Consider the following 54664-nt stretch of genomic DNA (forward strand, 5'->3'; position numbering starts at 1 on the left):
CGTGGGAGCCCGAGCAGCTGACCGGCGCCTTCGTCCAGCTCGACGTCCATGGCAGCGACGAAAAGTGGCGCCGCGTCTTCTCGGGCTGGCTCTACAAGGAATCGCCGTCGCTCAACATGGTCCAGCACCCGATCTACGATGTCTGGTCCAAGAGCTGCACGATGAGCTTCCCCGAGGCGGGGCCGGACACGCTGGTGGTCCGCGAGGGATCGGGCAGCGCCTCGAGCGCGAAGAAGTCGGGCACGGCCGCCGCCGCACCTGCGGCACCCGCCGCCGAGCCGTCGCCGGCACCCCCGCCCAGCGCCGAATCGAGCAACGACACATAGGTCTCCCGCGTCACCTCGATCGCGCCCAGGCTGGCGAGGTGATCGGTGATGAACTGGCAGTCGAGCAGCGTGAAGCCGCCCGCGCGCAGCCGCGCGACGAGGTGCGCGAGCGCGACCTTCGAGGCGTCCCGCGCGCGGCTGAACATGCTCTCGCCGAAAAAGGCGCCGCCCAGCGCGATGCCATAGAGCCCGCCCGCCAGCCGCCCGTCGAGCCACGCCTCCACCGAGTGGGCATGGCCGCGCCGGTGCAGGGTCAGGCAGGCATCCTCGATCTGGCGGTTGATCCACGTCTTGGGCCGGTCCGGCCGCGCCTCCGCACAGGCGGCGATCACCTCCGCAAAGGCGGTATCCACCGTCACCACGAACCGCCCGGACCGGATCGTCTTGGCCAGCGAGCGCGAGAGGTGGAATCCGTCGAGCGGCAGAATGCCGCGGCGGTGCGGCTCCACCCAGAACACTTCGCCCGCGTCCCGGCTGTCCGACATCGGGAACACGCCGGCCGCATAGGCACGAAGCAGCAGGTTGACGTCGAGCGAAAGCATCGGTGCCCGCGATCATGCGTCGGCGCGCGACGGGGATCAATCAAGAAAGGCCGCTTGCGCGCGCCGCGGCATGGGCAGGCGGCATCGCGCCGCGACCTTCAGTCGCCGTGCGGCGGCAGCGGCTCCGCGCGCAGCATCGCGCGCAGTTCGGCGAGCGCGGGGCCGTCGGCGGCGCGCATCATCTCCGCTTCCATCATGCGATAGGCGGCAAGCGCACGGCGGCCCTCGTCGGTCAGCCGCGCGCCGCGCTCCCGCCCGCCGCCCGACAGCGTCTCGACCAGCTTTTCGGTGAAGCAGCGGTTCATCGAGTCGACCAGCAGCCACGTCCGCCGGTAGCTCATCCCCAGCCTGCGGCCGGCACCCGAGATCGAGCCCTCGCCGTCGATCGCCTCGAGCAGCACGGCCTTGCCCGGCCCGATCGCGAACTCGTCGCCGCAGACGAGCTGCGCCTTCACCTTGAGGTTGCCGAGGATCATGCGGCGGCTTGCGCGAGCCGCTTCTCGACGCCGCGCCACAGGGTGGAGAAAGCGAGCGCCGCCGGGCTCTTGGCGGCGAAGGTCGCCACCGGCGCGCGCTCGATCGCCATCTGCTCGACCGCGCTGGCATAGGGGATCGCCGGCCAGCCCGGATTCTCCGCCAGCGCCTCGCGATGCAGGGTCCGGCGCTTGTCGACCATCGCGTAGATCGGCTGGATCGGCGGCATGCGGCCGCTCTGCTGGTTGAGATAGGCGACGACGTCGTCGAGCGTCCGCCGCGAGAGCGGGGAGGGGATGACGGGCGCCAGGATGATGTCCGCCGCGCGCATCACCTGCTCGCTGGTTTCGGTCAGCCCCGGCGGGCAATCGAGGATGATGCGGTCATAATCCTTGTGCAGCGTTTCGAGCAGCTTGGTCAGCCGCTTCTTCTTGCCCATGTCGTGGAACAGCAGGTCGAGCCCGCGCAGCGAGATGTCGGCGGCGAGCAGGTCGAGCCGCGGGATCGCGGTCGGCCGGATCAGCTTTTCCGGCTCGACATCCCTGGAGAAGACCGATTGCGCCTGCGCCTTGGGCGTCTTGCCGTCAGCGAGCAGGAAGCTGGCGCCGCCCTGCGGATCGAGATCCCACAGCAATGTGCGGCGCGCGGACTGGGTGGCCGAGGACCAGGCGAGATTCACCGCGAGCGTGGTTTTGCCGACACCGCCCTTGAGACTGTAGACCGCGATGGTTGCCAATGATCCTCTGCCCTTGTCGTTTCGTGGATGCCAAGGCTATCGCGGGAGGGAGGGGGGAGGCAAGGCGGGAGCGCCAATATCCACCCTTCCGTTCGCCCCGAGCGAAGTCGAGGGGTGGTTCGAGCGCAGCCGAGAACCGGGACACGCTCGGAGTGTGGCCCAACCCGCCGTCTCGGCTTCGCTCGACGGCCCCCTCGACTTCGCTCGGGGCGAACGGAAAGGGGGCGGCAAGGGGTGAGGGGGCGGTGTTGAAGCTTAGAGCCTCATATAAGACCCGTTCGTCCTGAGTAGGGACTGAGCCCGGCGAAGGCCCGTATCGAAGGGCCAGGCGCGGAGCCGGCCCTTCGATATGCCAATTCGACAAGCTCAATGGCTACTCAGGGCGAACGGTTCTGATTTAAGCTCATCGCTTGCGTTCTTCGAGGAGGGCGTGCCCCTCAGAGGATCTCGTGGATCTTGTCCACCGGCCGGCACAGCCGCACGCCCTTCTCCGTCTCCACCAGCGGGCGTTCGATCAGCACCGGTTCCGCCACCATCGCGGCCAGCACCCTGGCGTCGTCGGCGCTGGTCAGCCCGCGGTCCGCCGCGTCGGTGTTGCGCATGCGCAGCCCGTCGCGCGGGGCCATGCCGGCGTCGCGATAGAGCTGCGCCAGCTTATCGGCGGTCGGCGGCGTCTTGAGATACTGGATCACCTCGACCTCGACGCCCGCGGTGGCCTTGAGGATGTCGAGCGCCTTGCGCGACGTCGAGCAATTCGGGTTGTGCCAGATCGTGGCCTTCATTCGCCGCCCTCGGCCTGCAGCCATTCCTCCAGCCACTTGATCGTATAGTCGCCCGACTGGAAATCGGGCGCGTCGAGCAGCTTCTGGTGCAGCGGGATCGTCGTCTTCACGCCGTCGATCACGAACTCCTCCAGCGCGCGGCGCAGGCGGCGCAGCGCGCCCTGGCGCGTCGTGCCGTAGACGATCAGCTTGGCGATCATCGAGTCGTAATAGGGCGGGATGCGGTAGCCGGCGTAGAGGCCGCTATCGACGCGCACATTCATGCCGCCCGGGGCATGATAGTTGGTCACCGTGCCCGGCGAGGGCGCGAAGGTGCGCGGATCCTCGGCATTGATGCGGCATTCGATCGCATGGCCGCGGAACACCACATCTTCCTGACGCAAGGTCAGCGGATGGCCCTCGGCGATGCGGATCTGTTCGCGGACGAGATCGAGGCCGGTGATCGCCTCGGTCACCGGATGCTCCACCTGCAGGCGGGTGTTCATCTCGATGAAGTAGAATTTGCCGTCCTCGTAGAGGAACTCGATCGTGCCGGCGCCGCGATAGCCCATGTCGGCCATCGCCCGGGCGACGAGCCCGCCCATTTCCTCGCGCACCTCGGCCGAGATGACGGGCGAGGGGGCTTCCTCGAGCACCTTCTGGTGGCGGCGCTGCAGCGAACAGTCGCGCTCGCCGAGATGGATGGCGTTGCCCTTGCCGTCACCGAAGATCTGGAACTCGATGTGGCGCGGGTTGCCGAGATATTTTTCCATGTAGACGGTGGCATCGCCGAACGCCGCCTTCGCCTCGCTGCCGGCCTGCGCCATCTGCGTTTCGAGCTGGTCCTCGCTCTGCACCACCTTCATGCCGCGGCCGCCACCGCCCGACGCCGCCTTGATCAGCACCGGATAGCCGATCTCGCGGGCGAGCGCCTTGGCTTCGGCGAGGTCGCCGATCGCGCCGTCCGACCCCGGAACCAGCGGCAGGCCGAGCGCGCCGGCGGAGCGCTTGGCCTCCACCTTGTCGCCCATCGTGCGGATATGCTCGGGCTTGGGCCCGATCCAGATGATCTGGTGCTGCTCCACGATCTCCGCGAAGCGCGCATTCTCGCTGAGGAAGCCATAGCCCGGATGGATCGCATCCGCCTGGCTGATCTCGGCGGCCGAGATGATGTTCGGGATGTTCAGATAGGATTCGCCGGCGGGCGGGGGGCCGATGCAGATCGCCTCGTCCGCCAGCCGCACGTGCATCGCGTCCGCATCGGCGGTCGAATGCACGGCGACGGTGCGGATGCCCATCTCGTGCGCGGCGCGGTGGATTCGCAACGCGATCTCACCGCGGTTGGCGATGAGGATCTTCTGGATCGTCATGGCGCCCGCTTACTCGACCACGACGAGCGGCTGGTCGAATTCGACCGGCTGGCCGTTATCGACGAACACCGCGGTCACGGTGCCGGCGCGCGGGCTCTGGATCGGGTTCATCACCTTCATCGCCTCGACGATCAGCAGCGTCTGGCCGGCGGTGACCTTGGTGCCGACCGCGATGAACGGCGCCGCACCCGGCTCGGCCGCCAGATAGGCGGTGCCGACCATCGGCGACTTCACCGTGCCGGGATGTTCGGCCGGGGATGCCGGGGCCGCGGCAGCAGCGGTTGCCGCCGGCGCTGCGGGCGCGGACGGCGCATAGTGCGGAACCGCGGCGGCGGTGACGTTTACGGTACGGGCGACACGGATCTTGCGCTCGCCGTCCTGGACCTCGATCTCGGTCAACTGCGTCTGGTCGAGCAGCTCGGCGAGCTGGCGCACAAGCGCCGCATCAACCTGCATGGCTCCACTGTTTTCCTGGCTCATTCGACCCTCGGTTGTTCGGATAAGCGGCGCGCCATGTCAGAGACTCGCCGCCGCGTCCAGCGCAAGCAGATAGGAAAGCGCGCCGAACCCCGCGATCGTCCCCTTCGCGGCGCGGCCGACGAAGCTGACATGACGGAAGGATTCGCGCGCGTGCGGATTGGAAAGATGCACCTCGATCACCGGCACGGCGATGCTCTTGATCGCATCGTGCAACGCGATCGAGGTGTGCGTGTAGCCGCCGGGGTTGAGGATGACCGCCCTGGCGCCCCGCGCACCGGCTTCGTGCAGCCAGTCGATCAGATGGCCCTCATGGTTGGACTGGCGCATGTCGATCTCGATGCCGAGTTCGCGGCCACGGTCTTCCAGCCGGCCGGCGATATCGTCCAGCGTGTCGTGGCCGTAGATGTCCGGTTCGCGCAGCCCCAGCAGGTTGAGATTGGGGCCGTTCAGCACGTAGATGGTGGAATTCTGGGTCGCCGACGGATCAGACAAGGGCATCGAGCCTTTCGGTTGCGGTCGCACGGATGCGGTCCCTATATGCGCGGCAACGCTTTTCCCCAAATGTTTCGCGCACGGAGTGAAGGATCAATGCCCAGCGCCGACACCGTATCGATCACCCTGAACGGCGAGCAGCGCCGCGTAGCGGGCGGCATTTCGCTCGCCGCGCTCGCGGCCGAACTCGGTTTCGATCCGGCGAAGATCGCGGTCGAGCGCAACCTCGAGGTCGTGCCGCGCTCGACGCTGGGCGCCGTGCCGGTGGCGGACGGCGATTCGCTGGAGATCGTCCACTTCGTCGGCGGCGGCGATCATGGCGCGGCGGTGGACGAGGATCGCTGGTCGGTCGCCGGCCACAGCTTCCGCTCGCGGCTGATCGTCGGCACCGGCAAATACAAGGACTTCGCGCAGAACGCCGCCGCGGTCGAGGCGTCGGGCGCCGAGATCGTCACGGTCGCGGTGCGCCGGGTCAACGTCAGCGATCCCAAGGCGCCGATGCTGACCGATTATATCGATCCCCGGAAGATCACCTACCTGCCCAATACCGCCGGCTGCTTCACCGGCGACGAGGCGGTGCGGACCTTGCGGCTGGCGCGCGAGGCCGGGGGCTGGGATCTGGTGAAGCTGGAAGTGCTCGGCGAGGCGCGCACGCTCTATCCCGACATGGTCGAAACGCTGCGCGCCACCGAGATACTGGCCAGGGAAGGCTTCAAGCCGATGGTCTATTGCGTCGACGATCCGATCGCCGCCAAGCGGCTGGAGGATGCCGGCGCGGTCGCGATCATGCCGCTGGGCGCGCCGATCGGCTCCGGCCTCGGCATCCAGAACCTCGTCACGATCAGGCTGATCGTCGAGGGCGCAAAGGTGCCGGTGCTGGTCGATGCCGGCGTCGGCCAGGCATCCGACGCGGCGGTGGCGATGGAACTGGGCTGTGACGGCGTGCTGATGAACACCGCGATCGCCGAAGCGCAGGATCCGATCATGATGGCGGCGGCGATGAAGGCGGCGGTGGAGGCCGGGCGGCTTTCCTACCGCGCCGGCCGGATGGGCAAGCGGCGCTACGCCGATCCGTCGAGCCCGCTCGCAGGCCTGATCTGATGCGCCTCCGCCGGCTCGCGCTGGCGCTGCTGCTGCTCGCGACCGCGTGCGACGATCCGCAGCCGCAGGAAACCGCGCGCCGCATCATCGGCGCGCATTTCGTCGAGCCGGTGCTGATCCGGGCCGACGATGGCGTGATCGTCCACGGCCTCGATTACCGGACGTCGCGGCCGCGCGGGGTGGTGCTGCTGTTCCACCAGGCGGGATCGAGCAAGGCCGAGTATAACGAGATCGCCGCGAAGCTGATCGATCGCGGCTTCAACGCGCTGGCGATCGACCAGCGTTCCGGCGGCAACCTGTTCGGCATCAACGAGACGGTGCAGGCGCTGGGCCGCAGCACCGACTATGCCGCCGCGCGGCCCGACCTGGATGCCGCGTTCGCCTGGGCCAGGGGGGAGAAACTGCCGATCATCCTGTGGGGCAGCAGCTATAGCGCCGGCATGGTGTTCGAGCTGGCCGCCGACCATCCGGGCGAAATCGCCGCGGTGCTCGCCTTCTCGCCCGGCGAGTATCGCGAGGGCGGCACGTCGGTCGCCACCGCGGCCGGCAAGGTCGACGTGCCGATCTACGTCACCGCCGAGAAGACGCCCGAGGAGGCGCGCGGCGCCAAGGCGATCCTTGCGGCCTCGCCCTCGAAGGACAAGGTCTACGCGACGCCGCGCAAGACCGGCATCCACGGATCCTCGACATTGATCATGGCGCGCAACCCCGAGGGCGCGGCCGACAATTGGAAGAGCGTCGACGAATTCCTCGACCGCATCGTCCCGCCGCTGCCCGAGGAAGAGGAAGAAGACGCCGCCAAACCGGAACCGGCTCGCCGCTGAGCCGTTCTTTCCCCGAGACTTAGCCGCCGCGCCAATCCCGGCGCTGTGGCGCCGGATCGAGGAGGTACATTCCCATGGGTGAACTGGTCGACAAGATCAAAGGCAATGTCAACGAAGCCGTCGGCAAGGCCAAGCAGGCCGTTGGCAAGGAACGGCGCGACGAGCGCCTCGCCGACGAAGGCGCCGCGCAGGAAGTGAAGGGCAAGGGCCAGCAATTCGCCGGCAAGGTGAAGGGCGCCCTCGGCGACGACATCTGACCGATATCGACGCGGTCGGCCCACGCCGATCCGAAAAGGTCGCCGCGGCGTAAGCCGGGCGGCCTTTTTCTTTGATGGGGGGCGGAGCTTGTCCACCGCGTCTCGGCTTCGCTCGACGCTCCCCCTCGACTTCGCTCGGGGCGAACGGGGGGATGAGAGTCATCCTTCCGGAACCAGGTGCTCCTTATGGTTTAACAATCCTCCGTTCGCCCCGAGCGACGTCGAGGGGTGGTTCGAGCGCAGCCGAGAACCGAGACCCCCTCGGAACTCACCCCGCCGCCCCCGCCGGTTCCCGATGCGCGACGATCGTCGCCAGCACCAGATCGCCGACCACGTTGAGCGCCGTCCGGCACATGTCGAGGAAGCGGTCGACGCCAAGCACCAGCCCGATCCCCGCCGGCGGCACGCCGACCATGCCGAGGATCATCGCGACCACCGGCAGCGATCCCGCCGGCACGCCGGCGGTGCCGATGCCGCCGAGGATACACACGCCCATCACCATCACCTGCTGGCTGAGGCTGAGGTCGACGCCGAAGAATTGGGCGAGGAAGATCACCGTCACCCCCTCGAACATCGCGGTGCCATTCTGGTTCGCGGTCGCGCCGATCGTCAGCACGAAGCGTGCGACGCGCGGCGGCAGGTGCAGATTCTCGTCGGCGATGCGCAGCGCGGTCGGCAGGGTCGCGTTGGACGAGGCGGTCGAGAAGGCCATCAGCCCGGCTTCCTGCACGTCGCCGAAGAAGGTCAGCGGGTTGCGGCGCGCGAGCAGCAGCAGCAGGATCGGGAAGACGATGAAGGTCTGGATCCCCAGCGCGCCGATGACGACGCCGACATAGGCGGAAAGGCCGAGCAGCAATTCCCAGCCGAACAGCGCGGTCAGGTTGAACATGAAGCAGAACACCGCCACCGGCGCGAGCTTGATGACGAGGCCGATCAGTTTCATCGAAACGGCGAACAGCCCCTCGATCCCCTGCCGGAATATGGTGGTCTCGTCCTGCCGGACCAGCAGCAGGCCGATGCCGATCGCCAGCGCGAAGAACATCACCGCGAGGATGTCGTTCTCGGCCATCGCCGCGACCGGATTCGCCGGCACGATCGCCAGCAGCGCATCGATGCCGGTCTTGCTCTCCGGGCTGCGTTCGAGCAGCGTCTTCGCGGTGCCCGACGAACGGGCGAGCAGTTCCTGCGCGAACCCCTGATCGAGCACGCGGCCGGGCTGCACCCAGTTGACCAGCGCGAGGCTGACGGCGACCGCGATCGACGAGACGATCACGGTCAGCACCAGCGTGTTGACGCCGATCCGTTTCAGCGACCGGATCTCGCCCATGCTGGCGACCCCCAGCACCAGCGCCGAGAACAGCAGCGGGATGACGAGCATGAACAGCAGCCGCAGGAAAAGCTGGCCGATCGGCCCCGTCACATAGTCGGTAACGATCTTCAGCCAGGCGGCGTCCTCACCAAGCACATGCGCGGCGAGGCCGCAGGCGGTGCCGATGGCGAAACCCGCGGCCATGCGCCAGTGAAGGCGGGAGCGGCGGGGCTTGCCGGGTTGTGCTTCCGTCTCGGCGATCGCTTCGCTCATGACATCCTTCCGCTGCGGATGCCTTGTCCAACGCCGCGCGGGCGGACATGGGTACGCGTCATTCGAACAGGGCGTTGGCGATGTCGCCGTAGCTGGCGGGATGGACGCGGTCGCGCGAGCGGAATGTCGCGAGGTCGATCACGCGGTCGCCATAGCGGACGGCGATCGAGCGGACCGCATAGGCCTGCGGCCGCGCATAGGGCAGCAGCCACACCACCTTGCGCGTGGCGAGGCCCCGCCGCAGCCGCGCCAGCCGGTCCGAGAGGCGACGCCCCGCCGCATCGTTCGATCCGACCGCGACGATGATCGTGCCATAATATTTGGCCGGCTTCTGCCAGGCCAGGATGCGCTCGGTGGACGCCGACTGCTCGGCCTGGACGTCGCACCCCGGATCATAGAGCGCGTTGACCGCCCGGCCCGTGCCGCGCGCGATGCTGTCCCCCAGGATCAGGCATTCGAGCATCGCGCGGCCCCGTTCTCAGCCGTGCTTCGCCTCGGCGGCGGCGCGCAGCTTGGCGATCGTCGTCGCCGGGGAGATCAGCTCGACATCGGTCTTGAGGTGCAGCAGCTTGACCCCCGCCTGCGCCATCGCGCGTTCCAGCGCGGGGGCGAACTGTTCGGTGGTCTCCACCGTTTCCGCCCAGGCGCCATAGGCGCGGCCGAGCGCCGCGAAGTCCGGATTGACGAGGTCGGTGCCCGAGACCCGCGCGGGATATTCGCGCTCCTGATGCATGCGGATGGTGCCGTAGCTGCCATTGTCGATCACCAGCACCAGCAGCGGGCAGCCATAGCGCACCGCGGTCGCCAGTTCCTGCCCGTTCATCAGGAAATCGCCGTCGCCGGCGAGCACGATCGCCTGCCGTTCCGGCATGCGCAGCGCCGCCGCGACGGCGGCCGGCGTGCCGAAGCCCATCGCGCCGCAGGTGGGGGCAAGCTGGGAGGGGCGGGGGCCATAATGCCAGAAACGGTGCCACCAGGCGGAGAAATTGCCGGCGCCGTTGCAGATCACGCTGTCCGCCGGCAGCGTTTCGCGCATCGTCGCGACGCACTGGCCGAGGTCGAGCGTGGCGCCGGTGGGCACCGGCGTCGACCAGGCGAGGAACTCCTCATGCGCCGCGGCGCCGTCCGCGAAGGGGAGGATGTCATCCTCCCACAGGGCGGCGAGCTCGGCGAACTCGCGCGGCTCGGCGCAGACCGACAGGTCGGTGCGATAGACGCGGCCCAGCTCGTTGGGGTCGGGGTGGACGTGGATCAGGATCTGGCCGGGATGGTCCGGCGTGATCAGCGTGTAGCCGTCGGTCGTCGCCTCGCCCAGCCGCGCGCCCACCACCAGCAGCACGTCGGCATCGCGAACGCGCTGCGCCAGCCTGGGGTTGGGGCCATAGCCGAGATTGCCGGCATAGACCGGGCTGGCGTTGCCGATCGCATCCTGGCGGCGGAACGCGACGGCGACGGGCAGGCCGATACGCTCGGCGAAGGCGGCGAACCGGTCCGCGGCGGCATCGTCCCACCCAGCGCCGCCGACGATCGCGACCGGCGCCGCGGCGTCGCGCAGGATATCGAACACGGTGCCCATCGCGCCGGAGCAGGCGGGCTGCACCGCCGGCGCCACGCGCGGGCGGTCGAGCGCGACGACGGCGTCGGCCAGCATGTCCTCGGGCAGCGCGATCACCACCGGGCCGGGGCGGCCGGACATCGCGACGGCATAGGCGCGCGCGACATATTCGGGGATGCGCGCGGCATCGTCGATCCGCGTCGCCCATTTGGCGAGCGGCGCGAACATCGCGGTAAAGTCGACTTCCTGAAAGCCCTCGCGGTCGCGGTCGCCGCGCGCGACGTCGCCGATGAACAGGATCATCGGCACCGAATCCTGCTGCGCGACATGCACGCCGATCGAGGCGTTGGTGGCACCCGGCCCGCGGGTGACGAAGGCGATGCCGGGGCGCCCGGTCATCATGCCGTCCGCGGCCGCCATGAAGCCGACGCCGCCCTCCTGACGGCAGACGACCTGCTGGATTTCGGGGCTGTCGTGCAGCGCGTCCAGCACGGCGAGAAAGCTCTCCCCGGGGACGGTGAAGATGCGATCGCAGCCCTGGATCAGGAGCTGGTCGACGAGGATGCGGCCACCGGTGCGAGTCTGGGTCATGTGCGAAGGTCTAGCCGCTCGGCACCGCAAGTCGAGCCCATCGGACGGGTGATGGACGACGCAGGGCAACGGCTCGAACCAAAAAGGGCGGCGCCCTGCGGCACCGCCCCCTTTTTACAGATACGCGAAGCGTGTGCGTTCAGAAGCGAACGCCGACCCCGGCGAGGCCCTGGTGGCGCTCGATGCCGAGTTCATAATTGCTGTAGCGATACTCTGCCTTGACGAAGAAGCGATCGGTGAGCGGCGCTTCGAGGCCGGCGCCGACGCGCACGCCGTCGACGTTGAAGTCGCCGCCGCCATCGACGTCGATGCGGGCGTTGGTGTAGCCGGCCTTGGCATAGAGCAGGACGCCGCTGCCGACCTGGGTGCCGATGCGGCCGCCGACATAGAGGTCACGCCCGGCGCCGACATCATATTTCTCGGTCGTCGCGAAGGTCACTTCGGCATCTGCGCCGACGAGGATGTTGCTGCCCGTCGCAAAGTCATAACCGGCGGCAATGCCGTAAGCAAAGCCGGTATCGCCTTCGCCTTCGATGTCGACATTGTCGATTCCGGCAACAGCCTCAAGACGAAAGCCGCTGACGGCAGTATCGTCCTGCGCGAAAGCCGGCGTTGCGAGGCCGAAAACTGCAACGGACGCAATAAGAAACTTCTTCATGATAAGCCCTGCGGTAGATTTGCTGGTATTTTTATGTGCCTTGGTGGCGGTGGCGAGATAGCGCTGCGCTGCGGCATCGCAAGTGACGAATGTCACTGAACTGTCATTTTCAGCGGCTTGTTGCGCATCGGCAACAGTGTTGCGTTGCAGCATGGGGTTGCAGGGACGTCATCTCGCGGCGTGCAGTTCGCGCAATGACGAATGCAGGAGAGCGCGATTGACCCATGCCGCCGGCCGCGCCTATGCGAACGCAAAGCCGCGCACTTGGGGAGGACCGAGGATGAACAAGCTTTACCCTGACGCAGCGAGCGCCCTCGATGGCCTGCTGTTCGACGGCATGACGATCTGCGCGGGCGGCTTCGGCCTTTGCGGTATCCCCGAACGGCTGATCGACGCGATCCAGGCCGCCGGCACCAAAGACATCACCGTCGCCTCCAACAATGCCGGCATCGATGGCGAGGGGCTCGGCAAGCTGCTCCGCACGCGCCAGATCAAGAAGATGATCTCCAGCTATGTCGGCGAGAACAAGGAGTTCGAGCGGCAATATCTGGCGGGCGAACTCGAGGTGGAATTCTGCCCGCAGGGCACGCTGGCGGAGCGGATGCGCGCCGGCGGCGCGGGCATCCCCGGCTTCTACACCAAGACCGGCGTCGGCACGCTCGTGGCCGAGGGCAAGGAAACCAAGGCGTTCGACGGCGAGCTCTATGTGCTGGAGCGCGGCATCCGCGCCGACCTGTCGATCATCAAGGGCTGGAAGGCCGATGAGGCGGGCAATCTGGTGTTCCGCAAGACCGCGCGCAACTTCAACCAGCCGGCGGCGACCGCGGCGAAGGTCTGCGTCGCCGAGGTCGAGGAAGTGGTGCCGGTCGGCAGCCTCGATGCCGATGCGATCCACCTGCCGGGCATCTATGTGAAGCGGATGATCGTCGGCAGCCCCTACGACAAGAAGATCGAGTTCCGCACGGTGCGCCAGCGCGAGGCCGCGTGAGCGCAGCGCATCCGATGGCACGGCGCGCCCATGGCCTGGCGCGTGCCGGCACGGCGCTGATCGCCGCGTCGCTGCTGCAGGGCTGTGTCGCGATGGCGATCCCGGCGGGGGCCGCGGCACTGGCCGGCGGCAAGGTCGTGCTCGACGACAGGAAGGACGAACGCGCGATCCGCGGCGGTGCCGGCGTACAGCCGTCGGCGGCGGCGGTTCCGCCCGGTGGCCTGCCGCCGGTCGCGGTCAGCCAGCCGCCTGCGCCGCCGCCCCCGCCCGCACCCGATGCGGGCATGCAGTTCCTCTTCGGATCGGGCGAGGCCGCGGCGCTCGGCAATCAGGCCTACAATGCGCTGATCGCGCGCATCAAGGCGAGCGCCGACTATCGCGAGCTCAACTTCCCGGTGGCGTCGCTGGTGCTGGCGCCCGGCTCCACGCTCGACGCGCCGCGCTTCGTGCCGTGCGAGAACAAGCCGCTGGCGATGGTGCTCGACATCGACGAGACCGCGCTGCTCAACATCGGCTATGAGGATAATGACGCGCGCCACGGCCTTTCCTACGATGAGGAACGGTGGAAGCGCTGGGAAGCGACGGGCAGCGGTGCGGTTGCGGCGGTGCCCGGCGCGGTGGCGGCGATCAAGGCGGCGCGGCGCGCCAACGTCACTCCGGTCTTCATCTCCAACCGCTCGACGCTGAATGCCGAGGCGACGGCGCGGCTGCTCGACGAGGTCGGGCTCGGGCTTCCGCGCAATGGCGACACGCTGCTGCTGCGCCCCGACGGTGCCGGCAGCGGCAAGGATGAACGCCGCGCGACGATCGCGGCACGCTATTGCGTGATCGCGATGGTTGGCGACCAGCTCGGCGATTTCAGCGACCTGTTCAACGTGGTGGGGATGACGCCGGCCGCGCGCCGCGCCGCCGCGGACAACGACCAGCTCCGCTCGCTGTGGGGCGCGGGCTGGTACATGCTGCCCAACCCGGTCTACGGCACCGCGCTGAAGGGCGGTTTCGACGATATCTTTCCGACGGATAAACGGTGGGCCGATCCCGCCGGACAGGGAGCGAAGTGATGGCCTGGGACCGCAACCAGATGGCGGCGCGCGCCGCGAAGGAACTCAAGGACGGCTTCTACGTCAACCTCGGCATCGGCATCCCGACGCTGGTCGCGAACAACATTCCGCAAGGGATGGAAGTGACCCTGCAGTCCGAAAACGGCATGCTCGGCATCGGCCCGTTCCCCTATGAGGATGAGGTCGACGCCGACCTGATCAACGCCGGCAAGCAGACGATCAGCGAGCTGCCCTCGTCGAGCTATTTCTCGTCGTCGGACAGTTTCGCGATGATCCGCGGCGGCCATATCGACCTCACCGTGCTGGGCGCGATGGAGGTCTCCGAGGGCGGCGACATCGCCAACTGGATGATCCCGGGCAAGATGGTGAAGGGCATGGGCGGCGCGATGGACCTCGTCGCCGGGGTCAAGAAGATCATCGTCGTGATGGAGCATGTCTCCAAGAATGGCGATCCCAAGTTCATCCCCGCCTGCACATTGCCGCTGACCGGCAAGAATGTGGTCGACATGATCGTCACCGACCTCGCCGTGTTCCAGCGCGCCGACCATGATACGCCGTTCAGCCTGATCGAGCTGGCGCCGGGCGTGACGGCGGAGGAAGTCGCCGCCAAGACGACCGCGCATTATCTGAGCTGATCGCCCAGGCCGGGGAGGCGCCCGATGCGCGTGCTGCTGACCGGATCGTCTGGACGGCTCGGCCGCGTGCTGGCGCCGCGCCTCGTTGCCGCCGGGCATGTCGTCACCGGGCTCGATGTGGTGCCTGGCGCCGACACGGTGGCGCTGGGCAGCGTTGCCGACCGCGCGTTCGTCGATCGGGTGTTCGCCGACCATGGCATCGAGGCGGTGATCCATGCCGGCGGCCTGCACCAGCCCGATATGGGGCGCCTGCCCCGATCGGCGTTCGTGGAGACCAATGTCGCGGGCACGCTCAACCTGATCGAGGCTGCGGCGCGCGCGGGGCATGACCGCTTCCTGTTCACCTCCACCACCTCGCTGATGATCTCCGCGGCGATTCATCAGGGGACCGGCCATCGGGGCGCCGGCCATCGGGGCGCCGGCCACGCGGCGGCTTGGATCGACGAGGATCTGGCGCCGCTGGTCCCGCGCAACATCTATGGCGTCACCAAGCTCGCGGCCGAGCAACTCTGCCGCCTGGCCCATCTCGAGCATGGCATAGGCGTGGTGGTGCTGCGCACCGGGCGCTTCTTCGCCGAGAGCGCGACGATCGACGGGATCGGCGCGGAAAACCGCATGGCGAACGAACTGCTGCATCGCCGGCTGACGGTGGAGGATGCCGCGGAGGCGCATCTGGTCGCGCTCGAACGCGCGCCGTCGCTCGGCTTCGAGACGCTGATCCTGTCGGCGCCGACGCCGTTCGTGCGTGGCGATTGCGCGGCGCTGATGACGGATGCGGCGGCGCTGATCGCGCGCCGCTTTCCGGACGCGCCCGCGCTTTACGCCGCGCGCGGCTGGGTGCTGCCGCGCCGGATCGACCGCGTCTATTCGGCGGCGCGGTCGGAAAGGCTGCTGGGCTTCCGCTGCCGCACCGATTTTCGCACGCTGCTGGATGGGATGGCCGGCGGCGCGCCATTGCCGTTCGCCGCGGCGGAGGGGGTGCAGGACCGGCTGCTCGAACGGTGCTGAAACGCATAAGCGGCGCTTGTGGATCGCGCGTGCCGGCTTGTTGGTCGAAACCGCCTCGATCGACTAGCGCGGCTCCGCAACGCGACGGGGAGACGATCCGATGACCTACACGCTGATCACCGCCAACCGGAACTATAGCAGCTGGTCGCTGCGGCCCTGGGTGCTGCTGAAGGCGCTTGGCATCCCCTTCGAGGATCGCATCGAACCTTTCACCAGGCCGGTGAACTACGAGGCGTTTCGCGATTTTTCGCCCACCGGGCAGGTGCCGGTGCTGATCGATGGCGATCGCACGGTCTGGGATTCGCTTGGCATCACGCTCTATCTCGCCGAGCGTCATCCTGCGGTTTGGCCGGCGGATGAAGCCGCGCGGGCGTGGAGCTATTCGGCGGTGACCGAGATGCACGCGGGGTTCCGCGAGCTGCGCAACCGCTGCACGATGAACGTCGGCGTCCGCGTGGCGCTGCCGGAGATCGGCGCGGCGCTGGCCGCCGAGATCGCGCGGCTGGTCGAGCTGTGGGAAGACGGGCTGCTGCGCTTCGGCGGCCCCTGGCTGGCGGGGCCCGCCTTCACCGCGGTCGACGCCTTCTATGCGCCGGTGGCGTGGCGCGTGCGCACCTATGCGCTGGACGTCGGCGCGCCCGCTGCGGCATGGGTCGACCAGATGATCGCGCACCCGGCCATGCAGCTTTGGGAACAGGCCGCGCTCGACGAGGCGTGGCGCGAGGAGTCGCATGAAGCGGAGATCGCGGCGGCGGGCACGCTGATCGCAGACCACCGGCGGCAGATCGCCGGCTGATGGCGCGCGCTCCGAGCCATGTGCCGGGGCGCGGGGCTGCGGCGCTGGGGGCGATCGAGGCCGAAGTCCTCAACGAGAAGGTGGAGTCGCTCGGGCGCGCCGGCCGCAAGGCGCAGGAGGCGCTGGCAAGGCTGGCTGCGTTCGACGGCGATGCGGGCAGCGAGGCGTATCAGGCGCTGCTCGCGGCGGCGGTCGATGCGGTCTGGGCCTATTCGGTGCAGAGCGAGTTGTGCGGGCTTGCCGGTGCCGCACGGATCATGCGCGATCTGGCGGTGCCGCCTGCGGTGGTCGCGCGGCTGGGGATCGCCACGCCGCGGTGAGGATGCCGCCCTGGCCTGGCGCTCGGGGCGTCCGGCCTTCCTATCGTTCCGGCCAATCGTCCTCAGGCCAGTTGCGTGCCGTGTGGACGACACGGAGGATGGTCAGAACCGTGTCGCCATCGTTCAGCGCGTAGACGATGATATATGGGAGGCGATTGACCGATTTCTCGTAGGTGCCGCTGACACGGCCGGGGCGGCCGGTCGCGAATTCTTTCAAGGCATCGCCCGTCTCGCGTATCCGCTTGGCGACCTGTCGCGCGGCGGTCGCGTTGTCCATCGCGATGTGAACGATTTGCTTTTCCAGATCGTCAAGCGCGTCGTTCGACCACTGCACCAGCCTCATCTGGCCTTGGCGCTTGCGGCCGCGATCGCCGCGTCGATCCTGTCCATCGCGTCCTTATGCGGCGTCACCCTGCCGGCTTCGCTGTCGACAAGCCCTCGCTGGATGCCCTCGATGATCTGCAATTCGCGATTCACATAGGCTTCGACGGCTTCGGCGGCGAGGTAGGACTTCGTGCGGCGCGTATTCTGCGCGAGGCGGCCGAGCTTTTCCTTGAGATCGGGCGTAACCCGGATCGTCATCGTCGTGCTGGCGCCCACATCCCGCTCCTTACTGTCCGATGTGTACAGTGTAACACAGTTGGCTGCCTTCGTCCCCCTGCACGCATGGTCGGGGCCCAAGCCCTCGGCGAGCAGGCGTGATTGCTCGGCGGCGACGGCGTCCGGGATCGTCACGCTACGGTAACGATGTGACCCGGATCACGTCGCTTTCAGCGGCGACTCGCTAGTGGAGCGGCATGGCGCGGTGATTCGCGCCGATCCAATCTGCTGTCGAAAGGATATCCGTCGTGGCGAGCCTTGCGCCGTCGCGTCCGCGCCTGTCCGCGGAGCGCAAATTCTATCTCGGCATGGGGTTCGCCATGCTGATCCTGATCTTCATCGGCTTCGGGCCGAGCTATTATTTCGTGCCCGTCGCGCCCCGTCCGCCGATGGTGCCGATGAGCCCGCTGGTCCATCTCCACGGCGCGGTGTTCAGCCTGTGGGTGCTGCTGCTGATGGCGCAGATCGGGCTGGTGTCGGCCGACCGGCGCGACATCCACATGAAGCTGGGCGTGCTGGGGCTGCCGATGGCGCTGGCGATGATGGTGCTGGGCACGATCACCGCGCTGCACGGCGTCCACCGCGCCTCGGGACCGCCGATGATCGACCCGCTCTCATGGCTCGCCATGCCGCTGTGGAGCGTGCCGGCGTTTGGCGGCTTGCTGATCGCCGGGCTGTGGCGGCGGCGCGACCGGCAGGCGCACAAGCGCTTCATGATGCTGGCGATGTTCTCGATGCTGCAGGCGGCGGCAGGGCGCATGCCGGCGTTCGCCGGGCTCAGCGGCCTGCTGCTGGTGCCCGGCCTGTTCATCGTCGCGCAGATGGTGTGGGACCGTGTGAGCCTCGGCCGCATCCATTATGCCACCTGGATCGCGCTGGTGGTGTTCCCGCTTTCCACGCTGATCCCGATCTTCACCTGGCGCACCGAAGCCTGGCTGACCTTCGCGCGCTGGGCGTCAGGCCTTGTCGCGTAAGGCTTTTCCCGCCGGTTGTTGACCGGCGGGAGATTGGGGCCGCTCAGTCGTCCGAGCGTTCCGGTGGATCCCTGGTGGCGGTGATCGCCGGCCATTGGCGACGGGCGTGCAGCACGCGCAAGATACGCACCGCATCGCCGGCGACATCGTACACAAGGACGTAGTTCCGGTGGACGACCAACTCGCGCGTACCAGCCACCCGGCCAGGGCGGCCAAGGGCAGGATGGGGTGCCAGCGCCGCTGCCTTTTGTTCGATCAGTTCGTCCAGATCGGCAGCAGCAGACGGATTGTCAGCGTCGATCCAGTTGTAAATATCGTCTCGGTCTTGCGTCGCTTCGGGCGTCCAATAGATGGATGTCATTTGGACCCGGCAAGCCGCTGCCGCGTTGCGGCGCGGCGTGCGGCGAACCTTGCGTCAACATCCGCAGCAGGGATGAGCCGTCCGGCATTGGCAGAATCCAGGCCGATCTGGACCTGCCGCCGAAACCAGTCATCATGTCCGACCGCATCGCGCGCGTCAGTCACATAGGCGCGCATGAAATCACGAATGAGCTGCGCGCTTGTGCGATCATGGGCCTTGGCGGCATCGGCAAAGGCGCTTTTCAGAGCCTCATCAACCCGAAAGGTGAAGGTCGCTTCGCCCACGCCGGCAACTCCATGTGTTACACCATATGTACATAGTAGCGCAGGCGCTGCCGTCAAAAAAGCGGATTATGTAACGCCCGAACGCCCGAACGCCCCCTCAGCCCGGCCGCCCCGGCTTGCCGAGATAATAGGAAAGCGGGGCGCGGGGCCGGCTCGTGGTGGTCGGCCGCATCTGGTCATAGACCACCGCATTCTCCAGCACGCGCTGCACATAGCCGCGCGTTTCGGTGAGCGGGATCGCCTCGATCCAGTCGAGCACGTCGACCGATCCGGTCCGCGGATCGCCGTTCGCGCGCAGCCATTTGTTCACATTGCCGGGGCCGGCATTGTAGGCGGCCACTGCCAGCACATAGCTGCCGCCATAATAGTCGAGCATGCGCTGGATATAGGTCGCGCCGAGGCTGACATTATAATCGGGGTCGCTGGTGAGCCCGTCCAGCCGGTAGCCGACGCCGATCCGGGCGGAGGTTTCGCGGGCCGTGCCGGGCATGAGCTGCATCAGCCCGCGCGCGCCGGCATGGCTCATCGCCTCGCGGTCGAACTGGCTTTCCTGCCGCGTGATCGCGTGGATGATCGTCCAGTTGGACTGGTAGGCGACGGGCACGGTCATCCGCGGGAAGCCGGTCTGCGGCATGTCGAACCCGTTGAGCCGCGCGCTGCGGCCGATCATCACCCCCAGATCCGGGCGCCCCATCCGGATCGCCAGTTCGGCGGCGAACACATGGTCCGCCTCGGTCTTCGCGTCCTGCGCGATCGCACGCACGAAGCGCGTCTGCTGCTGGCGCGCGCCGAGTTCGCCCAGCAGCACGGCGGCGCGCACCGGCTCCTGATTCATCCAGCTGTCGCGCAGGGCGGGCGCCACGACGGGCGGCGGCACCTGCGGCACGGTGATCGGCCGGCCCAGCCGCTCGCTCGAGAGCTGGCCATAGAACTGGTCGTAATGCGCCGCTGCCAGCGTGTAATAGCGGGTCGCGTCCGATCCGCGCCCGGCGGCCTGTGCGGCGCGCCCGGCCCAGTAATAGCCCTTGGACTGGGTCTGCGGCGACCGCGCCGCCAGCGCATAGCGTTCGAACATCGCGATCGCGTCACCGGGCCGGCCGAGCTTTTCGAGCGCGGTCTGCCCCGCCAGCCAGGCGAGGCTGGTATAATCGTCGCGCTCGCCCAGCGGCCGGTCCCGCACCGCCACGCCCGGCGCATAGGCGTCGTCGATCTGGCGGGCGATGTCGAACGCGGTCATGTTCTGCCCGTCCCTGGCGGCGGCGCGCGCATGGAGCAGCAGCGCCTCGTACCAGGTCTCGACATTCGCCGGCCGGCTGGTCAGCGTGCGCGGCTGGGCCAGCCAGGCGCGCGCGGCGGGGAACTGGTTGCCGGCGAGCAGCCAGCGCGCGCGATCGGCGATGAACCCGGCATCGCCGCGCCCGGTGCCGAGCATCGCGCTCGACCGCGCCGCGGCGTCGGGCGCGTTTGCGAGCATCGCGATCCGCGCCTCGAACAGCGGCCGGCGGGTGGAGGAGGTAAGGCTGACGACGCGGGCGGCATCCGCCGGTCGCCGCGCCCACAGCAGGGTCTCGACGCGCGCATCATAATCGAGCGGGGTGAAGGCGCTGCTGTGCGCTGCGATCAGCCGCGCCTCGTCCACCGTCGGCAGCACCCCCGCCGCCCAGGCAGCGCGCGCGGCCTGCGCCGCGCCGGTGCGGTCGCCGGTCGCGGCGAGCGCATCGGCGTTTCGCGCGTGGCCGATCGCGGTCAGCGGCGGGAAGCGCCGGAAGAAGCCCGCCACCCGGATCGGCGAGTAGGAATCGGCGCGGATCGCCCGCTCGGCGGTGCGGCGCATCTCGTCCTGCCCAGGCCAGCCGGGATGGGCCATCAGGAAGGCGGCGATCTGTTCGAAGCTGGCGCTGTCGTTCCCCGACAGCCGGCTCCATTCGACGACGGCCTCGGCCAGCGGATCGGTGCGGACGGTGCTGCTGGGCGACAGCGCGCCGCCCACGCCCAGCCGCGCGCGATACCAGCCGCGCTGTTCGGGGCTCAGCGTCTGCGCGAGCGCGGGCGATGCGGTGGCGGCCGCCAGCGCGACGCCGATTGCGAGGCGTGCAAGCATGCTGGACAGCCGGGGGGGTGCGTCCCTATCAGGCGCGACGATGGAAAAAGGGGTGTTCATGCCCCCGTTATGGCGCGGACGTGCCGCGCGGTGAAGGAGCAACCTGATGTTTTCCGGCTCGATACCGGCCCTGGTGACGCCGTTCCGCGACGGAGCGTTCGACGAGCCGGCCTTTCGTGCCTTCGTCGACTGGCAGATCGCCGAGGGTTCGAGCGCGCTGGTGCCGTGCGGGACCACCGGTGAATCGGCGACGATGACGATCGCCGAGCATAATCGCGTCGTCGAGGTGTGCGTGGAGCAGGCGGCGGGCCGCGTGCCGGTGATCGCGGGCTGCGGTTCGAACGACACGATGACCGCGCTGGAGCATATGGAGGTCGCCAAGGCGAGCGGCGCCGCCGCCGCGCTGGTGGTCGCGCCCTATTACAACCGGCCCAACCAGGAGGGCGTCTACGCCCATTTCGCCTATCTTGCCGACAAGTGCGACCTGCCGATCATCCTCTACAACGTGCCAGGGCGCACGATCACCGACATCGCGGTGGAAACGATGATCCGGCTGTCGGCGATCCCCACGATCGTCGGCGTCAAGGATGCCAGCGGCAATGTCGCGCGCGCGACCGCGCAGCGCATCGGCTGCGGCGCCGATTTCTGCCAGCTTTCGGGCAATGACGACATGACGCTGGGCTTCATGGCGATGGGCGGCGCCGGCTGCATCTCGGTGACGGCCAATGTCGCGCCGCGGCTGTGCGCCGAATTCCAGGCCGCCTGCGCCGCCGGCGACTGGACGCGCGCGCTGGACTTGCAGGACAGGCTCTATCCGCTCCACGCCGCGCTGTTCACCGATGCTTCACCTGGCCCCGTCAAATATGCGCTGGGCCGTGTCCGTCCGGAGATGTCGACCGATCTGCGCCTGCCGATGACCCCGCCCTCAGCGGCGAGCCGGGCCGCGGTGGATGCGGCGCTGGCGATCGCCGGACTGGCCTGAGTTTTCGTTGTCAATCCGTGATGGCGCCGGTGAAATGCCGGCGCCGCGACCCTAGATAGTCAAGATGGCCCGCCCAAAACCCGCTACGTTCGAAAAGGTGAAGACCGTTGCCGAGAACCGGCGCGCGCGTCACGACTATTTCCTCGAGGATTTCTTCGAGGCCGGCATCGCCTTGACGGGCACCGAGGTGAAGTCGCTGCGCTTCGGCGAGGGCTCGATCGCGGAAAGCTATGCCGAGGTGAAGGACGGGCAGGCATGGCTGATCAACGCCAACATTCCCGAATTCAGCCACGGCAACCGCTTCAACCATGAGCCCAAGCGCCCGCGCAAGCTGCTGCTGCACGAGCGCGAGATCAACAAGATGGCGAACGCGGTCGGCCGCGACGGGATGACGCTGATCCCGCTCTCGGTCTATTTCAACCCGCGCGGCCGGGCGAAGGTGGAACTGGCGCTCGCCAAGGGCAAGAAGCTGCACGACAAGCGCGAGACCGCCAAGCAGCGCGACTGGAAGCGCGAACAGGCCCGCGTTCTCAGAGACCGCGGGTAATGCGCCAGGAGAGCGGCGGCTTCTTCGCGTGGGTCAACCGCAACGCGCCGACCCGCGAAAGCTTCGAGAAGAACCGCTTCTTCCGGCCCTTCGCCCATCGCGTGCTCGCGCCCGAACTGTGGCGCTTTACCCGCCGTTCGGTGCCGCGCGGCGTGGCGCTCGGCCTGCTCGTCGGCATCTTCCTGCTGATCCCGGGCGTGCAGATCGCCGGGGCGGCGCTGCTGGCGCTGCCGTTTCGCGCGAACATCCCGATCGCCGCTGCGATGACCTTCCTGTCCAACCCGCTGACGACGCCGTTGATCCTTGCCGCCTCGGTCTATCTCGGCAACCTGATCCTCGATGTCGGCGCCGACGTGGGTCGGCTGATGTATCTGATCGATCATGGCGCCTCGATCGGCCAATGGGCGGCATGGCTGGTTTCGGAGGCCGCGCCCGCGCTGCTGTTCGGCCTCGCGCTGATCTCGCTGATGTCGGCGCTGGTCGGCTATCTGGTCGCGGTGCTCGCGTGGCGGCTGTGGGTCGGCCGCAAATGGAACCGGCGCGCGCATTTCCGGCTGATCCGCGGGCATTGAGCGCCGCGCCGCGGCTTTTGGGCGGGCGGCATATTGACTGGCCGTCGCGCGCGGCCGAAGGCTCATGACCCGCATGGCCCCGCCCCCGTCCGATCCTGCCCGCACTGCGCCGTTCGCCGAACGGCCAGGCGCCGATGGCCTGACGCTCGCGGCGGTCGGGGCAGGGGCGCTCGGCTCCGCCGCGCTGATCGGCTGGGCGGTGGGCGACTGGCGCCTGGGCGCGGGCATGGCGGCGCTGGTGATCGCCGGCGCCACGCTCGTCTGGCTGTTCGGGCGGCTTCATCCCAGCATTCCCGAAGAGGTCGTGATCGCCGACTGGGCGCTGGTGCGCGCCGCCGCCGACGCCGCGGGCGCGGCCGTCGCCATCACCGATCGCGCCGGGCGGCTGGTCTGTGCCAGCGACATGTTCGGCCGCTGGTTCCCCGGGCTGGAAACGCCCCCGGGATTGCCGGTGGACGAGGCGGTGGTCGAACGGCTCACCGCCGCGGGCCGTTCGGCATGGCGCGACGGCGCCGGTGCCGCCGCACCCTTCCGCCATGACGGCGGCGCGATCGGCGTCGATGTGCAGCGCGCGGGGGCGGCCGAGGATCATCTCGTCTGGCGCTTCAGCCGCAGCGCCGGCGCCCATGACCTTGCCGGGCAGGCGCGGGTGCTGGTCGGGGGCGAGGGGGGGCAGCGGCTGGGCGACGCCGGGGTGATGGCGGTGATCGTGGATGGCGAGGGACGCATCCTCGCCGCCAATCCCGCCTTTGCGACCCGCGCGGAGCGGCGCGCCGACGCGTCTCTGACCGGTGCCGATTTCGTTCCCCTGCTGACCGCCGACCGCGGCGGATCGATCCGTTTCGCGCGGGAGGGCGCGCAGGGCGTGCCGCTGCGGATGATCCAGGTGCCGCTGGGCGTGGAGGAAGGCGCCACCCTGCTGCTGCTGATCGACGATCCGGCGGGCGGCGGCGCCAATGCAGGCGCCGCTTCGGGCCACATCCAGACCCTGCTGACGATGCTGCCGATGGGCCTCGCGCTCGCCGACCGCGACGGCCGCTTCCTGTTCTTCAACGAGGCCTTCGTGCAGGCGGCGGGAATCGATCCGGCCAGCCCGCCGCTCTATCCGGGCGATCTCGTCGTCCGTGAGGACAAGGCGGCGGTCGCCGACGCGGTCCACCGCTTCGCCAGCGGGCGTGCGCTGTCCGGCGACGTCGCGGTGCGTCTGGCGCATTTGCCCGATGAGCCGGTGGCGCTGACCATCGCCGGCGCGCGGAGCCTCGGCGATGCCGCGGTGTTGCTCAGCCTGAAGGACAGCAGCGAGGAATCGCGGCTCAAGCGCCAGGTTGCGCAGGCCACCAAGATGCAGGCGGTGGGCCAGCTCGCCGGCGGCGTCGCGCATGATTTCAACAATGTGCTGACCGCGATCATCGGCCATTGCGATCTGATGCTGATGCGCCACACGCCGGGCGACAGCGATTATGACGACATCCAGCAGATCAAGGCCAATTCCAACCGCGCGGCCAGCCTGACACGCCAGCTGCTCGCCTTCTCGCGGCAGCAGACGCTGCGGCCGCAGACCCTGCAGCTGCCCGATACGATCTCGGAGGTCTCCAACCTCCTCAAGCGGCTGCTGGGCGAAACGGTCACGCTCGTCGTGAAGCATGGCCGCGACCTGGGGCCGGTGCGCGCCGATCCGGGGCAGCTCGAGCAGGTGATCGTCAACCTAGCGGTCAACGCGCGCGACGCGATGCTGCCGCGGGGCGGCGGCACGCTGACGATCCAGACCTTCGCGGTCTCCGCCGCCGAGGTGCGCCGCATGGCGACCGACATGCTGCCGGTGGCCGACTACACCGCGTTCAGCGTGGCCGACACCGGCACCGGCATCCCGCCCGAGATCCTGCCCAAGATCTTCGAGCCCTTCTTCACCACCAAGGAGGTCGGCAAGGGCACGGGGCTGGGGCTCTCCACCGTCTATGGCATCGTCAAGCAATCGGGCGGTTCGATCTTCGCGGACAGCCGGCCGGGGCAGGGCACCGAATTCGTGATCTACCTGCCCGTCCACAGGGTCGAGGCCGGCGGCGACGCACGGCAGGCACCGCGGCAGCGGCTGGGCGAGCTGTGGGGCAGCGGCACCGTGCTGCTGGTGGAGGATGAGGAGATGGTGCGCAGCGTCACCGAACGGGCGCTCGCCCGGCATGGCTATACGGTGCTGACGGCGGAAAATGGCGAGGAAGCGCTGGAGATCCTCGATCGCGGCGACCCTATCGACCTGCTGATCTCGGACGTGGTGATGCCGGCGATGGACGGGCCGACGCTGGTCAACCATGCGCGCCGGCGGATGCCCGATCTGCCGATCCTGTTCATGTCGGGCTATGCCGAGGAACAGCTGCGCCGCTCGATCGACATCGCCAATGTCGGCTTCCTGGCGAAGCCCTTCTCGATGCAGCAGCTTGCCGAGGCGACCCGCGAGCGGCTGGGGGCTTGACGGGGCCGTCGCGCAGCCGGAACGAAATATAATTCAGATTAAGGAAGTCGAAATCGTTCCGATCTATAGTGCGCGGGGCCGTAACGACGGTCGCCAACAAAAAAGAGGCATGATGGCCACCTCCCAGACGTTTTTGATCATCGAGGACGAACCGCTGATCGCGATGATGCTCGAAGATTTCCTCGAAGCGCTCGGCCATCGCGTCGCCGGCACGGCGGATACGGTTTCGGACGCGATGAGCCAGGTCGACGGCGCGACCTTCGACGCCGCGATCCTCGACGTGCACCTGCGCGGCGAGGCGTGCTGGCCGGTGGCGGATGCGCTCGCCGATGCCGGGCGGCCCTTCCTGCTCGCGACCGGCGGCGTCGTTGGTGAGACGCCGATGGCGCATCGCGCCGCGCCGGTTCTGGCGAAGCCCTTCACGATCGATTCGGTCGAGCGGGCGCTGAACCAGCTCCGGCAGCATCAGCCCGGGGAGGGCTGACCGGCGCGGAGCCCGCATTTTCCCTGAAAGTTCTCCTCTTGTTCCGGTAGAACAAATCGGATACTAGGTTGCCACCGCGTTGAACGGTTCGCGCGGAGCGACTACGGGAGGCTTGGCCCATGGCAGCGCAACTTCGGGTCATCGGCGCGGATTCGGCGGGAAATATGGACAGGCAGAAAGCACTCGAAGCAGCATTGGCGCAGATCGATCGCGCCTTCGGCAAGGGCTCGGCGATGAAGCTGGGCAGCCGCGAAAAGATCGAGATCGAATCGGTTTCCACCGGATCGCTGGGGCTGGATATCGCGCTCGGCATCGGCGGCTTGCCGCGCGGGCGCATCATCGAGATCTTCGGCCCCGAATCGTCGGGCAAGACCACGCTGGCGCTCCACGCGATCGCCGAGGCGCAGAAGATCGGCGGCACCGCCGCCTTCATCGATGCCGAACATGCGCTCGATCCGGGCTATGCCAAGAAGCTGGGCGTCGACATCGACGAGCTGATCGTCAGCCAGCCCGATACCGGGGAGCAGGCGCTGGAGATCACCGACACGCTGGTGCGCTCCAACGCGATCGACGTGCTGGTGATCGACTCGGTGGCGGCGCTGGTGCCGCGCGCCGAAATCGAGGGCGAGATGGGGGACAGCCATGTCGGCCTGCAGGCCCGCCTGATGAGCCAGGCGCTGCGCAAGATCACCGGTTCGATCAGCCGCTCGCGCTGCACGGTGATCTTCATCAACCAGATCCGCATGAAGATCGGCGTGATGTATGGCAGCCCCGAGACGACGACGGGCGGCAATGCGCTGAAATTCTACGCGTCGGTCCGCCTCGACATCCGCCGCACCGGCCAGATCAAGGATCGCGACGAAATCGTCGGCAACACCACCCGCGTGAAGGTGGTGAAGAACAAGGTGGCGCCGCCGTTCAAGCAGGTCGAATTCGACATCATGTATGGCGAGGGCGTCTCCAAGACCGGCGAAGTGCTCGACATCGGCGTGAAGGCCGGCCTCGTCGAGAAGTCCGGTTCGTGGTTCTCCTATGATTCGATCCGGATCGGCCAGGGCCGCGAAAATGCGAAGACCTATCTGCGCGACAATCCCGAAGTGATGGCGCGCCTGGAAAAGGCGATCCGCAGCCGCACCGAGAAGGTGGCGGAAGAGATGATGGTGGGACCCGAGGCGGACGACGATCTCTGAGCCTGACGAGGCCCGGGACACGAACCCCGTTTCAAGCACCCGAGGCCCGTCGCGTCACCGGACGCGGCGGGCCTTGTCGTATACCGGGCGGGGCGCGAGCGTCAGGCCGCCAGCCAGCTTTCGAGGTCGGCGCGGGCGCGTGCAGTATATTGCATCTTGCGATCGACCTTGCGCTTCTTGCCCTCGACCGGTGGGAACAGCCCGAAATTGACGTTCATCGGCTGGAAGGTCTCCGCCGCCGCGCCGCCGGTGATGTGCCCCAGCAGCGCGCCCAGCGCGGTCGTGGCCGGCGGCGTGCTGAGCGTGGTGCCTGCCAGTTCGGCGGCCAGGAAACGCCCCGCGAGCATCCCCACCGCGGCGGATTCGACATAGCCCTCGCAGCCGGTGATCTGGCCCGCGAAGCGGATGTTGGGGCGCGAGCGCAGCCGCAACTCGCCGTCGAGCAGCCTGGGGCTCTGGATGAAGGTGTTGCGGTGCAGCCCGCCCAGCCGCGCGAACTGGGCGTTCTCGAGACCGGGGATGGTACGGAACAGCCGCACCTGCTCGGCATGCTTCAGCTTGGTCTGGAAGCCGACGATGTTCCACAACGTGCCCAGCGCATTGTCCTGCCGAAGCTGGACGACCGCGTGCGGCCAGCGCCCGGTGCGCGGATCGTCGAGCCCCACCGGCTTCATGGGACCGTGGCGCAGCGTCTCGGGGCCGCGCTCCGCCATCACCTCGATCGGCATGCAGCCGTCGAAATAGGGCGTGTCCTTCTCCCATTCCTTGAACGCGCTCTTCTCGCCTTCCAGCAGACCGGCGATGAACGCGTCATACTGTTCCCGGTCGAGCGGGCAGTTGATGTAATCCTTGCCGTCGCCCTTGTTCCAGCGCGACTGGAACCAGGCGATGTCGAAATCGATGCTGTCGCGATGGACGATCGGCGCCAGCGCGTCGAAGAAGGCCAGCGCCTCGGTGCCGGTCTCGCCGGCGATCGCGGCGGCGAGGGGGGCGGCGGTGAGCGGCCCGGTGGCGATGATCGCGGGGCCCTCGGGCAAGATGTCGACGCGCTCGCGGACCAGTTCGATCAGCGGGTGCGCCTCCACCGCCTGCGTCACCGCATCGCAAAAGCCGTTGCGATCGACCGCCAGCGCCGAGCCGGCGGGCACGCGATGCGCATCGGCGCGGCTCAGGATCAGCGATCCCATCGTCCGCATCTCGGCGTGAAGCAGGCCCACCGCGTTGCTGTCGGCATCGTCGGAGCGGAAGCTGTTCGAACAGACCAGTTCGGCGAGCCGGTCGGTCTGGTGCGCGGGCGTGCCTTCCACCCCGCGCATCTCGGACAGCCGCACGGAGAAGCCGGCCTGGGCGAGCTGCCACGCGGCCTCCGACCCTGCCAGACCGCCGCCGATGATATGGACCTGATGCGCCGTCACGCCGTAACCTTACCTGTCTAGAATTCGGAATCCACCGGCCGCCCGTCCGGCGACCAGGCGGTGGGCCATAGGCCAATGCGGCGGAGGAGGCGAGAATGATCGATCATGTCGGGTTCGCGGTCAGCGATCTGGAAAGGTCGCGCGCCTTCTATCTGGCCGCGCTCGCGCCGCTCGGCATCGCGCTGCTGATGGAGGTCGGCCCCGAGCGCACCCAGGCCAGCGGCACCGCGCTGGGCTTCGGCAAGGATGATCACCCCTTCTTCTGGATCGGCGACAACGAACGGGTGGGGGAGGGCACCCACATCGCCTTCACCGTCGACGACCGCGCCACCGTCGACACCTTCCACGCCGCCGCGCTCGCCGCCGGCGGCACCGACAATGGCGCCCCCGGCATCCGCGCCCATTATCATCCGAACTATTATGCGGCGTTCGTGCTGGATCCGGACGGGATCAATGTCGAGGCGGTGTGCCATCGGGACTGAGGCCGGTTGACAGCGTCTCCGCCGCCCGCCAATGAGAGCCCCGCCGGAAAAGTTGGAATTCCGACTCCGCGAGAGTTGGAATGAAATTTGACCGGCACGAAAAACCCTAGATTTTCTGCGGGTTTGCGGGTGTAGCTCAATGGTAGAGCAGAAGCTTCCCAAGCTTACGACGAGGGTTCGATTCCCTTCACCCGCTCCGCCCGTGTCGAAATCTCCGCCGGCTCCCGCTTCCCCGTCGCCAGTGCAAGGATTGCGTGCAGGCGGTCGGTGATGATCACGTCGACGCCGCGGCCCTGATTGGCCGGCACCAAGTCCACCGAATCGATGAGGCTGCGCAGGATCGGGTGGGCTTCCATGCGCGCTTTGTTGGTAGGCCGACGTCACGATCCAGTTTCGGAGGCATTGATGCGGCAGATGCGAATTCTGACTCTATCGGAGGCGGTGTACGTATTCGCGAAGCCGATCAGCGATGGACTCAAGTTCGTCGAGGGGTGTCCTCGCCGCCTCAGCCGCGGCAACATACTCGATTGCATTTTGAGCGCCAGCAAGTTTCTTGAGTATGCGGCCGCACGATCCGTCTTTAGAAAGCATTTCTTGAATTTCGTTTAGTTCGTCGATTACAAAAAGATTGTCTATAACTCGATCGAGTTCGTGTTTTTCTATTATGGCTGGCAAGCGCAGTGCGCGCCCGATGTCCTCGGCGAAGAATTCGTGACGCATGGCGTTAAAGCTGAGTTCTCCGTCTTTCGTTTCAACGGATTTGCGGTCGGTTCGACATATCGACAGAATTGTTGCCAGCGCATCTCGAAGCATCCGGATTTCGCGCTTACGCTGCCGTCGATAATTGAGATTGGCGATAAAAAGAGCGCCGCTAACGCTAATTGATGCTCCGATGAAGGAGCCATATATTGTGATCAATCTCCAGTCTGCGAGGGCGGGGGCCTTTGCGAGTATGAATTCGCCGCCCTTGTAGACCATGAAAATGGCGGCGCAGATGGAGGCAAAAAGCATGCTGTAATACGCAACGCCGAGAAAGATCATGATGATCGGATCAAGCCACTTCGGCATCTGCATAGGTCGAACCTCACCTGTCAGTCTCTAACTCTTCCGATAGTCGTAGAAAGGTTCCGCCAGCAATGGCGCGAATCGAATGCCGACGATCAGAGGATAGTTCAGTGACTCGCGATGAACGCGACTTCCACGATCGCAACAGTTCGCTTTGGAGCGCGAAGGCGGCAGCCCTGCGCCACCGCCGCATTCGTATAATCGCGCGCTCGAGTTGCATATGATCGTCGATGGTGGGTTGAGCGGTACGCCGAACTCGGTCGAGCAGAAGGATATACCGGCGAAACCTTGCTTCCCGAATGGACCGATTTTTATGTAGAGGACCATTGTATAGCCTTTGCGGTGAAGGCGGAGTCGCCAGAGGGGCAGGTGAACGTCGACGAAATTTTGTGGAGTCTTGATATTCGCCTTTCTCAACCGATCAAAATTCCCGAGTGCTTGAACTAGCCGCGGCGTCGCCTCCCATTCTGCTGGCCTGTTGGCACCCCGGCCGCGCCGCGCTAACCCTTCGCCAGCCCCGTCAGCACCGCCCACTCCGCATCGGTCACCGGCGACACCGACAGCCGCGACTGGCGGATCATCTGCATCTCGGCCAGCCGGGGCTCGGCCTTCATTTCCTTGAGCGTCACCGGCTTCGCCAGCGGCGCGACCGGCTTGACCTGCACCGACACCCACTGGCCGTCCGCGCCATCGGCCTGCGGGCCGCGGCTGATTTCCATGATGCCGACCACGGCCCTGGCGTCGCCGCTGTGGTAGAACAGCGCCTGGTCGCCGGGGACCATCGCCTTCAGGTGCAGCCGCGCGGCGTTGTTGCGGACGCCGTCCCACTCGGTGCTGCCATCCTTTACGAGCTGTTCCCAGCTATAGGCCTCGGGTTCGGACTTCATCAGCCAATAGGCCATCGCAGTTCCCCTGTCGGTCGGTTCGCACAGGCTTGCCATGCCGCGCGCCGTGACTCAACGACCGCTGGTCGCGGCCGCCCCCGATCGCTAGGGGGCGTGGATGACCGCGCAAATCGACCCGTTTCACGCCATCGCGATCAGCCGGATCGCCCATCGCATGGGCGTGGAAGGCCATCCGGTGATCCATATGGAGTTCGGCCAGCCCTCCACCGGCGCGCCGCGGCAGGCGATCGAACGGGCGCATCATGTGCTCGACACCGACGGCATGGGCTATTGGGAAAGCCCGCTGCTCAAGGAGCGGATCGCGGCGCATTATGCCGAGCGACATGGCGTGGCGGTCGATCCCGAGCAGGTGATCCTCACCTGCGGCGCGTCGCCCGCCTTCGTGCTCGCGCTGACCAGCGCCTTCGCGCCGGGCGCCCGCGTCGCGCTCGCGCGGCCCGGCTATGTCGCCTATCGCAACACGCTCAAGGCGCTCTCGATGGAACCGGTCGAGATCCCGTGCGGCCCCGCCGAACGCTTCCAGATCAGCGCCGCGGCCATCGCAGCGCTCGACCCCGCGCCCGATGGCGTGATCGTCGCGAGCCCCGCCAATCCCACCGGCACGATCATCGATGCCGGCGAATTGCGCGCGATCGCCGGGGTCTGCGCGCAGCGCGGCATCCGCATCCTTTCCGACGAGATCTATCACGGGCTTTCCTATGTGGAGCCGGCGCGGTCGCTGCTGGAATTCGCCCCCGACGCGTTCATCATCAACAGCTTCTCCAAATATTTCAGCATGGCGGCCTGGCGCCTCGGCTGGCTGGTGGTGCCGCCCGACACGATCGCCGCGGCGCGCGCGCGGATGGGCAATCTGTTCCTCACGCCACCTTCGCTCAGCCAGCATGCCGGCCTCGTCGCCTTCGATTGTCGCGACGAACTCGAGGGGCATGTCGACACCTATCGCCGCAACCGCGCGCTGCTGCTGGAGGCGCTGCCCGCGCTCGGCCTGCGCCGCATCGCGCCGCCGGATGGCGCCTTCTACATCTATGCCGATATCGGCCACCTGACCGACGACAGCCTGGCGTTCTGCGCGCGCCTGCTGCGCGACACCGCGGTCGCCACCGCGCCCGGCATCGATTTCGATCCGGTCGACGGCAACCGCTTCATCCGCTTCAGCTTCGCGGTCTCCACCGGCCGCGTCGAGCAGGCGCTGGACCGGCTGCGGCCGTGGTTCGCCGCGGCGGGCTAAGCTTGGGCTTCAGGCCCGGCGCTGCGATTCTCTCGCGCATGCCAGAGGCGGAGAACGATGATCGTGTCAGTCACGATCTCATATCGTAGTTCGTAGCCCTACTGCGTCATAAAGATCGGATATTGGATTGAGGCGCGAGACAGCAGGGACATCGAGCTAGGCGCCTGACGATGGCGGCGGCGAGGTGGATGCGGATGGTGGCGATGGAGTCATGGACATGGCGCTGCGGCCGAACGGGGAGCGCCGCGCGGGATATAGGCTTTGGGAATGGGAGGTTTTTGGCGGGATAGCGGATGGTGGAGGGCTGAGGGGGGAATCGTCTCCATTTGGGAGATGAGGAATCCGTAGGCGGCGATGCATAGGGTGACATGGTGGTGGAAGCCGCGCCATCCGCGGCCTTCATAGTGGCCGAGGCCGCATTGCTGCTTGAGATCGAGATAGTCGCGCTCGATGCGCCAGCGCAGCTTTGTGAGGCGGACGAGTTCGGTCGTGGCGATGTCGGCTGGCAGGGTGGAGAGCCAGAAGCGGGCGGGTTCGGGGTCGCCTTGTGGCCATTCGATCATGAGCCATAGCTCGGGGGAAGGATTGGCGCGCAGGCCATCGCCATTGGCACAGCATAGCCGCAGGAAAGCGAAGCGTCCGCCGAGCGGTTCGCTCGATCCCTGGCGGCAGGTCACGGTCTGCCACGCGCTGTCGGGCAACTCGAGCGCGAGCGCCTTGACCTGAACCGGTTGATGAGCGTGCTTGGGCAGCTTCTGCTCACCAGGCCGAGGGCCACGGCGGTGCGTTCTGGAGCGTGGCGGCGGCGCCTCGCCGGGGCGCCAGACATTGGTGATGGGGCGGATCGCGACCGCGTAGGCTAAGCCCAGATCGGTCACGCCCTGGCGGAAATCGGCGGCGCCGCCATAGCCGGCATCGGCCAGCACGACGCCTGGCGGCAAGCCTTGCGCGATCGCCGCCGCGAGCTGATCGAGCGCGATCCCGGTCTTGGACCGGAAGGGGATATCCTCGGGCACCCTGGCCTTGCGCCGCCGCTCGGCGTCGTTCGCCCAGGCCTCCGGCAGGAACAGCCGGTGCGCAACCGGCAGGCTCGCCGTCTCGGTCGCCAACGACAGGCTGACCATCACCTGGCAGTTCTCGGTCTTGCCGAGTTGTCCGCAATATTGCCGCGCCACGCCGACCGAATGCTTCCCCTTCTTGGGAAAGCCCGTGTCGTCGATGATCCAGGCCTCGACCGGGCCGTCGCGCTCCACCACCGGCAGAACCTGCTCGCGGACACACGCCATCAGCGCCTCGTCCGACCAGCCGCCCTGACCCACGAAATGCAGCAGCGACTGGTGTTTCGCCGATACCCGGTCAGGCCGAACCACCGCCGCCAGCGGCTCCACGCTCTTGCGCTCCACGGGAAGCAGCAGTCCCGTGCAATAATCCCTCAACGGTTCGGCTCGGTCCGCATGCCCGATCACTTTCACAAGACGATCGACATAAGCGTCAAAACGCGCTTCAATCTCCTCCGTCCAGCGACCCTCCATCCCGACCCTCCAGCTCAGTTTGAATCACCGAGCCTATCACATCTGCGCCGGTACCGAATCCCCCCTTCTTCTGACTCAGTAGGGGTAGTGACCGACGATCAGTCGACGAACCTCACGGGGATCATAGGCTTCCAGCCGTTCGCCCAGCCGGGGGAAATCGGCCAGTCGGTTCGGTGCTAGGGCCAATTGCTGGACGATGCGCGCAGCAGCATCGGGCGCCACTGGCTTCAGATGCTCGTGAAGGCGCGCGAGATCGGACGCTGCCTTGCCCGTCCAGCGGATGTTCACGCCGATGGCGGCGGCAGCGGCGTTTCGCTCGACAGGCTATCTGCCCAGGAGAGAATGGCGCGATGATCGACAAGGCGACCGGCTTCGACATCCGCGAGCGCCTCAAGCGTCAGCGCGTGTCGCTCATCCTCCCGATCCAGCCATGCCGCCAAGGCCTGCCTCATGATCCATTCGCGCGACCGCTCGATCCGCGCCGCGAGCAGGTCCACCCTGTCCGCAAGGTCGTTCGGCACATGCGCGGTCAACACGCGGGTTGCGGCCATGATCCTGTCATCCTCAATCGATCCCGTCGAAATCTAATCGAGACGGGTGGGGCCAACAAGGCCACCCGACCCACAGACGGCCCCAACAGATCGCTTGATCCGCCGCCCGGCATCGGGAAGATGCAGGCCGTGCCAACCGGAGACCGCGCCCTTTCCTCCCGATCCGTGGGCCGTCCGCGCCGGCTGACGCTCGACCGGCTGCTCGATACCGCGATCGACATGGGGCTGGCCGAGCTCAACATGAAGGATCTCGCGGCGCGGCTCGGCGTCGGCATCGCCACCGTCTATCGCTATGTCGAAAGCCGCGAGGCGCTGATCCGGCTGGCGGCGGGGCGGCGGGCGATCCGCTCCGCGCCGGCGGACATGGGGCAGCCCTGGCAGGAGATCGTGCGCGATTATGCCGCATCGCTGTTCAGTTCGGTGGGGCAGGAACCGGCGCTGGTGATCGGCTTCATCGAGGCGCGCTGGGGCATCGCGGTGGAACTGGAGTTCGTCGACGGCTTCCTGGGCGCGCTCGCGTCGCGCGGCTTCGACCGTGACGAGGCGATGGCGCTGTATCGCGCGGTCGCCAAGATCGTGCTCGGCGCCGCGGTGGCCGCGCATCATTTCGCGGCGCTCGCGGCGCGGGGCACGAGCCAGGCGCGCGAACTCGCCGCCGCGCTCGCCGCGTGGGACGAGGATGAACTGCCGCACCTGCGCGCCGCCGCCGGCGCCTATGCCGACGAGGCGGCGGCGGTCGACTGGCGCCCGGCGCTGGAAACGGTGCTCGATGCGCTGGCCGCGCGGCGCGGCTGAGCGGCGGCAAAAACGAAGAGGATGGAGAGGATATGAAGCGCGTCATCGCATTCGCTCTTGCCGCGTCGGCGGCGATTCCCGCCGCGGCACAGGATGTCCAGGTGCCGTCCTTCACATTGCCGGTCTCCAACCAGCTCAGCCCGGAGGCGCGGGCGGTGTTCGACCGGATGCGCGCCGCGACTGCGCCCAGCGAGATCGCCGGCAACGTCGCGAAGCAGCGTGCCTTCTATCAGACCTACAATGACGATCGGCTCGCCGAGATGCGCCGGCACTTCCGCACCACCGAGCGGCGCGAGACGATCGCGGGCGTCACCGTCGACATCGTCGAGCCCGCCGACGGCATCGCGCCCGCCAACCGCGATCGCGTGCTGATCAACGTCCATGGCGGCGCCTTCATGTGGGGATCGGGCAGCGGCGCGCTGGTGGAGGCGATCCCGATCGCGGCGCGGATGCGGATCAGGGTGGTGACGGTAGATTACCGGCTGGCGCCAGATCATCATTATCCTGCCGCTTCGGAGGATGTGGCCGCGGTCTATCGCGCCTATCTGAAGCATCATCCCGCCGCCAACATCGGCATCTATGGCTGCTCGGCGGGCGGGGTGATCACCGCGCAGGCAACCGCATGGATCCGCAAGGCGGGGCTGCCGCGCCCCGGTGCGATCGGCACCTTCTGCGGCACCGGCGCACCCTATTCGGGCGACAGCCCGTTCCTCGCCGATCCGATCACCGGGGGCGCCCCGCGCAATCCGGCGCCGCTGCCGCCGACCTTGCCCACCGCCTATATGGCGGGCGTGCCGGCGGCGGATGGGGCCGCCTATCCCTTGATGTCCGACGACGAGGTGCGCGCGATGCCGCCCACCCTGCTGCTGGCGGGCGGGCGCGACTTCGCGGTCGGCGCGCTGACCCTCGCGCATCGGCGGCTGGCGCGGCTGGGCGTCGAGAGCGAATTGCAGCTGTTCGACGGTTTGCCGCACGCCTTCTTCGTCTGGCCCGACATGCCGGAATCGATCGAGGCCTATGATCTGATCGCGCGCTTCTTCGATCGGCACCTATCCCGTCCCGCCCGGGCTGCGACAGAAGGTGAGAGGCGTTCGCTCGGGCCTGACCAATCCGCGCGCTGAATAGCGGCACAAATGTCACACTGCTGCAATGGTTAACCCGGCAGCAGCCTCTTCGCATTGCCGACTGTCCCCCCCGGCATTAGGTCACGCGCAATGGCGCAAAGACCGCCGCTGAAAGAGAACAGGAAGGGACATAGTCATGATGATCCGCTCATCGGTTCAGGCGCTTCTGCTGGGCGTCTCGCCCGCGGTGCTGATCTGGGCCACGCCCGCTGTCGCGCAGACCGAAGCTGCGCCCCCCGCCGAAACCACCGAAGCCGAGCCCGCCCCGCAGGAGGAAACGGGTGAGGACATCGTCGTCGTCGGCACCGCCGGCGGCGGGACGCGCCGTCAGGACGCGTCGTTCGCGGTGACCACGCTGAGCGCCGACACGATCGCGCGCGCGGCGCCGAACAGCACCGCGGATCTTCTCCGCACCGTGCCGGGCGTCATGGCGGAAAGCTCGGGCGGCCAGAACGGCGCCAACATCTTCGTGCGCGGCTACCCCTCGGGCGGCGACGCGCAGTTCGTGACCTTCCAGGTCGCCGGCGTGCCGATCTTCCCGCCGCCGACCCTGTCGTTCCTCGAAAACTCCCAGCTGATCCGGCTCGACGAGACCGTCCAGCGGGTGGAGGCGGTGCGCGGGGGCACGGGATCGCTGTTCTCGAACGGCCAGCCGGGCCTGACCGTCAACGTCGTCCAGCGGACCGGCGGCAGCGCGCTGCACGGCCTCGCGAAGGTCTCATACACCGATTATGACGAGGTGCGCGGCGATGCGTGGATCTCGGGTCCGCTCGGCGAAGATACCAGCTTCATGATCGGCGGCTTCTACGCCCAGGGCAACGGCATCCGCGATCCGCAGTTCCGTGGCGAGAAGGGCGGCCAGATCACCGCCAACATCCACCATGATTTCGACACCCGCGGCACGGTGGACATCTATGTCCGCTATCTCAACGATCGCGGGCAGTGGCTGCTGCCGATCCCGGTGATCCAGAACGGCCGCAGTGTCAGCGCCTATCCCGGGTTCGACGCCGGCACCGGCGCGCTCCCGGGCCGCGAAACGCGGATCACGACGAACAATGCCGGGCGGACCCTCGATCTGGCGGAGGGCCGTGGCGCCGACGTGATCAACGCCGGGCTGGCCTTCGAATATGAGCTGGTCGATGGGCTGCGCTTGCGCGAGCGCCTGTCCTACCTGGGCGGCAATGCCGATACGGTCGGCCTCGTGCCGACCGATCCGCCGCGCAGCGCCGCGGACATGGCGGTGACGCTGGGCGGCGCCGGCGCGACCGTCGGCAGCCTCACCTATGCCAATGGCGGCGGCGCGGTTTCCGGCGGTGCCTCGGCGCAGGTGATGCGCGCGGGCATCTGGGAGGTGCGCAAGAAGATCGACTCCTTCGTCAACGATCTCGGCCTCGAATTCACCAGCGGCAACAACAAGCTGACCGGCGGCTTCTATTACGCTGCGTACAACACGCGCGACCGCTGGGCGCTGGGCAACCAGGTGCTGCTGGCTGCCGAACCCAATGCGCGGGTGCTCAACCTGACGCTGGGGGACGGCCGCATCGCCACGCGCGACGGCTTCACCTCGGGCGCGGGCTTCCTCGTCGATGCCTTTTATGAAGGCCAGGACTATGCCTTCTACGCGGTCGACGAACTGCAGATCACACCCGAACTGCGCATCGACGGCGGCATCCGCTGGCAGAAGCACATCGTCGATGCGGCGATCCGCACGCCCTCGGGCACGATCAACCAGGATGGCGATCCGACGACGCTCTACGACAACGCGACCAACGTGTTCGGCGAACGCCGCTTCGTCGACTATTCGGAAGACGAATGGTCATGGACGGCCGGCGCCAATTACGACTTCACCAGCCAGATCGGCGTCTTCCTGCGCTACAGCCGCGGCAACAGCTTCCCGCAGTTCGACAATCTGCGCGAGGGGCTGTTCATCACCGCGCAGGTGGATACCTATGAAGGCGGGCTGAAGCTGTCGCTGCCCTATGCCAACCTCTACGCCACGGTCTTCCACAACAAGTTCGAAGGTCTGGCGACGACGCAGCTCATCGACAACACCCCGGTCAGCGCGATCGGCGGCGCGAAGGCGACCGGTGTCGAGCTGGAAGGCCAGATCCGGCCGTTCCGGGGCTTCAGCGTGTCGGCGGCGGGCACCTATCTGGATGCCACCTACGAGGATTTCTTCAGCGGCGGCGGCACCATCGACAACACTGGCAACCGCGTGCAGCGCCAGCCGAAATGGGCATGGCGCGTGACGCCCGCCTATGAGCTGGACGTGGGCGGCTTCACCCCCTCGATCTTCGCGACCCTGCAATATACCGGCGACCGCTTCTCGGACCCCGAGAACAACCAGCTGCTGCCGCGCTTCTACCAGCTCGATGCGGGCGTTTCGGTGGATATCAACGAGCGGCTGAAGCTGCAGGTCACCGGCAACAACCTGACCGACGAGCTGGGGCTGACCGAGGGCAATCCGCGCATCATCGGATCGCAGGGATCGGGCCCGATCCTCGCGCGCCCGATCCTGGGCCGGTCCTTCCGGTTCAGCGCCGCGTACAGCTTCTGATCGGGGGCGGCTGCGCCATCCGGTTGTCGCGGGAGACCTGACGATGGATCGGCGCAGCTTCCTTCGGGCGACGTCCGGCCTTGCGGCCGGCGCCGCGATCGCGCCGGCGGTGCGTGCCGCCGGCGCGAACCCGCAGCGCAATATCCTGCTGATGATCTCTGACGATCAGGGGCTGGATCTGGGCTGCTACGGCGTGCCGATCCGCACGCCGCGGCTCGACCGGCTGGCGGGGGAGGGAACGCGCTTCACCCGCGCCTTTGCCGCGGTCTCCTCGTGCAGCCCCAGCCGCGCGGTGATCAACACCGGACTCTACACGCACCAGAACGGCATGTACGGGCTGCAGCACGACGTGCACCACCAGTCGCTGCTCGACGGCATCGAGACCTTGCCGGCGATGCTGCGGCGCGCAGGCTACGCGACTGCGCTGGTCGGCAAGAAGCATGTCGGCCCCGACAGCGCCTTTCCCTACGAAGCCGAACTGGTGCCGGAACGCTCAGGCATCCGCGACGTGCGCGAACTGGCGATCGCCACGACCAGCTTCATCCGCTCCACCGACGACCGGCCCTTCTTCGTCACGGTCGCCTACAGCGATCCGCACCGCGCCGCGGGCGGTTATGGCAATGAGCGCCCGTGGCCGGGTGTGACGGCGGAGCATTACGATCCGGCGCGGGTGCCGATCCCGTCGCATCTGCCGGATCTGCCGGCGGTGCGCGCCGATCTGGCGGGCTATTATGAATCGCTCAGCCGGCTCGACACCGGCATCGGCATGATCCTCGACGACCTCGCCGCCACCGGGCGCGCCGAGGATACGCTGGTAATCTTCCTCAGCGACAACGGCCGGCCGTTTCCCGGCGCCAAGACCAACCTCTACGGCCCCGGCCTGCACCTGCCGCTGATCGTCCGCGCGCCCGGTACGGCGGCGGCGGTGAACGACGCGATGGTGAGCTGGGTGGATATCGCGCCGACCGTGCTGGCCTTCGCCGGGGTCGATCCGCCGAGTGGCTACAAGCTGTCGGGCACTTCGCTGCTGCCGCTGCTGGGGAAGAGCGGCGGGGCGGGGCGAGACGAGGTGTTCGCCAGCCACGACTTCCACGAGATCAATCAATATTATCCGATGCGCAGCATTCGCACGCGCACGCACAGCTACATCCTCAACCTCGCGCATCCGCTCGACTATCCGATCGCCGGCGACGTCGCGGGGTCGCCATCTTGGCAGGCGATCGCCGCCGATCCCGCGATCCGCCTCGGCAAGCGCACGCAGCGCGCCTATCTCAAGCGCCCCGCCGAGGAGCTTTACGACCTCGCGCGCGATCCCGACGAACTGGTCAACCTCGCCAGCGATCCCGCGCAGAAGCGCGTTCTCGACGATCTGCGCGGGAAACTGCGCGCCGTGCGCGCGGCGACGCGCGATCCCTGGCTGGCCGGGCAGACCGATCCCTTCGCCCATCTGCAGCACAAGCCATGAGCGGGGATCCGACGCGCCGTGGCGTGCCGCCGGCGGGCCCGGGGAACGGTCATTGCGCGGCGGCGGTCTTCATCAGATCCGGCCAGCGCTCGTCGATCGCGCTCGCCACGCCGTTGGTCCAGCCGAAGCCGTCCTGATTGGGATATTCGCCGCCGCCGCCGGGCTTGCGCTCTTCGACGTCATATTTCTCCAGCATCTTGCCGGTCTCGGCATAGGCGCGCGCGACGGTGCCCATCCAGCGGCCGGCGATGTCGCGGGCGAGGTCGGTTTCGCCGTAGCGGGCGAGGCCGTCGATCGCGACCCATTGCAGCGGCGCCCAGCCATTGGGCACGTCCCACTGCAGCCCGGTCCGCACCGTGGTCGTCCGCAGCCCGCCGGGGGCCAGCAGCCTGGCGCGCACCGTCGTCGCGGTCGCCTTGGCCTGCGCGGGCGTCGCCGCGCCGACGAACAGCGGATAGAGCGAAGCCGCGCTCAGCGCCGGGGTGGGTTTGCGCGTCTCACGGTCCCAGTCGGCGAAACGGCCCTCGCGCGCGACCCAGAAATAGCGGCTGATCGCGGCCTTGCGCTTGCCGGCGAGCGCGGTGAACACGGTCGTGCAGGCGGCGTCGCCCGCCGTCTTGCAGCGCGCGGCGATGCGTTCCTCCATCGCCAGCATCAGGCTGTTGAGGTCGACCGGCACGATCCCGGTGGTGCGGATCGTCGCCAGCGACCTGCCGTCGGCAAGCCAGCGGCTGCTGAAATCCCAGCCGCTCTCCGCGCCCGCGCGCAGATCGCGCTGGACGATGGCGGCGCTGCGCCCGGCCTGCTTCGCTTCGGCGGCGGTCGCGACGTCTTCCGCGAAGGATTCGTCGCGCGGCGTGTCGCGATCATCATAATAGCGGTTGAGCAAGGTGCCGTCGGGCATTTTCACGACACGCTGGCAGGCGCCGCTCTCGTCGAGGCAATCCTTGCCCTTCATCCAATAGCCATGTTCGCGCCGCAGCGCCGCCAGCCGCCGCGCCGCGGTGGCCGGATCCGCGTCGCGCGAGAGATCGAGCATCAGCGCATAGAAGGGCGGCTGCGAGCGGCTGAGATAATAGGTGCGCATGCCGTTGGGGATATGGCCGTGGCGCTCGATCACCTCGGTGAAATCGGCCAGCATCGATTCCACGAGCGGCTGCTGGCCATCGACGGCGAGGCCCAGCATCGTGAAGAAGCTGTCCCAATAATACATTTCGCGGAAGCGGCCGCCGGGGACGACATAGGGCTGCGGCAGCGCGATCGCCGAACTGCCCGCCTCGGGCACCACCGGCTGGCGGACCAGCATCGGCCACAGCGCCTGCACGTGGCGGCGCACGTCCGCCGCCTCATGGTCGTTGACGCCGGGCACCTTGAAATTGGCGAGCACGAAGGCGCGCAGCGCGGCGGCGTCCGCCGGCGGCCGGCTGCGGTAATCGGCCAGGATCGCCGCCGGATCGCGCTTCGGCACGGCGTCGACGAAGGTCTTGCCATCGGGGAAGACGCGGCTGGTCTGCACGGCCTCGAACAGCGGGCCGAACAGCTCGGCGGGCGATTGCTGCGCCTCCGCCGCGGCCGGCGCCAGCGCCAGGGCGAGGGCGACGAGGCAAAGTCTGACCTGCTTCAACATCCAACTCCATCGGTTATGCGGGCGACGCGGCCGGTCGCCGATGGAGGCATAGCGCCGTGCCGTGCGGATTGCGACCGTGTCGGCCGGGGCGGCCGGGGCGGGGATCTCAGTTGGAGATCGTCCGCACCGCGAACGCCGCCGCCGCCGCGCGGGTCTCGACGCCGAGCTTCTCGAAGATCTGTTCGAGATGCTTGTTCACGGTGCGCGGGCTGATGCCCAATATCTCGCTGATCACGCGGTTGGGCTTGCCATAGCTGATCCACAGCAGCACCTCCGCCTCGCGCAGGGTGAGCGCGTAGCGATCCTGCAGGCGCTGCACGTCGGCGCCCTGGCGCATCACGTTGAGGCGGATGAGGATCTCGTCGTGGCGCGCGCGGGTGACGAGCACGAGTTCGATCGTCGCGTCGCCGACGTCGACCTTGCTGCTGCCCGCGGACGGATCGGCGAGCAGCCGCAGCAAGGCGGGCATGATCGCCTCGGGCGGGGCGGCGCGCTCACGCGACCAGAGCGGGTCGATCTGCGTCAGCTCGCGCTCGGCCTGGGGGGTGCACCAGCGCTGGCGGCCCGCGCCGTCGACCGCGATCAGGTGGCGGCCGGTGGCGTCGAGCGCGATCTGGCTGCCATGGCTGATGCGGGCGTTGGCGAGGTGGACGCGCACCCGCGCCAGCAATTCCTCGACCACGATCGGCTTGCGCACATAATCGACGCCGCCCGCATCCAGCGCCTCGACGACATGCTCGCTCTCGGTCAGCCCGGTCATGAAGATCACCGGGATATGCGCCCAGGCGGCGTTGCGCTTGATCGCGCGCGTTGTTTCGAACCCGCCCATGCCGGGCATCACCGCGTCCATCAGGATCAGCCCCGGGGTGATATGATCGAGCAGTTCCACCGCATTCTCGCCATTGGTGGCGATCAGCGCGGTCATGCCGGCGCGGTCGATCGTGTCGGTCAGGAAGCGCAGCGTTTCGGGCGTGTCGTCCACCACGAGCACGGTTTCGCGCGGATGCGGGTCAGCGGGCATGGGAGTCAGCGGGCATGGGCGCGTCTCGTCTTGATGGCCGCCGCCAGTCGCTTGAGGTCGAACTGGTCGAGGCAGGAGAGGAATTCGTCGGCCGCGGCGGCCGCCTGCGGCACCGCCGCCGCCAGCTCCCGGATCTTGCCCTCGATGCCGCGGACGTGGCCGATCTTCACCAGCTGTTCGAGGTCGGCGAGATAGGGCAGGGCCTCGCCCGGCAGCGTCTGCGGCGTGCCACCGCCACGGTCGGGCGGGGGCGCGGCATGCTGGTCGTCGGAGGCGGCGAGCCATTGCAGGTCGAGCTGGTCGGCGATCAGGTCGAGCAGACTGTTGAGCTCCACCGGCTTCAGCAGGAACATGTCATGGCTGTCGCGGCCGTCGCCGCCGCGGCGATACTCATGCGCGTCCGCGGAGACCATGACGATGCGGATCGCGGGGCCATGCGCCTGCCGCAGCAGCCGTGCCGCTTCCCACCCCGAAAGGCCCGGCATGCTGATGTCGAGCAGCACCAGGTCCGGCCGCGCCATCGCGGCGCGGGCGATGCCGGCCTCGCCGTCCAGCGCGGCGTCGATGGCGAAGCCGATCGGCTCCAGCAGGTTGCGCAGCACCGAGATCTGCGTCGGATCATCGTCGATCAGCAGGATCGAGCGGCGCGGGCCGGCATAGCCGGTGATCGCCTCGCTGTGCGGCGCATCGGCATTGGCGGCGGTGCTGCCCGCCGCCTGCGACAGCATCAGCCGGACGGTGAAGCAGGTGCCCTTGCCGGGCTCGCTCGTCACCCTGATCTCGCCCCCCAGGATCTGGATCAGCGCGTTGGTGATCGACAGGCCCAGCCCCACGCCCTGCTGGCGCAAGGCGGTGCGGCTGCGGCCGCGCTCGAAGGGGGCGAAGATGCGCTGGAGATCGTCCGCCTCGATGCCGATCCCGGTGTCGACGATCTCGATCGTCGCGAGCTGGCTGCGATAGGTCACGCGGAAGATCACCTGGCCCTGCTCGGTGAACTTGATCGCGTTTGAAAGCAGGTTGATCAGGATCTGCCGCAGCCGCTTCTGGTCGGTGTGGACGAATTCGGGGAGCCGCTCGGGCCGGTCATAGACGAAGCCGATGCCCTTGGCCTGCGCCTGCGGGCGGAACATGTTGGTAATCTGGTCGAGGAAGGCGGGCAGCCGCACCGTATCGCGGTTGATCCTGAGCACGCCGCTTTCGACCTGCGAGATGTCCAGCAGCCCCTCGACGAGGTTGGTGAGATGCTCCGCGCTGCGGCGGATCACCTTCGCGGCCTCGACCGGCGCCACGTCGCTGCCGCGCTCCAGCAACTGCGCATAGCCGTAGATCGAATTGAGCGGCGATCGGATCTCGTGGCTGACGCTGACGAGATAGCGGCTCTTGGCGGCATTGGCCGCCTCCGCCGCCTGCCGCGCCTTTTCGAGCTGCTGGTCGGTCACGTCGTGCGCGGCGATCTCTTCCACCAGCATCTGCACATGATGCGCGGTTTCGCGCATCGCGCCGCGCCGGCTTTCATGGGCAAGCACGATGATCCAGGCGACGACCCCGGCGAGCAAGGTGAAGACGAGGAAGACGCCGAGCAGGACCGGCCCGACATGGAGGTCGGCGCCCGGCGCGCGGCCGACATATTGCCAATGGATCAGCCCGAGCACCGCCGCGTTGCACGCGGTGATGAAGCCCAGCACCGCGACGAAATGGCCGACCGGGGTGTGGACGTGGCGCGCGACCCGGCGCGGCATCAGCTTTTCGAGCCAGCCTGCGATCTGCTGGGTGGCGCGGCTGCCCTCCTTGCAGCGATCGTGACAGCGCGCCTCGAGCGTGCAGCACAGCGAGCAGATCGGCGCGGCGTAGACCGGGCAATGCGCCATGTCCGACGGTTCGAAGTCATTCTCGCAGATCACGCAGCGCTGCGCCCCGGCGCGCGCCGGCAGCGCGGACTGGCGCGCGAGATAATAGCGGCTGCGCGTCGCCAGCGCGATCGCCGGCGCGGCGACGAAGGCGACGGCGATGCCGATCGCGGGCGCGAACGCCTGCGGCAGCGGCCCCAGCACGCCGAGCAGCGACACGGTGGAGGCGGCGATCGACAGCAGCATCGCGCCGACGCCGACCGGGTTGATGTCGTAGAGGTGCGCGCGCTTGAACTCGATGCCCCGGGGCGAAAGGCCGAGCGGCTTGGAGACGGTGAGGTCCGCCGCCAGCGCGCCGATCCAGCCCGCGGCGACATTGGCGTAGAAGATCAGCACGCCCTCGATCGCGTCGATGATGCCGATTTCCATCAGCAGCAGCGCGAGCACGACGTTGAAGATCAGCCAGACGACCCGCCCCGGATGGCTGTGGGTGAGCCGCGCGAAGAAGTTGGACCAGGCGATCGAGCCCGCATAGGCGTTGGTGACGTTGATCTTGAGCTGGCAGGTGATGATGAACACGCCGGTCACCACCAGCGCCAGCCCCGAATGGCTCGTCATCGCGGTGAAGATCGTCAGGAACAGGTCGGTCGGGCTGGCGGCATCCGCGGCGGCGATGCCGTGGCGCAGCGCATAGTCGGCGAGGAAGGATCCCAGCAGCAGCTTGACGCCGCCGATCAACGTCCAGCCCGGCCCGCCCGCGATCAGCGCCAGCCACCAGCGGGTGCCGCCCGTCCGCGCCCGGGGCGGCAGGAAGCGCAGATAATCGGCCTGTTCGCCGATCTGCGGCAGCAGCGACAGCAGGGTTGAGAAAGCGAGGCCGAAATGGAGCAGGCTGACGCCGCCGTCGGCCGCGCCGAACAGCCCGGTGAAGCGGCTCCATTCGTCGAGCGCGGGGCGGCCCAGCGCCAGGATATAGACGATCGGCAGAAGCTGCAGCACCACCCAGATCGGCTGGGTGACGGTCTGGAAGCGGGTGATCGCGCTCATCCCCCAGATCGCGATCGGGATCACCACCACCGAACTCAGCAGATAGGCGAGCGACATCGGCACGCCGAACATCGCCCGCAGAGCGACCGCCATGATGCTCGCCTCGACCGAGAAGAGCAGGAAGGTGAAGGAGGCGTAGATCAGCGAGGTGATCGTCGAGCCGAGATAGCCGAAGCCGGCGCCGCGGGTCAGCAGGTCGATGTCCAGCCCGTGGCGGGCGGAGTGATAGGCGATCGGGAAGCCGATCGCGAACATCAGCACCACGGCGGCGAGGATCGCCGCGACGCTGTTGGAAAAGCCGTAGGTCAGGGTGATCGCAGCGCCGATCGCCTCGCAGGCGAGGAAGGCGCTGGCGCCGATCGCGGTGTTGGCGACCTTCGCGGCGGACCATTTGCGGGCATGGTCGGCGGTGTAGCGCAGGGCATAGTCTTCCAGCGTCTGGCTGGCCGCCCATTTGTTGTAGAGCCGCTTCTCGCGGTAGATGTAGGCGGGCTGCTTCATCCGGCCGGTTCGCGCGCCAGCCCGCCAGCGGAGACGATGAAGGCGACGATCTCGTCCAGCCCGACATTGTCCTTGAGGTTGGTGAACAGGAAGGGACGGCTGCCGCGCATCCTGCGGGCGTCGCGATCCATCACCTCGAGGCTGGCGCCGACCAGCGGTGCGAGGTCGATCTTGTTGATCACCAGCAGGTCGGACCGGGTGATGCCGGGGCCGCCCTTGCGCGGGATCTTGTCGCCGGCGGAAACGTCGATGACGTAGAGGGTGATGTCGGCCAGCTCGGGGCTGAAGGTCGCCGCCAGATTGTCGCCGCCGCTTTCGATGAAGATCAGTTCGAGCCCCGGAAAACGCCCGACCATCTGGTCGACCGCGGCGAGGTTGATGCTGGCATCCTCGCGGATCGCGGTGTGCGGGCAGCCGCCGGTCTCCACGCCCATGATCCGTTCCGGCGCGAGCGCGCCCGAGCGCGTCAGGAACTCCGCATCCTCGCGCGTGTAGATGTCGTTGGTGATCGCCGCGACATCGTAATGATCGCGCATCGCCTTGCAGAGCCGGTCGGTCAGCGCGGTCTTGCCCGATCCCACCGGGCCGCCGATGCCGACGCGCAACGGACCGGTGGGCTGGGGCGCGAAGGCGGGCTGGGTCATGACCGGAAGAGCCTTGTGTAGAGCGTTTCGTGGTGGAGCGAGGCGAGTTCGAGCAAGGGCGCCGCGGTGCCGAGATCGTCGAGCGGGGTGGCCATCGCGCGTTCGGCGATCGCCTCGATCCGGCCGGCGAGGCGCGCGGTCGCGATCTGGCCATCGGTCTGGCCGAGCGGCACCAGCCGCACGCCGGCGGAGATGAGGTTGGCTGCGGTGCCGTGCAGATAGGCGTTGAGCGCGGCCGCCAGCGGCACGCCATGCGCCGCCGTCGCCAGCGCGAGCGCCGCGGCATGCGCGATCGGCCGGTCGCCGTTGCGCCGCGCGAAATCGTCGAGCGCGGGATGCGGCCAGGCGCGGCGGGTGACGGTGAGGAAGGAGCGGCCCTGCTGATGGCTCTCCAGCGCGGTCTCGCCGCTTGCGCGGAACGCCGCGGCGAGCTCGGCAACCGCGTCGAACCGCCCGGCATCGCCCGCCGCGCGCCAGCCATGCGCGAACAGCACCGCATCCGCCCAGCCGCCGCCGCGCGTCAGCACCGCATCGACATAGTCGGCCAGCGTATCGAGGTCGGTGACGCGCCCATCGTCCACCGCCGTTTCCAGCCCATGGCTGTAGGTGAAGGCGCCGACCGGATAGGCGGGCGACGTCCAGGCAAGCAGGCGGTGGAAGGCGACGTCAGTGAGCATGATGATGATGATGATGGTGATCATGATCATGATCGTGCGCATGATCATGGTCGTGATGGTCATGGTGGCCGTGATGATCGTGATGACCATGGCCGCCGCCCGATCCGGCATAGGCGCCGGCTTCGGGCGTGAACGGGCCGTCGATCAGCACCACCTCCGCACCGAGCCCGACCAGCATCGCCTGGATGACATGATCCGCGCGCAGCCGGATGCGGTCTGCCAGCACCTCGGCAGGCAAATGGCGGTTGCCGATATGCCAGGCGAGGCGCGCGAGATTGGCGTCTGCCCCGGCGCGCACCTCCATCAGCGGTTCGGGCGCGGCGCGGACCGCGATCAGCCGCCCGTCGGACAGCCGCAATGCGTCGCCATCGCGCAGCACGGTCGCGCGCGGCAGGCTCAGCAGGAAGCGGGTGCCCCCCGCGCTGTCATAAGCGAAGCGCCGGCGATGCCGCGCGTCGAAATCGAGCGCGACATGGTCGAACGCGCTGCTTTCCGTCCATGCGCCCCTGCCGATCACCTGTTGCGCCACCAGCATGTGCGGACCCCGTTCAGAACAGAAAATATCGCTGCGCGAAGGGCAGCACGTCGGCGGGCGCACACGTCAGCAATTCGCCATCGGCGCGCACCTCGTAGGTTTCCGGATCGACCTCGATGTGCGGCATGGCATCGTTGAGCTTCATCGATCCCTTCCCGATCCCGCCGCGCACATCGTGCACCGCAACCAGCGGCCGGGAAAGCGCATATCTGCGGTCGATACCGGCATCGATCGACGCCGCCGAGACGAAGTGGACGGACGACATCGTGCAGGCGCGGCCGAAGGATCCGAACATCGGCCGGTAGTGCACCGGCTGCGGCGTCGGGATGCTGGCGTTGGGATCGCCCATCGGCGCCGCGGCGATGCTGCCGCCCTTGATCACCAGATCGGGCTTCACCGCGAAGAAGGCGGGCGACCAGAGGACCAGATCGGCGAGCTTGCCGACCTCCACCGAGCCGACGATGTCGGCGATGCCGTGCGCGATCGCGGGGTTGATCGTATATTTGGCGATGTAGCGCCGCGCGCGGAAATTGTCCGCCTCGCCATCGTCGGGACCGAGCGCGCCGCGCTGGCGCTTCATCTTGTCGGCGGTCTGCCAGCAGCGGATGATCGTTTCCCCCACGCGGCCCATCGCCTGGCTGTCCGACGACATCATCGAGAAGGCGCCGAGATCGTGGAGGATGTCCTCCGCGGCGATCGTTTCCTTGCGGATGCGGCTTTCGGCGAAGGCGACATCCTCGGCGATCCGGGGATCGAGATGATGGCACACCATCAGCATGTCGAGATGCTCGTCGAGCGTGTTGACGGTATAGGGCCGGGTGGGGTTGGTGGAGGAGGGGAGGACGTTGGGCAGCCCCGCCACGCGGATGATATCCGGCGCGTGGCCGCCACCGGCGCCCTCGGTGTGGAACGCGTGGATCGTGCGGCCCTTGAACGCGGCGATCGTGCTTTCGACGAAGCCGCTCTCGTTGAGCGTGTCGGTGTGCAATGTCACCTGCACGTCCAGCCGGTCGGCGACGGAGAGGCAGCAGTCGATCGCCGCCGGGGTCGTTCCCCAATCCTCGTGCAGCTTGAGGCCGCAGGCGCCGGCGCGGACCATTTCCTCCAGCGCGTCCGGGCGGCTGGCATTGCCCTTGCCGAACAGCCCGAAATTCATCGGGATCGCCTCCAGCGCCTGGAACATCCGCTCCAGATGCCAGGGCCCCGGCGTGCAGGTGGTGGCGAGCGTGCCGTGCGCGGGGCCGGTGCCGCCGCCGAGCATGGTGGTGACGCCGGCGTTGAGCGCCTCCTCCGCCTGCTGCGGGCAGATGAAATGGATGTGTGCGTCGATCGCGCCGGCGGTGAGGATGCGGCCCTCGCCGGCGATGATCTCGGTGCCGGGGCCGATGACGATGGTGACGCCGGGCTGGGTATCGGGATTGCCCGCCTTGCCGATCGCGGCGATGCGGCCGTCGCGGATCGCGACATCCGCCTTCACGATGCCGGTATGATCGAGGATCACGGCGTTGGTGATGACGGTGTCGGCAGCGCCCTCCGCGCGCGTCGCCTGCGACTGGCCCATGCCGTCGCGGATCACCCTGCCACCGCCGAACTTCACCTCTTCGCCATAGATGGTGCGATCGGCCTCGACCCGGATCAGCAGCGCCGAATCCCCCAGCCGGATGCGATCGCCGGTGGTCGGCCCGAACATGCCGGCATAGGCGCGGCGGGACAGGCTGATGCTCATAGCGGCCCCATCACCTCGCCCCTGAAGCCGGTCACGGTGCGGGTGCCGGCATAGGGGATCAACGCCACCTCGCGCGTCTGGCCGGGCTCGAAGCGCACCGCGGTGCCGGGCGCGATGTCCAGCCGGTGGCCGCGCGCCGCGCCGCGGTCGAAATCGAGTGCCGGGTTGGTCTCGGCGAAATGATAATGGCTGCCGACCTGGATCGGGCGATCGCCGGTGTTGGCGACGGCCAGGCGGATCACCGGGCGATCGGCATTGAGGAGGATCTCGCCATCGGCGGGGATGATCTCGCCCGGAATCGGATCGGCGCTCATCGGATCGGCCTGTGCACGGTGACGAGCTTGGTGCCGTCGGGAAAGGTCGCCTCGACCTGGATGTCGTGGATCATCTCGGCGATGCCGGGCATCACCTGGTCGCGGTGCAGCACATGGCCGCCGCTCGCCATCAGTTCGGCGACGCTGCGCCCGTCGCGCGCACCCTCCACGACATGCTCGGTGATCAGCGCGATGCTTTCGGGATGGTTGAGCTTCACCCCGCGCTCGAGCCGGTTGCGCGCGACGATCGCCGCCATCGCGACGAGCAGCTTGTCTTTCTCGCGGGGGGTGAGGTTCATGGTCAGCAATACCAAACGGCTGGGAGGCGGGCCGGCAGGGCGAGCGCCGCGGCGCGCAGCGCCGACGCGGCGCGCATGACGCGGTCGCGCAATGCGCGGGCATCGGCATCGATCAGCCGCAGGATGAGCAATTCGTCCATTGCGGTCGCCCCACCGGAGGGCGCGCCGGCGAGCGCGCGGCCCAGGTCCAGATGGTCGGCGGCGTCGGCGCCCGCATAGACGATCGTCGCGATCGCGCGCGCGCCGCCGAAGCCGAACGGGCGGTCGGCGGTCGCGGCGAAATCGCCGTCGACATGCAGCGCATCCGCCCACACCAGCCGCCCGCCGCGGCGGATCCGCCACGCGTCATGGATCAGCCCCGTCGCAAAGGTCTCGCCCATCGCGCTGCGGCCGAAGACGAGGCTTTCCACCGCGAGCATCCTTGCCGCCGGGCCGAGATCGACCTGCAGGCTGCGGCGCACGCGGCTGCGATCGAACAGGATCGCTTCCTGCGCCAGCCATTCGCAGACGCCGGCCTCACCGATCTCGATGCGCGTCTCGATGCGGATGTCGGGATCGTCGGGCAGCACGCGATAGAGCTTCTCGGCCGCCTGCGTGGTGACGGCGCCGCGCGCATGCGCATCCACCGCGATCTCCAGCCGCACGCGGTCGCCGCCGGTCAGCCCGCCGCTGGTGGTGATCGACACGGCCTGGCGCAGGTCGCCGGGCTCGGTGTCGGGAAACAGAAGCCGGCAGGGGGAGCGCTGGTAGAGGTCGCGGATGCCATCTGCCCCGAACGCCACCCGCGCATGGCCGTCGACCCGCTGGTGCCGCGACGGCGAAGCCGGCGGGCGGATGACGGTGTGAGCGGGCGGGCTATGCTCCATGATCCGGTATTGCGGGGCGCGGAACGCGCCCGGCATGGGGCATTTGACGTATGGTGAAAGGACGTATGGTGAAAGAGCGTCGCCCTCAGCTCCGGTTGCGCTTCGCCGGCGCCGGCTTCGCATAGGCCGGATCGACCTTCTCCGCCTTGCCCTCGCGCGCCGCCTTCTCGCCCGCCCCCGGCTGCATATGCTCGGTCGTCAGATCCGAGAGGAAGCCGGGCTGGGTGATGCCCTTCTTGCGCATCGCGACGCCGGTCAGGCAGGCGTGCATGATGAAATTGGCGTTGAGCGGCGTGCGATAGGTCGGGTCGAGCTGCGGCGCGACCTCGACGATCTCGAAGCCGACCAGTTCGTTCTCCGCGCACAGCCGCCGCACGATCGGCAGCGCCTCGCGCATCGTCAGGCCGCCGGGCACGGGGGTGCCGGTGCCGGGGATGAAGGCGGGGTCGAGCACGTCGACGTCGAAGCTGACATAGAGCTTCTTTCCGCTTTCCCGCGCCTCCTTCAGCGCGCGTTCCATCACCGCCTGCCAGCCGCTTTTCTCCACCTCGGGCATCGCGTGGTAGCGCACGCCGTTGTTGCGCATCCATTCGAACCCCTCGGCGCCCGGCCATGGTCCGCGCAAGCCGACCTGGATGTAATTCTTGCCGAGGACATGGCCTTCCTTGACCGCGCGATAGACCGGGGCGCCATGGGTGATGAAGTGCACGCCCTCACGCCCGGCGTCATAGTGCGAGTCGAAGTGGACGACGCCGAAGCTGCCCTTGCCATGCACGTCGGCGAGGCCGGCCACGTCCGAATATTCGAGGCTGTGGTCACCGCCGACGATGAACGGGATCGCGCCGGTGCGCGCGATCTCGGCGACGCGCTCGCGCACGTGGTGGACGGTGCGCTCGGTGCTCATATTGTCGACGGCGATGTCGCCATAGTCGACGATGTTGAGCTCCTCCGAGGGGTCGACCATCGTGTACATGTCGATGCCGCCCGCGCCATATTGCGCGCGCAGCGACTGCGGCCCCAGCTTGGCGCCGCGATAGCCCGATCCCATGTCGAGCGGCGCGCCGACGATCGCGACATCGACCTTGCCCGCGACCAGATCCTCGGGATAGATCGCCACCGGCGCGCCGGCGAAGGTGGCGATGCCGCCGCCCCAGTCGCGCATATAGTAGCTGAGCGAGAAGGGCCCCGGTTCACGCCTGGGATCGAAGGTCTTGGGCCGCATCGTCTTCCACGCGTTGAAGCGCGGATTGTCGGTTTCGAGCGGGATCGAGGCCATGTCGGTCTCGGGCTTGAACTTGTACGCCTCCACCACGGCCATCATGCCGTCGATATAGGCTTCGATCTGCTCGGGGTTCTTGTCCTTGAACCGTTCGAACAATTTCTCGGGCTTGCCAAACCCTTCCGACTTTTCGGAGAGCAGGAAGTCACGCTTTTCCTTGGGAATGGACTTCAGTTTGGCTTCCAGCCAGGCGGGAGGCTTGGGCTTTTCCTCGCCGATCGCGATGCTCGCGCTGCCGAGTGCGGCGCCCGCCAGCAACACCCCGACGACGACCTGCTTGAGCTTCATCCGCCTTCCCCCCGTTCGATCCATCATGACGATCGCGAGCAGGCTAGGGCCGGTCCGTGACGGCGCCATGGGGCGATTGACGTAGAATCGGGCGCCCCCGCGCGATCGGATCGCACTGGGGCGCTGGCAAAGCATCAAATGCCGTGGTGCGGCTGTGGCTATTCCGCCGCCACCGCATATTCGAACGCCGGCGCGGGCGCGAGAAACTCGCCCGGCCGCGTCCCCGTCGCCCCGCCATCCTTCTCGAACGTCGGCGTGCCGTTGACCAGGGTCAGCCGCATCGGCGCCGGATCGCGCGTATAGCGCCAGGTGATGCCGCCCATGCCGTCGGGCGCGTCGAAGATCTTGCGCTCCTCGCGACGCTCGATCTCATCCATGTTGAACACGGTGATGTCGGCGGGGTTGCCCACCGCCAGCACGCCGCGCCCCTGCAGGTTGAAATGCTCGGCGAGCTTGCCGGTCTGGACATGGACCGCTTCCTCGATCGTGATCTTGCCCTGCCGGACATAGTAGGTGAACAGCAGCATATTCTCACCCGGCCCGCAGAACATCTGCGCGTGCGCGCCCGCATCCGAGACGTTGCCGACCGACCGCGGATCGCGGATCAGCTGGACGATCACCTCCTCGTTCATCGGATAGGGCGCCATGTGGACGGTGGACTTGATGCCGTTGCGCAGGATCCAGTCCGCCATCGCATCCGACCGGTGCGCGATCCCGGTCATTTTCATATAGTCGGAAAGGGTGAGGTTCATCGGCCCGACGCCATTGTCCGAATTGCGCAGCAGCAGCCGGTCGGGGTTGCTCATCGGCGCGTGCGCCCACGCCTTGGTATCCCAGCTTTCGCGTGCCCGCGCGCGCCAGTCCGGATCGGCGAGCAGCCTTTCCTTCTCCGCCCAGCTGTCCGCCGCGACCACCTCATGCCACACGAAGTCGCCCGACTGCGCGAAGATCAGCGACTTGGTGAGCGACAGCGTGTTGGTGGGGGAGACGTGGGTATAGGCGGTCCAGAAGTCGCGGCCTTCCGCCTTCAGCGCGTCATGCTGTTTCTGCAGGTCGGGCACGATCGGCTTCTGGAAATCGAGCGTCGGAATACCCGCCCACTGGATCCGCACGTCGAGCCCTTCGGCCAGCCGCGCGAACCGCGCCAGCGTCACCGGGCAGTTCAGCCGGATGAAGGTGTCCATCACGATCTGGCACACCGTGCCGGGGTTGCGCGACAGCACCTCGAGCAGCGCGCGGAACTCCTTGTCCTCGGCGGCGAAGGTCGGCACCGGCCGGTCGTCACCGTCGAAATCGAGCTGGTTGGTCGAAAGCCCCATCGCGCCCGCCTTGCAGGCATCGTCGAGCAGCTCGCACATCCTGGCGATTTCCTCGTCGGTCGCGGCGCGGGTCCAGGCGTCCATGCCCATCGCCGCCAGCCGGATCGCGATATGGCCGACGAAGGCGGCATAGTTCAGCGGGATCCGGACGTTCTTCGTCATCGAGGCCTTGTATTCGGACCATTTGCGCCAGTCCCACGGCAGTTCGTTGACGAAGGCCTGCTTGTCGATGTCCTCGAAGAAGGCGAAGATGCCGACGATCTCGTTGCGCACCGTCTCGTCGTCGGAAATCGGCGCGGCGGAAAAGCCGCAATTGCCCATCACGATCGTCGTCGCGCCATAGCCGGGCAGGGGATTGAGATCGTCCTGCCACCACATCGTCGCGTCATAATGGGTGTGCGGCTCGATGAAGCCGGGCGTCACATAGCAGCCGGTG

Annotated in this window: 57 protein-coding genes, 1 tRNA gene and 1 pseudogene (2 of these 59 cut by a window edge); 24 read left to right on the plus strand and 35 right to left on the minus strand. The window is 67.9% G+C overall.

Annotated elements, in window-relative coordinates:
* A pseudogene (locus tag NX02_RS34010) lies at nt 1-98 on the plus strand (DUF2155 domain-containing protein) (its annotated part extends 136 nt beyond the left edge of the window); the annotation flags it as partial.
* A 35-nt stretch (nt 99-133) separates the two neighbouring features.
* Here NX02_RS34010 and aat read toward each other — a convergent pair.
* The 7 genes from aat to aroQ all read right to left on the minus strand — a co-directional run bounded on the left by aat (nt 134) and on the right by aroQ (nt 5181).
* Complete coding sequence (gene aat / locus NX02_RS06290; RefSeq protein ID WP_025291346.1) at nt 134-868, minus strand: leucyl/phenylalanyl-tRNA--protein transferase; 735 nt, start codon at nt 866-868, stop codon at nt 134-136.
* 98 nt (nt 869-966) lie between these two features.
* Nucleotides 967-1344, minus strand: a complete 378-nt coding sequence (locus NX02_RS06295; RefSeq protein WP_025291347.1) for a winged helix-turn-helix domain-containing protein — start codon at nt 1342-1344, stop codon at nt 967-969.
* Entirely contained in the window at nt 1341-2078 is a 738-nt protein-coding gene (locus tag NX02_RS06300) for a ParA family protein (RefSeq protein ID WP_025291348.1), read from the minus strand. Before NX02_RS06300 ends, NX02_RS06295 begins: the two co-directional genes overlap by 4 nt.
* A gap of 437 nt (nt 2079-2515) precedes the next feature.
* A complete protein-coding gene (locus tag NX02_RS06305; RefSeq protein ID WP_025291349.1) occupies nt 2516-2860 on the minus strand; it encodes an arsenate reductase family protein in 345 nt (114 codons plus the stop codon).
* Nucleotides 2857-4209, minus strand: a complete 1353-nt coding sequence (accC, locus tag NX02_RS06310) for an acetyl-CoA carboxylase biotin carboxylase subunit (RefSeq protein WP_025291350.1) — start codon at nt 4207-4209, stop codon at nt 2857-2859. Before accC ends, NX02_RS06305 begins: the two co-directional genes overlap by 4 nt.
* A gap of 9 nt (nt 4210-4218) precedes the next feature.
* Nucleotides 4219-4689 carry an acetyl-CoA carboxylase biotin carboxyl carrier protein gene (gene accB / locus NX02_RS06315; protein ID WP_025291351.1) on the minus strand — a complete coding sequence of 157 codons (471 nt, stop codon included), beginning with the start codon at nt 4687-4689 and terminating at the stop codon, nt 4219-4221.
* Nucleotides 4690-4725: 36 nt separating this feature from the next.
* The gene (gene aroQ, locus NX02_RS06320) at nt 4726-5181 is read right to left on the minus strand and encodes a type II 3-dehydroquinate dehydratase (protein WP_039997185.1); all 456 of its coding nucleotides are present in this window, start codon (nt 5179-5181) and stop codon (nt 4726-4728) included.
* A 96-nt stretch (nt 5182-5277) separates the two neighbouring features.
* Here aroQ and thiS point away from each other — a divergent pair, with 96 nt between their 5' ends.
* From thiS to NX02_RS06335, 3 genes are all read left to right on the plus strand, one after another.
* Complete coding sequence (gene thiS, locus NX02_RS06325) at nt 5278-6282, plus strand: sulfur carrier protein ThiS (protein WP_084717634.1); 1005 nt, start codon at nt 5278-5280, stop codon at nt 6280-6282.
* Nucleotides 6282-7106 carry an alpha/beta hydrolase gene (locus NX02_RS06330; RefSeq protein ID WP_025291354.1) on the plus strand — a complete coding sequence of 275 codons (825 nt, stop codon included), beginning with the start codon at nt 6282-6284 and terminating at the stop codon, nt 7104-7106. The genes thiS and NX02_RS06330 overlap by 1 nt, the downstream gene beginning before the upstream one ends.
* Before the next feature lie 74 nt (nt 7107-7180).
* Complete coding sequence (locus NX02_RS06335) at nt 7181-7363, plus strand: CsbD family protein (protein ID WP_025291355.1); 183 nt, start codon at nt 7181-7183, stop codon at nt 7361-7363.
* Nucleotides 7364-7631: 268 nt separating this feature from the next.
* On the opposite strand, the gene NX02_RS06340 is transcribed toward NX02_RS06335, so the two are convergent.
* The 4 genes from NX02_RS06340 to NX02_RS06355 form a co-directional block, all read right to left on the minus strand.
* The gene (locus NX02_RS06340) at nt 7632-8945 is read right to left on the minus strand and encodes a dicarboxylate/amino acid:cation symporter (RefSeq protein WP_025291356.1); all 1314 of its coding nucleotides are present in this window, start codon (nt 8943-8945) and stop codon (nt 7632-7634) included.
* A gap of 58 nt (nt 8946-9003) precedes the next feature.
* Nucleotides 9004-9408, minus strand: coding sequence for an SGNH/GDSL hydrolase family protein (locus tag NX02_RS06345; RefSeq protein ID WP_025291357.1), 405 nt, complete (start codon nt 9406-9408; stop codon nt 9004-9006).
* A 15-nt stretch (nt 9409-9423) separates the two neighbouring features.
* A complete protein-coding gene (locus tag NX02_RS06350; RefSeq protein ID WP_025291358.1) occupies nt 9424-11091 on the minus strand; it encodes a thiamine pyrophosphate-binding protein in 1668 nt (555 codons plus the stop codon).
* Nucleotides 11092-11230: 139 nt separating this feature from the next.
* Nucleotides 11231-11749, minus strand: a complete 519-nt coding sequence (locus NX02_RS06355; RefSeq protein ID WP_025291359.1) for a porin family protein — start codon at nt 11747-11749, stop codon at nt 11231-11233.
* A gap of 280 nt (nt 11750-12029) precedes the next feature.
* Here NX02_RS06355 and NX02_RS06360 point away from each other — a divergent pair, with 280 nt between their 5' ends.
* The 6 genes from NX02_RS06360 (at nt 12030) to NX02_RS06385 (ending at nt 16557) form a co-directional block, all read left to right on the plus strand.
* A complete protein-coding gene (locus NX02_RS06360) occupies nt 12030-12737 on the plus strand; it encodes a CoA transferase subunit A (protein ID WP_025291360.1) in 708 nt (235 codons plus the stop codon).
* Nucleotides 12734-13798 carry an HAD family acid phosphatase gene (locus tag NX02_RS06365; protein WP_025291361.1) on the plus strand — a complete coding sequence of 355 codons (1065 nt, stop codon included), beginning with the start codon at nt 12734-12736 and terminating at the stop codon, nt 13796-13798. The genes NX02_RS06360 and NX02_RS06365 overlap by 4 nt, the downstream gene beginning before the upstream one ends.
* The gene (locus NX02_RS06370) at nt 13798-14433 is read left to right on the plus strand and encodes a 3-oxoacid CoA-transferase subunit B (protein WP_025291362.1); all 636 of its coding nucleotides are present in this window, start codon (nt 13798-13800) and stop codon (nt 14431-14433) included. Before NX02_RS06365 ends, NX02_RS06370 begins: the two co-directional genes overlap by 1 nt.
* A gap of 24 nt (nt 14434-14457) precedes the next feature.
* Complete coding sequence (locus NX02_RS06375; protein ID WP_025291363.1) at nt 14458-15441, plus strand: NAD-dependent epimerase/dehydratase family protein; 984 nt, start codon at nt 14458-14460, stop codon at nt 15439-15441.
* A 100-nt stretch (nt 15442-15541) separates the two neighbouring features.
* A complete protein-coding gene (locus NX02_RS06380; RefSeq protein ID WP_025291364.1) occupies nt 15542-16237 on the plus strand; it encodes a glutathione S-transferase family protein in 696 nt (231 codons plus the stop codon).
* A complete protein-coding gene (locus NX02_RS06385; RefSeq protein ID WP_025291365.1) occupies nt 16237-16557 on the plus strand; it encodes a DUF6665 family protein in 321 nt (106 codons plus the stop codon). Before NX02_RS06380 ends, NX02_RS06385 begins: the two co-directional genes overlap by 1 nt.
* Nucleotides 16558-16597: 40 nt before the next feature.
* Here the strand turns inward: NX02_RS06385 and NX02_RS06390 are convergent, their stop codons facing one another.
* Nucleotides 16598-16900: a type II toxin-antitoxin system RelE/ParE family toxin gene (locus NX02_RS06390; RefSeq protein WP_025291366.1), complete on the minus strand. Its 303-nt coding sequence runs from the start codon at nt 16898-16900 to the stop codon at nt 16598-16600.
* Nucleotides 16897-17292, minus strand: coding sequence for a CopG family ribbon-helix-helix protein (locus tag NX02_RS06395; protein WP_245648782.1), 396 nt, complete (start codon nt 17290-17292; stop codon nt 16897-16899). The genes NX02_RS06390 and NX02_RS06395 overlap by 4 nt, the downstream gene beginning before the upstream one ends.
* A gap of 113 nt (nt 17293-17405) precedes the next feature.
* On the opposite strand from NX02_RS06395, the gene NX02_RS06400 reads away from it, so the two are divergent.
* Nucleotides 17406-18131, plus strand: a complete 726-nt coding sequence (locus tag NX02_RS06400; protein WP_025291368.1) for a hypothetical protein — start codon at nt 17406-17408, stop codon at nt 18129-18131.
* A 43-nt stretch (nt 18132-18174) separates the two neighbouring features.
* Here the strand turns inward: NX02_RS06400 and NX02_RS06405 are convergent, their stop codons facing one another.
* The 3 genes from NX02_RS06405 to NX02_RS06415 all read right to left on the minus strand — a co-directional run bounded on the left by NX02_RS06405 (nt 18175) and on the right by NX02_RS06415 (nt 20877).
* Entirely contained in the window at nt 18175-18492 is a 318-nt protein-coding gene (locus NX02_RS06405; RefSeq protein ID WP_025291369.1) for a type II toxin-antitoxin system RelE/ParE family toxin, read from the minus strand.
* On the minus strand, nt 18489-18776 hold the full coding sequence (locus NX02_RS06410; protein ID WP_025291370.1) for a CopG family ribbon-helix-helix protein: 288 nt from the start codon (nt 18774-18776) through the stop codon (nt 18489-18491). Before NX02_RS06410 ends, NX02_RS06405 begins: the two co-directional genes overlap by 4 nt.
* A 97-nt stretch (nt 18777-18873) precedes the next feature.
* Nucleotides 18874-20877: a lytic transglycosylase domain-containing protein gene (locus tag NX02_RS06415; RefSeq protein WP_025291371.1), complete on the minus strand. Its 2004-nt coding sequence runs from the start codon at nt 20875-20877 to the stop codon at nt 18874-18876.
* A gap of 106 nt (nt 20878-20983) precedes the next feature.
* On the opposite strand from NX02_RS06415, the gene dapA reads away from it, so the two are divergent.
* The 6 genes from dapA to recA all read left to right on the plus strand — a co-directional run bounded on the left by dapA (nt 20984) and on the right by recA (nt 27119).
* Nucleotides 20984-21859 carry a 4-hydroxy-tetrahydrodipicolinate synthase gene (gene dapA / locus NX02_RS06420; RefSeq protein ID WP_025291372.1) on the plus strand — a complete coding sequence of 292 codons (876 nt, stop codon included), beginning with the start codon at nt 20984-20986 and terminating at the stop codon, nt 21857-21859.
* Nucleotides 21860-21923: 64 nt separating this feature from the next.
* Nucleotides 21924-22406 carry an SsrA-binding protein SmpB gene (gene smpB / locus NX02_RS06425; RefSeq protein ID WP_025291373.1) on the plus strand — a complete coding sequence of 161 codons (483 nt, stop codon included), beginning with the start codon at nt 21924-21926 and terminating at the stop codon, nt 22404-22406.
* Nucleotides 22406-22978, plus strand: a complete 573-nt coding sequence (locus tag NX02_RS06430; RefSeq protein WP_039996444.1) for a DUF2062 domain-containing protein — start codon at nt 22406-22408, stop codon at nt 22976-22978. The genes smpB and NX02_RS06430 overlap by 1 nt, the downstream gene beginning before the upstream one ends.
* Before the next feature lie 73 nt (nt 22979-23051).
* Nucleotides 23052-25445: a hybrid sensor histidine kinase/response regulator gene (locus tag NX02_RS06435; protein ID WP_084718208.1), complete on the plus strand. Its 2394-nt coding sequence runs from the start codon at nt 23052-23054 to the stop codon at nt 25443-25445.
* Between the two features lie 112 nt (nt 25446-25557).
* A complete protein-coding gene (locus tag NX02_RS06440) occupies nt 25558-25929 on the plus strand; it encodes a response regulator (RefSeq protein WP_025291374.1) in 372 nt (123 codons plus the stop codon).
* A 119-nt stretch (nt 25930-26048) separates the two neighbouring features.
* On the plus strand, nt 26049-27119 hold the full coding sequence (recA, locus tag NX02_RS06445) for a recombinase RecA (RefSeq protein WP_025291375.1): 1071 nt from the start codon (nt 26049-26051) through the stop codon (nt 27117-27119).
* A 101-nt stretch (nt 27120-27220) separates the two neighbouring features.
* Here the strand turns inward: recA and trmFO are convergent, their stop codons facing one another.
* A complete protein-coding gene (trmFO, locus tag NX02_RS06450; protein ID WP_025291376.1) occupies nt 27221-28534 on the minus strand; it encodes a methylenetetrahydrofolate--tRNA-(uracil(54)-C(5))-methyltransferase (FADH(2)-oxidizing) TrmFO in 1314 nt (437 codons plus the stop codon).
* A gap of 95 nt (nt 28535-28629) precedes the next feature.
* On the opposite strand from trmFO, the gene NX02_RS06455 reads away from it, so the two are divergent.
* Entirely contained in the window at nt 28630-29016 is a 387-nt protein-coding gene (locus tag NX02_RS06455) for a VOC family protein (RefSeq protein WP_025291377.1), read from the plus strand.
* Between the two features lie 125 nt (nt 29017-29141).
* Nucleotides 29142-29212 (plus strand) — tRNA-Gly (locus NX02_RS06460).
* Here NX02_RS06460 and NX02_RS31350 read toward each other — a convergent pair.
* The 3 genes from NX02_RS31350 to NX02_RS06470 all read right to left on the minus strand — a co-directional run bounded on the left by NX02_RS31350 (nt 29181) and on the right by NX02_RS06470 (nt 30983).
* Nucleotides 29181-29372, minus strand: coding sequence for a hypothetical protein (locus NX02_RS31350; protein ID WP_084717635.1), 192 nt, complete (start codon nt 29370-29372; stop codon nt 29181-29183). The two genes, NX02_RS06460 and NX02_RS31350, sit on opposite strands and share 32 nt — an antisense overlap.
* A gap of 73 nt (nt 29373-29445) precedes the next feature.
* Nucleotides 29446-30090, minus strand: a complete 645-nt coding sequence (locus tag NX02_RS06465; RefSeq protein ID WP_025291378.1) for a hypothetical protein — start codon at nt 30088-30090, stop codon at nt 29446-29448.
* A 491-nt stretch (nt 30091-30581) separates the two neighbouring features.
* Nucleotides 30582-30983: an EVE domain-containing protein gene (locus NX02_RS06470; protein ID WP_025291379.1), complete on the minus strand. Its 402-nt coding sequence runs from the start codon at nt 30981-30983 to the stop codon at nt 30582-30584.
* A 100-nt stretch (nt 30984-31083) separates the two neighbouring features.
* Between NX02_RS06470 and NX02_RS06475 the strand changes: the two genes are divergently transcribed.
* Nucleotides 31084-32214 carry an aminotransferase class I/II-fold pyridoxal phosphate-dependent enzyme gene (locus tag NX02_RS06475; RefSeq protein ID WP_025291380.1) on the plus strand — a complete coding sequence of 377 codons (1131 nt, stop codon included), beginning with the start codon at nt 31084-31086 and terminating at the stop codon, nt 32212-32214.
* 209 nt (nt 32215-32423) lie between these two features.
* On the opposite strand, the gene NX02_RS06480 is transcribed toward NX02_RS06475, so the two are convergent.
* The 3 genes from NX02_RS06480 to NX02_RS06490 all read right to left on the minus strand — a co-directional run bounded on the left by NX02_RS06480 (nt 32424) and on the right by NX02_RS06490 (nt 34297).
* Nucleotides 32424-33746, minus strand: a complete 1323-nt coding sequence (locus NX02_RS06480; protein ID WP_025290687.1) for an IS701 family transposase — start codon at nt 33744-33746, stop codon at nt 32424-32426.
* Nucleotides 33747-33821: 75 nt separating this feature from the next.
* The gene (locus NX02_RS06485) at nt 33822-34034 is read right to left on the minus strand and encodes a type II toxin-antitoxin system RelE/ParE family toxin (protein WP_047099747.1); all 213 of its coding nucleotides are present in this window, start codon (nt 34032-34034) and stop codon (nt 33822-33824) included.
* On the minus strand, nt 34031-34297 hold the full coding sequence (locus tag NX02_RS06490) for a CopG family ribbon-helix-helix protein (RefSeq protein ID WP_025291381.1): 267 nt from the start codon (nt 34295-34297) through the stop codon (nt 34031-34033). Before NX02_RS06490 ends, NX02_RS06485 begins: the two co-directional genes overlap by 4 nt.
* Before the next feature lie 120 nt (nt 34298-34417).
* Between NX02_RS06490 and NX02_RS06495 the strand changes: the two genes are divergently transcribed.
* The 4 genes from NX02_RS06495 to NX02_RS06510 all read left to right on the plus strand — a co-directional run bounded on the left by NX02_RS06495 (nt 34418) and on the right by NX02_RS06510 (nt 40238).
* Nucleotides 34418-35092 (plus strand): TetR/AcrR family transcriptional regulator, encoded by a 675-nt coding sequence (locus NX02_RS06495; RefSeq protein ID WP_025291382.1) that lies wholly within the window; start codon nt 34418-34420, stop codon nt 35090-35092.
* Between the two features lie 32 nt (nt 35093-35124).
* A complete protein-coding gene (locus NX02_RS06500) occupies nt 35125-36213 on the plus strand; it encodes an alpha/beta hydrolase (RefSeq protein ID WP_025291383.1) in 1089 nt (362 codons plus the stop codon).
* Nucleotides 36214-36352: 139 nt separating this feature from the next.
* A complete protein-coding gene (locus NX02_RS06505) occupies nt 36353-38773 on the plus strand; it encodes a TonB-dependent receptor (protein WP_245648783.1) in 2421 nt (806 codons plus the stop codon).
* A 43-nt stretch (nt 38774-38816) separates the two neighbouring features.
* Nucleotides 38817-40238, plus strand: a complete 1422-nt coding sequence (locus tag NX02_RS06510; protein ID WP_047099748.1) for a sulfatase family protein — start codon at nt 38817-38819, stop codon at nt 40236-40238.
* Nucleotides 40239-40287: 49 nt separating this feature from the next.
* Here the strand turns inward: NX02_RS06510 and treA are convergent, their stop codons facing one another.
* The 12 genes from treA to NX02_RS06570 all read right to left on the minus strand — a co-directional run.
* A complete protein-coding gene (treA, locus tag NX02_RS06515) occupies nt 40288-41865 on the minus strand; it encodes an alpha,alpha-trehalase TreA (protein WP_025291386.1) in 1578 nt (525 codons plus the stop codon).
* A gap of 106 nt (nt 41866-41971) precedes the next feature.
* The gene (locus NX02_RS06520) at nt 41972-42886 is read right to left on the minus strand and encodes a response regulator transcription factor (RefSeq protein WP_025291387.1); all 915 of its coding nucleotides are present in this window, start codon (nt 42884-42886) and stop codon (nt 41972-41974) included.
* A gap of 5 nt (nt 42887-42891) precedes the next feature.
* Nucleotides 42892-46281: a hybrid sensor histidine kinase/response regulator gene (locus NX02_RS06525; RefSeq protein WP_025291388.1), complete on the minus strand. Its 3390-nt coding sequence runs from the start codon at nt 46279-46281 to the stop codon at nt 42892-42894.
* Nucleotides 46278-46925: an urease accessory protein UreG gene (gene ureG, locus NX02_RS06530; RefSeq protein WP_025291389.1), complete on the minus strand. Its 648-nt coding sequence runs from the start codon at nt 46923-46925 to the stop codon at nt 46278-46280. Before ureG ends, NX02_RS06525 begins: the two co-directional genes overlap by 4 nt.
* Nucleotides 46922-47665 (minus strand): urease accessory protein UreF, encoded by a 744-nt coding sequence (locus NX02_RS06535; RefSeq protein WP_245648784.1) that lies wholly within the window; start codon nt 47663-47665, stop codon nt 46922-46924. The genes ureG and NX02_RS06535 overlap by 4 nt, the downstream gene beginning before the upstream one ends.
* On the minus strand, nt 47592-48137 hold the full coding sequence (gene ureE / locus NX02_RS06540; protein WP_025291391.1) for an urease accessory protein UreE: 546 nt from the start codon (nt 48135-48137) through the stop codon (nt 47592-47594). The genes NX02_RS06535 and ureE overlap by 74 nt, the downstream gene beginning before the upstream one ends.
* 13 nt (nt 48138-48150) lie before the next feature.
* Nucleotides 48151-49863 carry an urease subunit alpha gene (gene ureC, locus NX02_RS06545; RefSeq protein WP_025291392.1) on the minus strand — a complete coding sequence of 571 codons (1713 nt, stop codon included), beginning with the start codon at nt 49861-49863 and terminating at the stop codon, nt 48151-48153.
* Nucleotides 49860-50177 carry an urease subunit beta gene (locus NX02_RS06550; protein WP_039996448.1) on the minus strand — a complete coding sequence of 106 codons (318 nt, stop codon included), beginning with the start codon at nt 50175-50177 and terminating at the stop codon, nt 49860-49862. The genes ureC and NX02_RS06550 overlap by 4 nt, the downstream gene beginning before the upstream one ends.
* Complete coding sequence (locus NX02_RS06555; protein ID WP_025291394.1) at nt 50174-50476, minus strand: urease subunit gamma; 303 nt, start codon at nt 50474-50476, stop codon at nt 50174-50176. Before NX02_RS06555 ends, NX02_RS06550 begins: the two co-directional genes overlap by 4 nt.
* Before the next feature lie 2 nt (nt 50477-50478).
* On the minus strand, nt 50479-51378 hold the full coding sequence (locus NX02_RS06560; RefSeq protein WP_245648785.1) for an urease accessory protein UreD: 900 nt from the start codon (nt 51376-51378) through the stop codon (nt 50479-50481).
* Between the two features lie 49 nt (nt 51379-51427).
* Nucleotides 51428-52909, minus strand: coding sequence for an agmatinase family protein (locus NX02_RS06565; RefSeq protein ID WP_025291396.1), 1482 nt, complete (start codon nt 52907-52909; stop codon nt 51428-51430).
* 158 nt (nt 52910-53067) lie between these two features.
* Nucleotides 53068-54664, minus strand: the 3' portion of a protein-coding gene (locus NX02_RS06570) for an N-acyl-D-amino-acid deacylase family protein (protein ID WP_025291397.1). 146 nt of this gene lie beyond the right edge of the window; the window shows 1597 of its 1743 coding nt (coding positions 147-1743); the start codon falls outside the window, past its right edge; it ends in the stop codon at nt 53068-53070.

This window comes from Sphingomonas sanxanigenens DSM 19645 = NX02 (genome assembly GCF_000512205.2).
In the GTDB taxonomy this organism is placed as follows: Bacteria; Pseudomonadota; Alphaproteobacteria; order Sphingomonadales; family Sphingomonadaceae; genus Sphingomonas_D; species Sphingomonas_D sanxanigenens.

Bases quoted from the DNA above. Each gene is read 5' to 3' on its own strand.
- NX02_RS06370 (WP_025291362.1), top strand. From the start codon at position 13,798: ATGGCCTGGGACCGCAACCAGATGGCGGCGCGCGCCGCGAAGGAACTC.
- NX02_RS06455 (WP_025291377.1), top strand. From the start codon at position 28,630: ATGATCGATCATGTCGGGTTCGCGGTCAGCGATCTGGAAAGGTCGCGC.
- NX02_RS06380 (WP_025291364.1), top strand. From the start codon at position 15,542: ATGACCTACACGCTGATCACCGCCAACCGGAACTATAGCAGCTGGTCG.
- NX02_RS06345 (WP_025291357.1), bottom strand. From the start codon at position 9,408: ATGCTCGAATGCCTGATCCTGGGGGACAGCATCGCGCGCGGCACGGGC.
- NX02_RS06510 (WP_047099748.1), top strand. From the start codon at position 38,817: ATGGATCGGCGCAGCTTCCTTCGGGCGACGTCCGGCCTTGCGGCCGGC.
- NX02_RS06295 (WP_025291347.1), bottom strand. From the start codon at position 1,344: ATGATCCTCGGCAACCTCAAGGTGAAGGCGCAGCTCGTCTGCGGCGAC.
- NX02_RS06480 (WP_025290687.1), bottom strand. From the start codon at position 33,746: ATGGAGGGTCGCTGGACGGAGGAGATTGAAGCGCGTTTTGACGCTTAT.
- NX02_RS06340 (WP_025291356.1), bottom strand. From the start codon at position 8,945: ATGAGCGAAGCGATCGCCGAGACGGAAGCACAACCCGGCAAGCCCCGC.
- NX02_RS06440 (WP_025291374.1), top strand. From the start codon at position 25,558: ATGGCCACCTCCCAGACGTTTTTGATCATCGAGGACGAACCGCTGATC.
- NX02_RS06305 (WP_025291349.1), bottom strand. From the start codon at position 2,860: ATGAAGGCCACGATCTGGCACAACCCGAATTGCTCGACGTCGCGCAAG.
- NX02_RS06375 (WP_025291363.1), top strand. From the start codon at position 14,458: ATGCGCGTGCTGCTGACCGGATCGTCTGGACGGCTCGGCCGCGTGCTG.
- thiS (WP_084717634.1), top strand. From the start codon at position 5,278: ATGCCCAGCGCCGACACCGTATCGATCACCCTGAACGGCGAGCAGCGC.
- smpB (WP_025291373.1), top strand. From the start codon at position 21,924: ATGGCCCGCCCAAAACCCGCTACGTTCGAAAAGGTGAAGACCGTTGCC.
- accB (WP_025291351.1), bottom strand. From the start codon at position 4,689: ATGAGCCAGGAAAACAGTGGAGCCATGCAGGTTGATGCGGCGCTTGTG.
- NX02_RS06465 (WP_025291378.1), bottom strand. From the start codon at position 30,090: ATGCAGATGCCGAAGTGGCTTGATCCGATCATCATGATCTTTCTCGGC.
- NX02_RS06435 (WP_084718208.1), top strand. From the start codon at position 23,052: ATGGCCCCGCCCCCGTCCGATCCTGCCCGCACTGCGCCGTTCGCCGAA.
- NX02_RS06405 (WP_025291369.1), bottom strand. From the start codon at position 18,492: ATGACATCCATCTATTGGACGCCCGAAGCGACGCAAGACCGAGACGAT.
- NX02_RS06500 (WP_025291383.1), top strand. From the start codon at position 35,125: ATGAAGCGCGTCATCGCATTCGCTCTTGCCGCGTCGGCGGCGATTCCC.
- aat (WP_025291346.1), bottom strand. From the start codon at position 868: ATGCTTTCGCTCGACGTCAACCTGCTGCTTCGTGCCTATGCGGCCGGC.
- NX02_RS06560 (WP_245648785.1), bottom strand. From the start codon at position 51,378: ATGCCGGGCGCGTTCCGCGCCCCGCAATACCGGATCATGGAGCATAGC.
- NX02_RS06385 (WP_025291365.1), top strand. From the start codon at position 16,237: ATGGCGCGCGCTCCGAGCCATGTGCCGGGGCGCGGGGCTGCGGCGCTG.
- NX02_RS06390 (WP_025291366.1), bottom strand. From the start codon at position 16,900: ATGAGGCTGGTGCAGTGGTCGAACGACGCGCTTGACGATCTGGAAAAG.
- NX02_RS06565 (WP_025291396.1), bottom strand. From the start codon at position 52,909: ATGAAGCTCAAGCAGGTCGTCGTCGGGGTGTTGCTGGCGGGCGCCGCA.
- NX02_RS06470 (WP_025291379.1), bottom strand. From the start codon at position 30,983: ATGGCCTATTGGCTGATGAAGTCCGAACCCGAGGCCTATAGCTGGGAA.
- ureE (WP_025291391.1), bottom strand. From the start codon at position 48,137: ATGCTGGTGGCGCAACAGGTGATCGGCAGGGGCGCATGGACGGAAAGC.
- NX02_RS06415 (WP_025291371.1), bottom strand. From the start codon at position 20,877: ATGCTTGCACGCCTCGCAATCGGCGTCGCGCTGGCGGCCGCCACCGCA.
- NX02_RS31350 (WP_084717635.1), bottom strand. From the start codon at position 29,372: ATGGAAGCCCACCCGATCCTGCGCAGCCTCATCGATTCGGTGGACTTG.
- accC (WP_025291350.1), bottom strand. From the start codon at position 4,209: ATGACGATCCAGAAGATCCTCATCGCCAACCGCGGTGAGATCGCGTTG.
- NX02_RS06520 (WP_025291387.1), bottom strand. From the start codon at position 42,886: ATGCCCGCTGACCCGCATCCGCGCGAAACCGTGCTCGTGGTGGACGAC.
- NX02_RS06535 (WP_245648784.1), bottom strand. From the start codon at position 47,665: ATGACCATCACGACCATGATCATGCGCACGATCATGATCATGATCACC.
- NX02_RS06430 (WP_039996444.1), top strand. From the start codon at position 22,406: ATGCGCCAGGAGAGCGGCGGCTTCTTCGCGTGGGTCAACCGCAACGCG.
- NX02_RS06350 (WP_025291358.1), bottom strand. From the start codon at position 11,091: ATGACCCAGACTCGCACCGGTGGCCGCATCCTCGTCGACCAGCTCCTG.
- NX02_RS06360 (WP_025291360.1), top strand. From the start codon at position 12,030: ATGAACAAGCTTTACCCTGACGCAGCGAGCGCCCTCGATGGCCTGCTG.
- treA (WP_025291386.1), bottom strand. From the start codon at position 41,865: ATGTTGAAGCAGGTCAGACTTTGCCTCGTCGCCCTCGCCCTGGCGCTG.
- NX02_RS06335 (WP_025291355.1), top strand. From the start codon at position 7,181: ATGGGTGAACTGGTCGACAAGATCAAAGGCAATGTCAACGAAGCCGTC.
- NX02_RS06525 (WP_025291388.1), bottom strand. From the start codon at position 46,281: ATGAAGCAGCCCGCCTACATCTACCGCGAGAAGCGGCTCTACAACAAA.
- NX02_RS06355 (WP_025291359.1), bottom strand. From the start codon at position 11,749: ATGAAGAAGTTTCTTATTGCGTCCGTTGCAGTTTTCGGCCTCGCAACG.
- recA (WP_025291375.1), top strand. From the start codon at position 26,049: ATGGCAGCGCAACTTCGGGTCATCGGCGCGGATTCGGCGGGAAATATG.
- NX02_RS06330 (WP_025291354.1), top strand. From the start codon at position 6,282: ATGCGCCTCCGCCGGCTCGCGCTGGCGCTGCTGCTGCTCGCGACCGCG.
- NX02_RS06550 (WP_039996448.1), bottom strand. From the start codon at position 50,177: ATGAGCGCCGATCCGATTCCGGGCGAGATCATCCCCGCCGATGGCGAG.
- NX02_RS06495 (WP_025291382.1), top strand. From the start codon at position 34,418: ATGCAGGCCGTGCCAACCGGAGACCGCGCCCTTTCCTCCCGATCCGTG.
- dapA (WP_025291372.1), top strand. From the start codon at position 20,984: ATGTTTTCCGGCTCGATACCGGCCCTGGTGACGCCGTTCCGCGACGGA.
- ureC (WP_025291392.1), bottom strand. From the start codon at position 49,863: ATGAGCATCAGCCTGTCCCGCCGCGCCTATGCCGGCATGTTCGGGCCG.
- NX02_RS06505 (WP_245648783.1), top strand. From the start codon at position 36,353: ATGATGATCCGCTCATCGGTTCAGGCGCTTCTGCTGGGCGTCTCGCCC.
- NX02_RS06475 (WP_025291380.1), top strand. From the start codon at position 31,084: ATGACCGCGCAAATCGACCCGTTTCACGCCATCGCGATCAGCCGGATC.
- NX02_RS06555 (WP_025291394.1), bottom strand. From the start codon at position 50,476: ATGAACCTCACCCCCCGCGAGAAAGACAAGCTGCTCGTCGCGATGGCG.
- ureG (WP_025291389.1), bottom strand. From the start codon at position 46,925: ATGACCCAGCCCGCCTTCGCGCCCCAGCCCACCGGTCCGTTGCGCGTC.
- NX02_RS06490 (WP_025291381.1), bottom strand. From the start codon at position 34,297: ATGGCCGCAACCCGCGTGTTGACCGCGCATGTGCCGAACGACCTTGCG.